Source organism: Vreelandella salicampi (assembly GCF_013415105.1).
Lineage (GTDB): Bacteria > Pseudomonadota > Gammaproteobacteria > Pseudomonadales > Halomonadaceae > Vreelandella > Vreelandella salicampi.
Map to the genome: position 1 here is coordinate 458,166 of NZ_JACCDF010000002.1, position 47,290 is coordinate 505,455.

Here is a 47,290-nt window from a genome sequence, read left to right on the forward strand (position 1 = left end):
TCGTGGGGCTGGCACGTCAGGAGCACGATACGGCTGAATTTCGTAAGTTGGTCAGCACCGCGCTGCAAAAACGGTTGAAAAAGGAAGAGCAGGATAAAGAAAGTATCACGCGCTTTCTCAATCGTATCGACTACTTAAAGCTGGATTTCAAACAAGCGGAAGGTTTTGAGCAAATACGCCAGTGGCGTGAAGGCTCTGAGCGCCCAATGGTCGTATATCTTTCCGTCGCTGCGGTGATTTATGGCGATATTTGCCGCAATTTACAAGCGAGCGGCAGCTTAGACGAGCAAACGCGCGTTGTTGTCGAAAAGCCGATTGGCTCAGACTTGGCGTCGTCCGAAGAGATTAACGATGCCATCGGTTCCGTATTCCCCGAGTCCCGCATCTACCGTATCGACCACTATCTGGGTAAAGAGACGGTACAAAACCTGATTGCTCTGCGCTTCGCCAACCCGTTGTTTGGTACCCAGTGGAATCAAAACCATATCTCCCACGTTGAGATTACCGTGGCTGAAAAAGTCGGTATCGAAGGGCGCTGGGGCTACTTCGATAAAGCGGGCCAGCTGCGCGACATGGTGCAAAACCACTTGCTTCAGCTACTGTGTCTTATCGCCATGGACCCGCCCTCGAACCTGGATGCCGACGCCATTCGCGATGAGAAGGTCAAGGTCCTTAAAGCCCTTAAGCCTTTTACGGGCGAAGCGCTCGGCCGTGACGTAGTGCGCGGTCAATATATCGCGGGTAACACCGAAGGCCAACCCGTGCCGGGCTACTTGGAAGAAGAAGGCGCGAATACCGATAGCCAGACCGAAACCTTTGTGGCCATGAAAACCGAAGTGGCTAACTGGCGCTGGGCGGGTGTGCCGTTCTACCTGCGCACGGGTAAGCGGATGCCGGAAAAACTGTCACAGATCGTGATTCATTTCCGCCAACAGCCGCACTATATTTTCGACCCCGACCAGCGCAATATTGCTTCTAATAAGCTGATCATTCGTTTGCAGCCGGAAGAGGGCATTGCCTTGCAGGTCTTGACCAAGGATAGCGGTCTGGACAAAGGCATGCGTTTGCGCCCCGGCCCGCTGCATCTGGATTTCAATAATGCCTTTCCAAAATCACGTATTCCGGATGCCTACGAGCGCTTGCTGCTGGAAGTTATGAAAGGCCAGCAGTATCTGTTTGTGCGCCGTGACGAGGTAGAGCACGCTTGGCGCTGGTGCGATCAGCTGATTGACGGCTGGAAAGCCCGTGAAACACCGCCGCGGCGTTATCCCGCAGGCTCTTGGGGGCCGGTCGCTTCTATTGCCATGATTACCCAAGATGGCCGTAGCTGGTATGAGGATTATTAACATGAGCGAAGCGAGACAAGCGCTGGCAGAACAGCTGGCCGAAGCGGTCTTTCAAGCGTTGAGCGAGGACCTAAATCGCCAAGAGCGCGCGTTGTTAGTCGTTTCAGGCGGCTCCACGCCGGTGCCTTTCTTTAAAGCCTTGGCAGCCAAGCAACTGCCCTGGGCACGGATTGATATCACCCTGGCCGATGAGCGCTGGGTCGATGAGCAAAGCAGCGACAGCAATGCGAAGTTAGTGTGGGAAAACTTGTTACAGGGCCCGGCGGCCGAGGCCAACTTTGTTGCGTTAACCTCTGATGCTGCGACACCGGAAGAAGGCGTTGAAGACGTCGCTAAACGCACGGCAGAGCTTCCATGGCCTGCCAGTGTTGTGATCTTGGGCATGGGCGGCGATGGTCACACCGCGTCACTATTTCCCGATAGCCGCGAGCTCAGCTTAGCGCTTGCCACCGACGAACCGCTGGTGGCCGTTCGCACGCCCAGCCAGCCGCAGCCGCGTATAACGTTTTCTGCTGATCGTTTGCACCAGGCCCATCGGCATATCTTACATATCACCGGCGACGATAAGCGTAATGTGCTGGCCCACGCCATGAGCGGCGATGACGTACGCAAGTTACCAATACGCGCATTTTTATCTTGCCCCCTGGCGATCTATTGGGCGCCCTAGATCGCGTTACTTCGCCAATAAAAATTGCCTGGAGACTCCTTGATGACCATTAATAAACAGCTACCCTCAACGCGCACCGCCGAGCTTGACAGCATCTGCCTAAAAGCCGAAGTGATTCCGGTGATCACCATTGACCGCCTGGAAGATGCCGTGCCGCTTGGCCGTGCCTTAGTTGAGGGTGGTTTGACCGTGCTGGAAATTACCCTGCGCACCGATTGTGCGCTGGAAGCCATCAAGCGCATGAAAGACGCGCTGCCGGGGGCGAGCATCGGGGTAGGTACCGTGCTGACCCCGGCGCAGTATCGCCAGGCAGAGCAGGTAGGCGCGGATTTTGTGGTGACGCCGGGCGCGACCGAGGCATTGTACCGTTACGGTGTGGAAAGCCCGGTGCCGATGTTACCGGGTGTGTCGACTATTTCTGAACTGATGACCGGTTGGCAGTATGGCTACCGTCGGTTTAAGTTCTTCCCGGCGGAATCCAGCGGCGGGGCGAAGGCGCTCAAAGCGTTTGGCGCACCTATTCCAGAAGCGCGTTTCTGTCCTACGGGGGGTATCACCGTCGACAACGCCGAAGACTATCTTTCACTGCCCAACGTGATGTGCGTTGGCGGCTCTTGGCTAACGCCCAAAGCAATGGTGGAAGCGGAAGATTGGGATGGTATTCGTGAGCTGGCACGCCAGGCCGCCGAGCGTTTTCATCACTAAATAGGCCCCAGTGCTAAGTTAAAAAGTAGCCCCAGGTTATGGTTCTAAAACATAGCTGGGGCTTTTTATCGCCTTGCCGCCGCCTTGAAGCGCGATAAAGTTCAATACAAGACCCAAAAGGGACTTGCCTTTTTTGTAAACACCCTCTCAGTATTCGGTAAAAAAATACCAATTTAAGTCTGTCATGATGCCGTCATTTCCCCTCGCTAACGTAGCTGGACAACTAAAGGAGAGCATCATGCAGAAAAAACTATTACTCACTTCTGTCGCGTGCATGTCAGCGTTGGTATCCACGGCTCAAGCGGAGTCTTTAGGAGGGTTGGCATTTTCTGACACCACCCCCATTGCCCAAAACATGAACGTCACTGATGAGTTCACTATTGTTGGCGATGAAGGCTTGATGTCTTTGGAGGCAATAAAGCCAGATGGGGCGGTAAGAGCCATCGTTGAAATACCCACCGGCACATCGGCGAAATGGGAAGTCAGTAAAGATGACCCTAAAGCGGTTTATTGGGAATATAAAGACGGTGAACCACGCGTTGTGAATTACTTGGGTTACCCTGGTAATTACGGCGCTATTCCGGGGACGGCACTGCCAAAAGAACTCGGCGGTGATGGCGACCCGCTGGATGTGATTGTGTTGGGCCAGGCGGTTCCTCGCGGTGAAATTGTCGACGTGAACGTTATCGGTGTTCTGAAAATGCTGGATGGCGGCGAGCAAGATGACAAGCTCATTGCCGTTCTCACCCAGGATTCACCTTTTGCCCACATTGAAAGCATGGCCCAGTTGGATAGCGAGTACCCAGGCGTCAGTCAGATCATTGATCTATGGTTTGCCAATTACAAAGGGCCAGATGGCGGTATGGAAGGGCTGGGATTTGACGATGCAGAATCGGCAAGGGAAGTGCTGGAAGCCGCTGCTGAAAACTACGCAGCAATGCAATAATAGTCAAATCGCGGTAATTGGTATGACCAGCTAGTAAGGCTATGCCACAAAACTTATCTCACAACACTCGGTGACCGCTTTGGCGGTCACCGAGTTCGTTGATCAAGCCATCCAAGCTTTCTGACACCACAAGTATTAAGGGTTCCGAATCGCCTCAATATCCTTATGGGTCGGCAGCGCTGCATAAGCACCCGGCCGAGTAACCGCATGGGCGCCGCAGCGGCAGGCGGTATCCACCGCGCGGTGTAGAAAACCTTCATCGCTCTGCCAGTGTTCATTGATGCCATGGGCCGAGAGCTCAGCCAACAGCCCACCAATAAAGGCATCGCCGCCAGCGGTGGTATCGACCGCTTCCACTTTGGGTGGCGCAATGCGCTGGTCGATGCCGACGCCTTTGAGTACGACATCATTGGGGCCGTCGGTAATCAAAATCACCTTAACCCCCGCCGCCAGCCGTTCTGAAAGCCACGATTCTGCAGGGTGATCGGCGCGTAAGTAGTCGAGTTCTTCCTGGGAGAGCTTGAGCAGTTCAGCGCCGTCCAGCAGTTGCGTGACCAGGCTGGCCTCAGCTTCGCCGCCAGGCCATAGGTTGTGGCGCAGGTTGGCATCGACGCTGATCAAACAGCCTGCGCGCTTGGCCATGGCGGCCATCGCCAGGGTAACGTCGGCAATCTCTGGGTCGGTTAGGCTATTGCTGCACAGGTGCAGAATGGCTGGGGTCTCGAACACGCCCTGGGGTAAATGCTCAAGGCGATACAGCAGGTCTGCGGCGGGTGGGCGGTAAAAATCAAAGGTACGTTCGCCCGCGCTGTCTCGGGAGACAAACGCCAGTGCCGTGCGCGCTTCTTGGGTAAGCACCACACCTTGGGTATCCACGCCGTGGTGTTGGAGCTCACGGATGATGAAATGCCCAAAGGTATCGTCACCCAGCATGCCTAAAAACTGGCTGGGCACGCCCAGCCGCGCGCAGGCAACGGCCACGTTGGCGGGTGCGCCGCCTGCATAGGGTGTAAACGTCTCGGGACCTGAATCGTCACCCAGGCGGCTTGACAGCATATCGACCAGGGCTTCACCAAATGCAATTATCGGCGTCATCATCGATTCCTTGTGATTATTGATCTGATGTCTGAAAAGCGATTATGCGACGCAGTGGCCGCGGGCGGCTTCCAGCAATTCATACCAGGCTTCCCGGGGGAGCGTGGCGGGGCCTTTGAGCATATCCGCAATGCGCTCGGGTTTCACGCTGCCGACCACGGGCACGGGCCGATGGGGCAGGCTGCGCAGCCAGGAAAGCGCCAGAGCGCCTGGGCTGCTAGCGTGTTCCTCGGCGAGCCGCCCGAGGGTGTGATTGACGTTACCCTCGAACAGCTTGCCGCCCGCGAGCGGAGACCACGCCATCGGCGCATGGTTGTCTAAGCATAGATCGTCGAAGCTGCCATCGAACAGCGGCGTGCTGTGGGCGATGGATAGTTCGATCTGGTTGGCGCGCAGCGGCTGATGCATGGCGTTTTGCAGGCGGCGCCATTGGCTGGGCAGGTGGTTGGAAACCCCCGCCGCGCCAATCTTGCCGGCCTCGACCGCGTCATCCAGGGCGCGGCCGGTGGCCTCGGCGTTCATCAGCAGGTCAGGGCGGTGAATCAGAAAGTGATCGATATGCTCAATACCCAGACGGGCCAGCGCCGCGTCGATGGCGCGGCCCAGGTACGCCGGGCTGGCGTTGTATTGCTTGACCTTGCCGCTCCCCGGCGCCGGGTTATCGTTGGCAATGCCCGCTTTGGTGACCACGTTAAGCCGTTTGGCAAGCGCTGGGCGAGCGCGTAGCGCCTGGCCGAAGAGCGTTTCGCCGGAACCGCTGCCGTAAATATCGGCATGGTCAAACCAGTGGAGTCCCTGCTCAAGGCGTGCCTCGATCCAGTCGGCTAGGTGATCGGGTTGGTGCATCGCTGGGGTTTCGTGCAGGCGCATCATGCCCAGTACAAACGGCACGTCGAACGTTAACGCGGGCATAGGAGATCCCTGTCGGTTGGCTTAGAACACTTCTTCGTTATGCAGCGCCTCGGCGGCGCCCAGCAGCCCCGTCCACGGGTGGGTCACCACCCACACAGGAATTTCGGCGTTGTAGGCGCCCATGCGACCCTTGTTGATAAAGCTGTCGCGCAGCTGGCTTTTTGGCAGCCAATCCAGCAGGCGCGGCAAAATACCGCCGCACAGATAAACCCCGCCGCGGGCGCCCATGGTTAGCGTGGCATCGCCGCACACATCGCCGAGGATTTTCAAAAACCGCAGCAGCGTGGCGCTGGCAATAGGGTCACCGTCGTTGGCGGCCTGGGTGACCTCCGCTGGCGTCGTGCAGCGCGGTGCCTGATCGTCGAGCACGCAGTGCGCCTGATACAGCTCTAAAAGCCCCTGGCCGCACAGGATGCGTTCGACGCTGACCCGCTTGTGGCGCTGTAAAAAGACGTCCAGCAGCGCACGCTCGCTGTCGTCGGTGGGCGCGAAGGTGACATGGCCGCCTTCGGTGGGTAGCGGAATCCAGGCGTGCTGGCCGGGAAATACCCCGGCCACGCCAAGCCCCGTACCGGGGCCAATGACCAGCCGCGTGGAATGGGTCTGGCCCTCGCCGGGCTGTACTTCGACCAGATCATCAGCGGTGACGTGAGGAACCCCCAGTGCCTGGGCGGTGAAGTCGTTGACGACCTTGAACAGCGAAAGCTTGAGGGTGTCGCGAACCTCGCTTTTCAAGAAATTCCAATGATTGTTGGTCATCTTGACCCGCTCGGCGTGAACCGGGCAGGCAAACGCCAGGCAGGCCTCGCGAGGCGCGTTGTCGCCCGTTGAGCCTACCCGGCTCAGGTAGTCCTGGATCGCCTCGATGACGCCCGGGTAGTCCGCGCAGGGCAGGTTGATAATATCGTGCGGGGTGATATCGCCTGGCGTCACCAGCGCCAGGCGGGCGTTCGTCCCGCCGATATCGCCGATCAGGGCCGGTCGCATCAGGCATCCTCTTGGAAGATCTGTCCTTCCTGGCGGGCCAGGTCGTCGGCCTCGAAGCCGCCGAACACCCCGGCACCTTCTTCGCCGTGCATGGCCAGATGGCGGAAGCCTGAGAACAGCTCGCGACCGAGACCGACGTGGTAGTGGTCAAGGTTGCCGATAGCCAGTTCACGCTGGCCCCAGGTGGCAGGATCGACCTTGGCGTCGAGCGTGCCGGCGTTGGCATCCAGGCGCACGATGTCGCCATCGTGCAGTTTGGCCAGCGGGCCGCCGTCCAGAGCTTCGGGGCTCATGTGGATAGAGGCGGGCACTTTGCCCGAGGCACCCGACATGCGGCCATCGGTAACCAGTGCCACTTTAAAGCCACGATCCTGTAGTACGCCCAGGAAAGGTGTCAGTTTGTGCAGCTCGGGCATGCCATTGGCTTTGGGGCCCTGGAAGCGTACCACTACGATCACATCGCGATCCAAATCGCCGGATTCGAAGGCCGCTTTCATCTCGTTCTGGTCTTCAAAGATTTTCACCGGCGCTTCAACGATGCGGTGCTCTTCGGCGACGGCGGAGACTTTAATTACCCCGCGGCCCAGGTTGCCTTTCATGACCGTAAGGCCACCGGTCGGCGCGAAGGGGTTGGCGACAGTGCTTAACACGGCTTCGTCGAGGCTTTTCTCGGGGCCATCGTGCCAGACCACTTTGCCGTCTTCCAGGAAGGGCTCCTGGGTATAAGCGGTTAGGTCGGTGCCAAACACGGTGGGAATATCGCCGTGCAGAAGGCCAGCGCCCAGCAGTTCGCGGAACAAAAAGCTCATGCCGCCTGAGGCCTGGAAGTGGTTGATATCCGCCTGGCCGTTGGGGTAGACCCGCATCAGGCTGGGCGTAACCGCCGAAAGGTCGGTGAAGTCGTCCCAGGTGAGCGTAATACCCGCCGCCGCAGCCATGGCAATCAGGTGTAGCGTGTGGTTGGTCGAGCCGCCGGAGGCCAACAAACCCACCACCGCGTTAACAATGGCGCGCTCGTCAATCTGCTTGTAGAAGGGGCGGTACTCGCCGCCGGGCTCGGTATTGCGAATCGCTTGTTCAGTCGCGTAGCGGGTGAGAGCTTCGCGCATTTCAGTGCCGGGGTTAACGAACGAGGTGCCGGGCAGGTGCAGACCCATCACTTCCATCATTAACTGGTTCGAGTTGGCGGTGCCGTAGAAGGTGCAGGTGCCGGGGCTGTGGTACGACTCGGATTCTGCTTCCAACAGCGCATCGCGGCCCACTTTGCCTTCAGCGTAAAGCTGACGAATGCGCGCTTTTTCTTTATTGGGCAAGCCGCTAGGCATCGGGCCGGCCGGTACAAACATCGCCGGCAGGTGGCCAAAGCGCGCGGCAGCAATAAATAGGCCAGGGATAATCTTGTCGCACACGCCCAGGTAAAGCGCAGCATCAAACATATTGTGCGAGAGTCCCACCGCAGCCGCCATGGCAATCACGTCGCGGGAAAACAGCGAGAGCTCCATGCCCGGCTGGCCCTGGGTGACGCCGTCGCACATGGCGGGCACGCCACCGGCAAACTGGGCGGTGGAGCCCATGGCGCGGGCCGCCCCCTTGATGGTTTCCGGAAAGGTTTCAAACGGTTGGTGGGCTGACAGCATGTCGTTGTAGGCGGAGATGATCCCCAGGTTAGCGCTGTTCATCAACTTCAGGGAATCTTTTTCCTGCGGATTGCAGGCCGCAAAGCCGTGGGCCAGGTTGCCACAGCTAAGCTCGCCGCGATGCACGCCGCGTTTGTGCTGGTCAGCCATGCGCTGCTCGTAGAGGGCGCGCCGCTCGGCAGAGCGCTCACGAATGCGCTGGGTAACCTCGGCAACGGTCATATTTAACGTAGCGGATGTTGAGCTCGGCATAGGAACCTCTGCATGGGTAGAAACGGTGTATGGATTTTGTAGTTATTTTACATTTTTTGGCGTCGATATGAGAGACTTTACGGCAATAAAACCCGTTTTTGTAGTTTTATTACTCTGATAAGTGAAGGCTATCGCCGTTTCATGATGCTTGTATGAATCGCTATGAAAAACACGCATTAGCGCGTTCATGAATGTCGAACCACAATTTATCGACAAAGCCGCAGAAGGACTAGTGCTTTTATGTTTTAACCAAAGTGGAAGGAGCGCTTGTCCTGCGCGTGCGATGATTCAGAAATCGATGTACGACGACTTACTTGTTCGAGCATCTCGTCATAGATATCGCAATCAGTGGCGTAGCATTGACAAGAAGCTTCTTCGAGGCCGGCACGATTCTGCACGGTGATTCTGCCTCGTTGATAGTTGATCAAACCGCGCCGCTGAAGCGCCGTGGCGGCCAGGGTGATGCCCGCACGACGCACGCCTAGCATGCTGGAAAGAAACTCGTGGGTAAGATGTAACTGCTCCCCGTGGGTTCTGTCGTGGGTCATTAACAACCAGCGCGCCATACGCGCTTCTAATGCATGGTAGTGGGCGCAGGCAGCGGACTGGGATATCTGGTTTAACAAGACATTGAGATAGCGCTTCATTAGCCCCTCAAGGATTGGGCTTCGCGCCAGGTGATTCTGGAAGCTGGCCGATGATATGCGCAGCGCCGGCCCCGCTCCCTGGACAAGCATCTGTAGCGCGCTTGTCTGTGCCCCGAGCACCAAGGGGATGCCCACCATGCCTTCTTTGCCAGCCATGGAAACTTCCAGTTGGTCTCCGCTAGCCAGCGTGGCAATCAAGGAAATGAAGCAGTCGAGGGGGAAGACGGCATATGAGATGTTGTCACCCGGCTCGGCCAACAGCTGGCCGAATGTCATTTCTACTGTCTCGCAGTCAGCGAGAAAAGGTTCTTTCTCTTTTTCAGGCAGGCTGTCGAGAAGTCGATTGGTGGGTGAAAAGGGGATAGTGGAACCCATGTGCTTGCTCCTGGCGTGAAGAATGATCCATCGGCAAAAGCCTTCCTGTCGACGACATCTCACACAGTAGCGCTGTTATATTTATCCGGTCGGTGCGGTATGGCACATAAGAAAAGAAATGTATGCCATTAAAATAATCTAACTGATTGATTTTAAATTTAATCGTAGAGAAGTGCGCCAGCCGGTAAGTGCAAACAGCCGGCGACACGGTTGCTCACCGGCTTTGGCGGCGCTTAGCAATACGAGTGAGACTATTACTTTTGTAATCGGGCAGGCAGGGGGAGACTTAGTCCTTTTAATGTGATGGAATTAATTGACAGATAAAACCTTGAAATATAGTAAGGAATATCTTCTCAAGGTGTGACTCCTGCGGTTTTAAGGCAGGTTCCGGATTCCTAACCACAAGGACCGATCATCCTGGTGAAGCGTCAAGACGTGTTAAAAGCTGGCGGAGCCGGCCTTCTATTGGGTAAAGCGGCTTTCCCGGCCATCGTGCAGGCAGTCAACCGTAAGCCCACACTGCGTGTAGTAGGCACGCATGTCACCCTGCAGGAGCCTATACGGCGCCGCGCAGAGCAGGATTTGGGCATTAATATCGAATTTCACCCGGGTGGTAGTGCCGAAGTCTTGCTAAAAGCGGCGACAGACCCGGGGGCCTTTGACCTCTATGAACAGTGGTCGAACAGTATTCGGGTACTTTGGCAGGCCAATGCCATCCAGCCGATTGAAACCCGACGACTGACCTATTGGGAAGAGATTAATGATTTGCCGAAGTCGGGGCGAATCTCGCCTGATGCTCAGATCGGTCAGGGAGACGCGCCTCACCGCTTGCTGCATATCCAACCTAACGGGACGCTGGGGCCCAAACCCTCCGGCATGATCAGCTTTCTACCGTATACGCATAATGTCGATTCCTTCGGTTACCGCGCAGATGCTATTAATGAAGGCATCCCCTACGAAACGGAAAGCTGGGGTTGGCTTCTTGATCCCAGGTCTCGTGGCCGGGTCGCCATCATAAACGCACCGAGTATCGGCCTATTTGACCTGGCATTGGCCGCTCAAGCGCGTGGGCTTATTCGTTTTAACGACATCGGCCGCATGAGCCGGCGAGAAGTTGATCATCTTTTCGAGATATTGATCGACTACAAACGACAAGGACATTTTCGTGGATTCTGGTCGTCCGTTCCGCATTCTGTGGACCTCATGGCAAGGGGCGATGTGGATATTGAGAGCATGTTTTCGCCCGCGGCAGCCCGTTTGCGTGGCATGGGCATTCCTTGTGTCTATGCTGCGCCTAAGGAAGGCTATCGTGCTTGGTATGGGGTCATGTGTCTGTCTTCAGCGGTTGACGACGAACGCAAGGAGGCGGCTTATGCCTTTATGAACTGGTGGTTGTCGGGCTGGCCCGGCGCTTTTATTGCGAGGCAGGGCTATTATATTTCTAACCCACAACGGGCTAAACAGCACATGAGTGCCGAAGAGTGGGACTTCTGGTACGAAGGCAAGCCTGCTGAAAACGCTATGACCGGAACCGATGGAAAAATGGTGGCGGAGCCAGGAGAGATCCGTCGCGGCGGGAGTTACCTCAAAAGATTCGAGAATGTCGCGGTCTGGAATACGGTCATGGATACCTATGAATACACACTGACCAAATGGAAGGACTTTTTGCTGGCATGATCAGATTTTCCCGGTGGCGCCTAAAGAATAGGATCTTTGCCGGATTTCTGGTAATTGGTCTGATTGGGGTGGGCGTGGCTCTCTTCATGGGCCTGGCCATCAGCAATATCTATTCGGATTTCCGCCGGTTCACCGTGTTCAGTGAGCGGGTAGAATTAGGGCGAGATTTGTCCGCCAGAATGATTGATCTCCAGCGACTGTCGGAGGCGTTTGTTCAGGAGGGTGAGAGCTTCTCGGCAGATCAGGCCAGTTTGGTCTTTGAGCAGGCAAGAGCGCTGCTTTCAAGGCTTGAGGCTGATGCCAGCGAGCCCGTTCGTGAGCGGGCCGGTATTATGGCCACGCATCTGGAAAGTTTCCAACAGGCTTTTTCAGAGGTGAAGACTCAACGTAACCAGCAGAGCCGGCTGATCAACGAAACGATCCGAAACCGGGCAGAAGAGCATGGCGCTTTGGTAGATGCGTTCGCCGCGACGATTTCGGGGGCGACCCCGGAGTCGGTTGCACTGGTGGAGCGCCTGCGTAACTCATCATTGCAAATTGAACGGCTCACACAGCAATATTTCGATTCCCTCGACAACTCGCTGATTCGGGAGATCAGACGCAATGCCCAGCAATCCCTGCAGTTAATTAATCAGCTGTCAGGGCTACTCCAGGATGATGCCTCACTACCTTTTCTTGGCCGGATGGACGCGTCGGTACTTGCTTACCAAGAGGTCATACTGGAAGCCGTGCAGCGTACACGGGGTTATCTTTTTCTGGTCAATGTGGTCATGGCGGCAGAAACCTATGAAATTCTCTATCAGTCGGATCAGCTTTCCGAGGAGTTACGCCTTGAAATGGCTCAGATCGAGAGACATGTCGCCAGCACAATACGCCAGGTATTTGTATTGGCTCTATCCGGCAGTGCGTTCATGTTGCTGCTGATCATTGGTCTTTCTTACGCCATTGGCCGAAGCATCGCAACGCCGATCGAAAATCTGGCCGCGACTTTCCGCCGTCTCGCCAGAGGTGAAACGACTTCAGTGGTGCCGTCTCCGGCAGCGGGTCGCGAGCTTCGGGAGCTGTCCATGGCGTCTGAGGTTTTTCGGGAGAAGAACGCGGAAACCGAGCGTCTTCTGGCCAAGTACCGGGAAATCAGTGAAGCGCTGGAAGAGAGAGTTAGGGAACGTACGCAAGAACTGGAAGAAGCTAACCAGCGACTACGACAGTTATCCCGTACTGACGGCCTCACTGGCCTAGCTAACCGGCGTTACTTCGAGGAAATTCTGGATCGAGAATGGTCGACAGCGTTGCGCAATGGCTTGAGTCTTACCGTCATCATGCTCGATATCGATTTTTTCAAGGCGTTCAATGATCGCTACGGGCACCAGGCAGGTGATCAGTGTTTGCAGGATGTGGCTCATTCCCTTGAGCAGCAGGTGCGTCGTGGGAACGATTTAGTGGCACGTTACGGTGGCGAGGAGTTCATTGTCGTCCTTCAGGACACCAGCCGTGACCCGGCCATGGGGATTGCTGACAGTTTGTGCCGTGCCATATCGGATCTGGATATTCTGCACGAAGACTCTCCCTGGCAACGCGTCACCACCAGTGTCGGGGTGGCGGTGCGCGAACCGGCCAGCGAGGTCAATAGTGCTCTCGAGCTGGTCAAAAAAGCGGATGACGCCCTCTATCGCGCCAAGCTGGCTGGCAAAAATCGTGTGATGAGCTTTCCCAGTTCTCCAAACGGCTTTTAGACCGCTATGTCATTGCCGAGACAAGCATCTTTTTCCTGGTAGTGTCTATGGTTGTTGGGCAGGGTCACTTTGACGGGATTGAGCGACTTGCCGAACTTCGTGGTTACCTATCTAGTCTTTATGAAAACGGGCATCAATACGTTCGTTAATTTGCCAATCATTATCGGTAAGCGGGACACCGCCTTGTCTCGTTACCTGCACTGTATCGCTGATACCAATTCCCCACTGACCAGGCAAACGCAAGCAAAGTGGTAGGTGGAAGACCATGTTTTCTTCGAAGGTGCGTTCTTGGCCGCGAGCGATGTAGCCGGTTCCCTCTACCCAGCTGGGCGGAAACTGCGCCCCGACCGCATAACCGAACACGCCGGAAAAAAATAGCCGCTCCTCGTGGGGAGCTAGCACCGCCTCCGCCGCCCGTGCGGCATCATCGAAGGTATTGCCTGGGTGCATGGCACTGGTAAGCGACTCAAACATACCGCGGCAGATATCGCGTACTGCCTGCATGTCTGCACTGGCACGGCCAGCGACGGCGGTTCGCATCATTGGCGCAGTGTAGCGCTGATATGCTGAGCCAAACTCCAGAAATACCGGGTCGTCTGCGGCAATTGGCGTACGTTTGTGGTTGACGTGGATGACGCTAATACGTCGGCCACTGGTGACGATGGGCTGTAGGCTCATGAATTCGCTGCCTTCTGCCAGCAGCACTTTGGCGCCTTCCGCGGCAATATCGTTGTCGGTCATGCCGGGGGTAATGATGGCTTCCGCCGCCGCTAGGCCTGTTGCGGTGATTCGCGCGCTTTCGCGTAGGCAGGCAAGTTCCACCTCGCGCTTGACCAACCGTTGGCCATCCAGCAGCGCACCGCCATCACTATAAAAGCGCCCACTTCCCAGGCGCGTTTGCAATGCTTGAATCACTCCGAAGCGCAAGCCCGCACTGAACGCGTCTAACCCGATGGCGCGATAAGGCGCAAGTACCTCCGCCAGCGGCACGGTCACTTCATCTAAGCTCTCCCAGCGATAACCGATAATCTCATCCACCGTGGCAGTAACCACCGCCGGCCCTGTCTCGATCGAAGGTACCTGCAGCACCACCCGCTCAGTGGTTACCACCAGCGCCGTATGCACTGATACCTCGAAAGTGTGGTAACCGGTTAGATAGAAAATATCCGCCGGGTCGGTGAGTAGCAGCGCGTCACGGCCCGCTTCCTTCATCAGGATGCGCGTGCGCGCTAAACGGGCAGCGAACTCATCGGCCTGAAAGGGCAGCTCAGCCCCCTGCAACTGCTCGGCCAGCGCCTGACGGTAAGTGTGGTAATCCATGTGGCCTCCAAAGAAAAACAGAAGGTGACGATATTCTTAAAGAGCATTTTAGACAGCAAAAACCATTGAAACCCTTTTTTTGCCATTTGAGTTGACAAAAATACGTTTTGGGGAAGTTTGGATGGTCCGTTATTACCTTGCTCTACAAGGGCCTTGCGCAGACATGTCGACGTCGGGACCGCAATGCCGTGAGTGGTCGACCCTAGACGTTGGTCGTAAATTGACAGTTTTGTTTTGACACTATGCAACGCGATGGCTAGCCTTTTCCCATCGAATGTTACCGGTAACAAGATGGCTTTCCAGGTGGCCGTAACCATTCGATAGTCAGAACCAGTGCAACGGCTGTCGGCTCAATGGGCAGTTAGTGATCACCGCAGTTAACAACAATGAGTAATTTGGAGATAACGTCATGACAGCGATTTGGCGCAGCACGCTTACTTTGGTCGGCGCGACGACACTTACGTTCGGTATGGCTCACGCACAAAGTCCCGATCTCTCTGATCCGCCCGCGATTGATGGAGAAGTGGTGGCTGACCACGGCAGCCACACTCTGCGAATGGGCATCGGCCTATCTGAGAGTTCTCCGCAGTTTCTTTCCAGCCAGTATTTCGGTGAGATTCTTGAGCAGCGTACCGACGGACGTATTACGGTTAATGTTTTCCCCAATAGCCAGTTGGGTGACGATGTGCAGATGATGGAAATGCTGCAAACCGGCACGCTGGATATGACGTATCCATCAAGCTCAGCCACTACCGGCTATGTAGAAGAACTCTCTGCGTTTGACCTTCCCTTCTTACTGCCTAACCGTGAAGCAGCCATGGCCGTTATGCAGAGCGATGTGGCCCAGGAAATGCTTGACGACTTTGAAGGCACGGGCCTAAAAGCGCTGACCTTCTCAGAAAACGGCTACCGTCAGCTTTCTAACAGTGCCCGCCCAGTAGAGACGCCGGAAGACGTGGCGGGTTTGGATGTCCGCGGTTTAAGCGTTCGCACCATGCAAAACCCGGTTCACTTAGCTATTTGGGAAGCGCTGGGTGCCAACCCCACGCCCATGGCGTTCGGCGAGCTATTTTCGGCTCTTGAGCAAGGTGTCGTCGACGGACAAGAAAACCCCTGGAGCACTATCCTGACCTCTAACTTCAACGAAGTGCAGGATTACGGCACCGAAACACGCCACGTTTACACGCCGTTCATCATGATGCTGTCCGAGCGCACCTGGGATCGCATGGCACCTGAATACCAAGAACTCGTCATGGAAGCTGCCCGCCAGTCTGCTGAGTACGAAATTCAGCTTTCCGCAGAATATGACGACTGGTCACGCAAACAGTTAGAAGAGCGCGGCATGCAAATTACGCGTTTGAATGATGAGCAGCTAGCGGCTTTCCAAGAAGCGACACAGCCTGTTTATGATGAGTGGGCGCCGCGCATTGGTGAAGATATAATCGCTGAAATTCAACAAATCGTTGAAGATAGCAGCAACTAACACGGTACGTTTAGTGCACCATCGGGCAGGCCATTGCGCCTGCCCGACTTGTCAGTGCCCTCCGGAGTTTTTATGACTACCTCCTCTATACCTCCTAACACGTCGCCTCCTGCGGATGATATGGCGTTTGAAGATCCGTCGGTGTATTTAGATGACCCCAATCGCAAGTTGCTTGAGATTGATACCGATGCCCGCCAAGGCCCTGCATTGTTTCGCTGGCTAACGCTAGGCATGGAGTACCTGATTGGGGCTATTTTGGTAGCGCTAATTGTGGCGGTTTCAAGCAACGTGGTAGGGCGCGCTGCGTTTAATGTCTCATTGCCCTGGGCTGACGAGCTGGCTCGCATGCTGTTTATTTGGCTGGTGTTTATTGGGGCAGCCGCCGCCTTTTCACGTTATGAACATATCGCGGTGGATGCGCTGGTAAGGCGTTTACCGTTACGTGTCGCGCACATGCTTTATTTGTTACAGCACATGATTATCACCGGGTTAATGGTCGTGATGATTTGGGGCGGTTATCAGGTGCTTTCTCGCTCAAGCGGCCGTTCAGCCATTATGAATATACCGCTTAGCTTAGTTAGCCTTTCGCTTGTATTGTGCGTCATTTTTATTGCGGCGGTATCGCTTTGGCGCATGTGGGTGAGCGTGAAGGTTATTCGTCACCCCCATCGCCACTCGGCCGATCCGGAAGGAGGACGGTAATCATGCTTTGGATTTTTCTAGCTATTTTATTAGCGTCCATTGTGATCGGTTTGCCGATTGCGTTTGGCCTGGGCGTTGCAGCACTTGTCATGGCGGTGCTCTCGGATATTCCGCTGTCGATAATGATCGAACAATCTATCCGTGGGGTTAACAGCTTTCCGTTGCTGGCGATCCCGTTCTTTATTTTGGTTGGCGAAGTGATGAGCAACGGTGGCATCGCCCGCCGACTAATGGAACTGGCGGGGGCTCTGGTCGGCTTTATGCGCGGCGGGTTGGGGCAGGTTGCCATCACCGGCTCGATGTTCTTTGGCGGTATCAGCGGTTCAGCCGTGGCCGATACGGCGGCTACCGGCGCGATGATGATTCCCTCGATGAAAGAGCAGGGCTATACCGCCGCCAATGCCACCGCGATTAATACGGTGTCTTCGGTGATCGGGATTATTATTCCGCCCTCGATTCCGCTGATTCTCTACGGCATCGTCACCGAGACCTCCATCAGTCGCCTGTTTATCGCCGGTATCATTCCGGGTTTGCTGATTGGCTTTGCGCTGATGGTGACGACTTATATTCTTGCCAAAAAGCATGGCGGCGGCGTGCAGCAGTTCCGCTGGGATCGCCTGTGGAAAGCCTTTAAAGATGCATGGCTGGCGCTGGTGCTGCCCGTTATCGTAATTGGCGGCATTATTGGCGGCGTTTTTACCGCCACTGAAGCGGCCGTCGCGGCGCTGCTTTACTCACTAGTGATCTCTTTAGTGGTGTACCGCGAATTCAAGCTCCGTGAACTAATCGGCATGCTGATTCGCACCGCCAGGCTCACCGGTATGGTGATGATGTTACTGGCATTTGCCACCGTCATTGCTTGGTTTCTGACCATCAATATGGTGCCGCAAACCCTGGTTAGCCAGGTTCAGGCAATCACCCAGGATCCATTTTTACTGCTGTTGATTGTGGCCTTTCTGCTGCTATTGGTCGGCTTTGTGATGGACTTAACCCCGGCAATGGTGATCATGGCGCCCATGCTGGCACCTATTGTGACCTCGGTGGGCGTCGATGCGGCTTACTTCGGCGTGCTGATGGCGTTCGTTCTGGGCATCGGGTTATTAACCCCGCCGGTGGGCACCTGCCTCTACGTCGGCTGCGGTGTCGGCAAAGTGTCCATGGAGTCGCTGGTAAAAGCCATGCTGCCTTATTACGCGGCGCTGTTAGTGGTGCTCGTGATTCTAGTGGCTTTCCCGGGCATCGTTACCTGGTTGCCTGACCTGACCGCTGTGGCTGGCAATTAATGGTTGGCAATGAATGGTTGGCAAGGAACAGGAGAGCCGCAATGAAAACTCCTTCGCATCGTATTTTGGTCATGGGTGTATCCGGCTCGGGGAAGTCGCACGTTGGCGATCAACTGGCGCTCGCCCTGGGCGCCACATTCATCGATGGCGATGACCACCACTCGCCTGCCAACGTGGCCAAAATGGCCAGCGGTAGACCGCTTAACGATGATGACCGGAGCGACTGGCTGGCAACGCTAGCAGGATTGTTCGCGGAATATAAAGCGCGAAACGAATCGCTGGTGATTGCCTGTTCAGGGCTTAAGAAGCGTTACCGAGATCGTCTTCGCGAAGGGGATCAGGCGCTACGTATTCTTTATCTGGAAGGTACTCATTCGCTACTACGTGAGCGGCTTGGAACCCGGGCTGGTCACTTCTTTAAAGGCGATAGCATGCTGGCAAGTCAACTTGCCGATTTAGAGCCGCCTAGCCGTGACGAGGCGGTCACGGTTTCCATTACGCTGACACCTCAAGCGATTGTTGAGCGTTTCACTGAGAAATTGACACCGCTGCAACAAGGTTCACTAGGCTAAAGGAGGGGATAGGCGAAGGGCCTTACCATTCGCTATGGTATGGCCCTTTTGTATCCCACATGATAATGCAGTGCTGCCATTGAAGAAAAAACGCCCTACCTTACAAGATATTGCTGATCGTGTTGGTGCCACCAAAATGACGGTGAGCCGTTGCTTACGCGACCCTGAAACGGTCTCGGAGGGCTTGCGCGAGCAGATATTTTCTGTGGCGGAACAGGTTGGCTACATTCCCAACCGCGCGCCTGACTTACTTTCCCGAGCGACGAGCCATTCGATTGGTGTGCTGGTGCCGTCGCTGACCAACCAAGTCTTTGCCGATGTGATTGTCGGCATTGAGGCGTTGACCGAGCCGGCAGGCTACCATCTGATGCTTTCGCACTACGGCTATAGTCCCGAGCTTGAAGAGCGTAGCCTTGCATCGCTGCTGTCTTACAATGTCGATGGTGTGATTCTCTCTGATCGATACCATACCGCCCGCAGCCTGCGGATGCTGGAAACCGCCGGTATCCCCATTGTTGAAATCATGGATACTCACCGCCCCCCGCTTCAGCAAGCAGTGGGGTACGATAACGTGAGTGCTGCCTTCGATATGGTGAGCGAGATGATTCGGCGTGGCCGACGGCAGGTTATTTATTTGGCGGTTCGGCTAGATGAGCGTACCCGGCAACGCGAGAAGGGCTATCGTGATGCCATGCAGGCCAACGGGCTGCCACCGGTGACGCTCTATAGCAGCCAGCGCTCTTCTTACAGCGTAGGCGCAGCACTGATGCAGGAAATTCAGTGTGACTATCCCCACGCCGATGGTATTTTTTGCACCAACGACGACGTCGCGGTAGGGGCCTATTTTGAATGCCTGCGGCAGGGTATCTCGGTACCTGGGAAAATGGCTATCGCCGGGTTTCACGGCCACGATGTGGGGCAAGCGATGACGCCACGGCTGGCCAGTGTTATTACCCCTCGGCAAGCGATTGGTGAAGAGGCCGCTAAAGTGCTTTTATCGCGTATCCATGGCGAAGCGCTGGAACAGCGGGTATTGGATTTGGGTTATCGAATCGAGGCGGGTAAAACGCTCTAGAGGCATGCTGATGGCTAGCCAATGTGCCCTTTTTCCGCTCTTTGAGCGGAAAAAGGGCACATAACATACAAATAACGGGAGTATAGCGTCTGAACTTGGCCCGTCGTCACTGGAAGTGGACGTGGATGTAAACAACCTCTTTGATCGCGGCTATCATGAACACCTGACAGACCAGCCGGTGAATGGTGAGCTGCTCGCTCCAGGTTTGGGCGTAGCGATGACTGCGCGGGCGTTTCTGAAAAATTGTCGCCCACTCTACCGGACGGCAGTTACATCTGGATGAATATGGTGACTAACAGCAAGGTAGGTCAGCATTTGTCAGCGACAATTGCCCTGACGTGTTTCACGGGGTAGCACGAATACATTATGTGTACGCTGTTATAGCCACTGCCTCGGGGCACAAGAGTGTCACAAGGTGGTGGCTTTGATTTTTTAGGTGCAAGAATAAATTTTACTTAGTACTAACTTACGGTTTGGCGATGCGACATGCCGGGGCGGCCGTACCAGTAGCCGTCGCAGATGTCGGCTTCGACCAAGGTTAGCGGGTCGGGGAGAGGGAGTTCGCCGCGTCGAGCGGCATCGAAGGCGGCAACTACATCGGACATGCCCTCGGCACGAGGGCTTAGGCGCACCACGCCGACACCTATATTGGCTATGTCACCAATCTCATGACGCAGATCCTGACAGGCGCTGGAAAGGGTCTGGATACCGTTCAGCGTGAAGATATCCTGTGACTCCTTAGAGCGCAGAGTCATGCCTTCAGGGTGTTTCTGGCACACAAACTGGCAGCGATCCTTGGGTTTCTGATATCGCCGCGCAGTAAAGCAGCGCGACGACCAGGCAAGCGGCAGGTGCCCGTAGGCGAACAGCTCGCAGGTCTGATCAAGTCCCTCGTCATGGCAGTCGTCAAGCAACCGGGCGAGATCGTCCCGCGACATCTCTACCGGCGCGTTCCAACGCTGCATCCCGTTCTGAGCTAAAACGCTTATAGCGGCAGGGTTGTAGAGATTGAGTGCACCGCCGGCGACGAATGGCAGGCCAGCGGCGATGAGAAGCTGCAGGGCACTCTGGTCGTTGGCTTCTACCATGAGTTCGCCATTGTCGCAAAGCTTACGCAAGTCGCGCAGGTCGGCTTCGGATTCAATCAGTGTCTGGCTCGACAGCACCACCTGTTTACCGCTCTCTTTCAGTTCGCGGCCGATGCCGAGCCAGTCGTCGAGCTTCATATCGCGCCTGCGAGAGCAGACTGACTCGCCCAGATAGACGATCTCGACGGGCCAGTCGGCGGCATCGCGATAAAAATCGGCGTAGCGATCGCGGGTCCAGTAGAAAAGCACTGGGCCAAGTGACAGCTTGAACGTTGGGTTAATAGACATGGACTTTCTCCTACTTCCAGCGGCGCTCGTAGGCACCGAGCGTGGTGGTGCTACCTTCGGAAAGCTCACCAAGGCCTGACAACCAAGCAGGTTCGATATGAAAATCGCCAGGTGATTGCTCCAGTTGATCTAAAGCTTGGCGCCAGATACCGGCAACTTTCGACACGTAAGCTGGACTGCGTTGGCGACCTTCGATTTTCACTGCGTTGATTCCCAATTTCTTGAGTTCAGGCAAAAGCTCCAGGGTGTTAAGGCTTGTAGGCTCCTCAATGGCATGGTACGACTCGCCCCCCACTTCAAAGCGCCCCTTGCACAGCGTTGGATAACCCGCTGGTTCTCCCTTTTCATAGCGATCGATCAGTACGCCATTTAAGCGTGATTCGAGCCCCTCGGGCGTTTCCTCCCAGCGTACATAACCTGCTGGGGAGCAGACGCCGCGGGTATTGGGTGATTCGCCAGTCAGATAGGAGGAGAGATAGCAGCGTCCCTCAGCCATGATGCATAGGCTGCCGAAGGCGAAGACCTCAAGTTCAACAGGGCTCTGCTTCGCTAGGTCACGCACTTGGGTAATCGAGAGTACCCTCGGCAGCACGGCGCGCTTGATGCCGAAATGGTCGTGGTAGAAGCGCAGCGCCTCGTGACTGGTCGCAGACCCCTGAACCGAGAGATGGCGAGCCATGTCAGGGTGGCGACGCGCGGCATAATCGAGCAGCCCCATGTCAGCTATGATCAGAGCATCGACGCCAAGATCCGCGGCCTGATCCACGGCGCGTGTCCATATATCCCAGCCATCGGGTTGCGGGTAGGTATTGATGGCGCAAAAGACCCGTTTACCGCGCGCATGGGCGTAGTCGATACCCTCGCGGGCACGCTTGTCGGTGAAGTTTAGGCCGGCAAACTGGCGGGCGTTGGTGGCGTTTTGGAAACCGAAGTAGATGGCATCAGCGCCTTCATCCACGGCGCGTTTTAGGGCGGGCAAATTGCCAGCAGGGCATACAAGTTCCATGACAGAGACCCTTAACGATTAAAAACCTGAGTATTTTAGTCGTCTATTAATTATTGGCTTTTGACTCGGGTCATGCTGGTACGGGTTTTGGCGCCTTGGTGCTCGTCGTGGGAATAACTTTTTAATCTATGAGGAGTGGCCACGCTCGTATTTGCTGGTGACGCAACATTTTAGATCAAAAACCAGCGATGCTGACGGCTATTGGGGCTTGCCGATATGCTTGGCTCGTGGCTGGCGATGCCAGACCCCATTTTCTTTCCGTCAATAAGTGAAACGCTAAAATGTTTACTTGAGATTTCCGATCCGAGATTTGCCGATTATTCTTAATAGCCAATTTCGGCAAGTTCTTAATAGCGGATAAAGCATCACGGTACGTTTTTGGCTAGCAAACAGCCGATACATCAGGCGATTGAATATGCCGCTGCGTGTGCCGAGTAGGGCCAGGTGGTGCAGCGCTTCGCCACCGTAGTACCAGCGCTCGCCGACCTGCAGGGCGAACCCCTCATCTAAGTCAATGCCTTGAGCGGTAAGTTCCTGGCGTGCTTTGCTATCTTGCCTTGCGTCTATCAGCTCGAGTTCGCCGACCTCTTTGCGAATGCGCTGCCAGCGCACGTAGCGTCGGCAGATTGGGCACTCACCGTCGTAGACCAAACGAAGTTGAGGCTGAGTCCCTTTTCTCTGGATCACGACTATCGATTCCTTTTCAAGCGCGTTGAGATGGGACAGCTATAGACGAAAACTGCCATCTCAGTCTCGGCTGTTCTTTGTGACGGTGACTCAATAAATATTCCGAAGCTTTCTTTATCCGTTATCCAGACAAGAGCAAGCGGTATCAACTAATCGTCAGAAGTCTAAGCAGTTGAGGGCGCTGTGTATCGGTCAACAAATCGGCCAAAGTATAGCCATCCAATATTTCGAAAAACGCTTCTAAGGCTTCGGCAAACATGGGCTTGAGGCGACAAGCGCCGGTAATTACACATTTGTTTTGTTTACCGAGGCACTCCACTAAAGCAAGGTCTTGCTCGGTATCACGTACCAGGGCGCCGATATTGATGTCTTCGGGGGCTCGTCCCAGCAGTAGTCCGCCTTGCTTGCCGCGTATTGCTTCCAGATAGCCCTTATGGTTCAGCTCTTGCACGACTTTCATCAAGTGATTGCGAGAAATATCATAGCTCTCGGATATCTCACGTATGGTCGAGCGTTCCTCGCCTTTTAGGGCTACGAAGAGCAGTACACGTAAGGAGTAATCGGTATAGCGGGTGATGTGCATAATCTGAGTAACCTAGCAAGCGAGAAGAGAAGAAAAGAAAGGGGGATCAAGAAAGTTGAGCCGTTGGCCGTGTTAGCACAAAAATAGCCACGACGGTAAAAAGGATACCAGTAAATGCTAGAATAGGCAGGGATGAACCCGCTATGATCAGCGTGCCCCAGCTGATCGCCAGCAAAGTACAAGCGGTATTTTTAGCGCGCTTGGGCACGGCTCGCTGATCGCGCCAGGCATGCAGGATGGGGCTTAGCCGGGGGTGCATCCAGAGCCAATTGGCCAACCGGGTGGAGCCTTTAGGAGCCGCCCAGGCTGCCACCAGCAAAAATGGCGTCGTGGGAAGCAGCGGTAAAACGATACCAATGGCCCCCAAAACGATGCATACAAGAGCAAGGCCCTGATAGAGCCGACAACACAGGGAAGGTGGTAGTAGCATAATGAAGCCTCCCTGGTTGCCATAAGATGCATATTAAATAAATATAATAGGCGAATGTTGTTTTCACAAGCTACCGGAAAATAATTCGCTTACGTTATGGCCTGCCACAAGAAGGTCCAAATGGCTATTTGCAACGATGCCAACCTGTTCCAGCAAGGCAAAAGTGGCAACAAGCTAGTGGCTGTTTAACTCTCCGCGTCCTAGATGCCCTAGCAATTCTAAGTCGATATCGTCATAGGCGATAACCTTGCCGCCATAGGTGTTACGGAACGCTTCGGCGGTGGCATGCTCAGCGAAAGACGCCAAGGTGTGTCCCATGCTGCCGCGACGTTCATGACCGACTACGTACCAGGCCTCGCTTGCCAAGATGAAAGCATCATCTTCTGGTGCTGTCCAAGACGTCGCGCCGATATCATGGACATAAGCATGAGAAAGGCGGGCCTCGTTCTCCGGTTGTTGTAGAAACACGAAAAGCTCCATGGTGGAGCAGAACTTGAGCGGTGCTTGCTGGCCTTGGACGAAGGCTTCGCCCTTGGGTCCAGGGTGCTTGCTGATCAGCATGCCGCACACATGACAGCTATCGCCCGACTCGATGGGAACAGGCGCGGCTAAGGTTTCGGGTTTCGGCTCGCTGCAGCCTGAAAGCAGCAACAAGGCGAGTAGTGAGATTAGCAACAGCGAAATGTGTCGAGTCATGGCGGTACTCCAGGTTGGGTTGGCTCAGGCCGGTCGATGACGAAAACGCAGGATGGCCAGGCCCAAAGGCACCAGTATCCAGGCTAGAAGAATCGGTATCAGTATCGCTGGGCGAAAAGCGCCTCCCTGGGCAATGGAGGTAACGCCACTGATGCTGCCAGCGGCTTCGAAACCGGCCAGATTGATCAGACGAAAGCACTCGGTGGGGTTGAGTAACAATAGCCAGGGCAGCCAGTCGCCGCCTTGTTTGACGCTAACCAGTAAGGCGAGCAGGCCAAGATCGAACACCAGAACGAAAAGGAACCAGACGACCAATGCCAAGCCAGCGGCGCGGGCTTTCTCAGTAACCCAGACGCTGATCAGATAGGCGAAGGCGATGAACACCCAGCCCAGCAGAACGCTGCTAAGAATTAGCAGGCCCATGCCACTGGCGAGTTCGGCTTTGTCTACTCCCTCGGCCCCCAGGGCCACTACCACCCCGGCGATACCGAAGCCGAGTATCGTGGCCACGCCTAAAATCAAACCATGCCCTAGAAACTTGCCCAGCAAGAATGAGGTGCGGCTCAACGGGTAGGTGAGCAACAGCAATAGGGTGCCGGCCTCCTGCTCGCCGACCACGGCATCATACGCCAGTAAAAGAGCGATTAATGGAATTAGAAAGACCGCTAAGGTCGAAAGGCTGGTCAGGGTGGTAGCAAGCGATGTGAACCCCAGACCGCCGCTGGCGGCGGCACCGAACCAGGCAATACCCACCGCGAGCGCTGCCAGCACCAGCGCGATGGCCAGCACCCAGCGATTACGCAGGCCGTCGCAAAATTCCTTGCCGGCGATGGTCATAACGGCGTTCATGAGAAAGCTCCTGGTTGGTCGGGAGAGCGCTGGGCGGAGAAATGCGTATAAAGATGCTCAAGCGTCGGCGGCAGTAGCTCGATATCCTCGACTCTGGGGTCGGCGGTGAGGTGGCGTAATGCCGCCAGTTTGGCGTCGACGGGAACCGAGAAGGTAACCCCATGCGCCTGGTGGGCGGAAACCTGGATACGTGGGTCGTCCCAGCCGTGGTGCCAGGCAACTTCTTCCAGGCGGCCTCGAGCGTGGATGGTGAGCGGCAGCTGCGCTTCGGCCCGTAGCTCCGCCATGCTTCCTATGGCCAACTGATGTCCTCCACCTAGGATCAGGGCGCGGTCGATATAGGGTTCCACGCCGGGCAACACATGCGAGGACAGCAGTACGGTGCAGCCCCGGTCGCGCAAGTCCCTCACCGTTTGGTAGAAATCACGCGTCGCCGCTGGGTCGAGGCCGGTAGTCGGCTCATCGAGCAGCAATAGTTGTGGTTCGCCGAGCAGTGCCTGAGCCAGCCCGAGGCGCTGACGCATGCCTTTGGAGTACGTCTTGACGCGTCGGTTGGCAGCGCTCGATAGTCCTACCCGCTCGAGTAGTTCGTCGACTTGGGCGCGAGCCACTCGCTTGAGTCGGGCGAAATAGGTCAGAACTTCTCGTCCACTGAGTTGCTCGTAAAAGCTGACATTTTCCGGCAAATAGCCCAGGCGCCGACGCAGTGTCTCGGCATGAGGACCCGCAGGCGCGCCGCCGAGCACCGAGACGTGCCCCTTGTCCGGGGCGATCAAGCCAAGAATGAGGTGCATGGTGGTGGTTTTACCCGCGCCATTGTGGCCGAGCAAAGCCAATACCTCGCCGGGACTAACCGAAAGATCGAGCGCATCGATACGGGTTAGGTCGCCGTGATGTTTGGTCACGCGTTGGAAGTCGATCACTGGGGTCATGTGTCGGCGTCTCCGAAGTGAGGGGCTGTCATCAAGGGAGCGCTGTCGCGCACGCCTTGGGGGCGAAACACCGGGAATTGCCGTTGCACCCAGCGCAAGGCCAGTACGGCAGGGCTGTCCATCAGCAGCCGGGCTGTGGGATAGCACCATAGCAGGCGGTCCATGGCATCGTTGGGTTCGAAAGGCGTATCGCCAATGCCGTCCTCGTCAAGGTCCCAGCCCAGGTAATTGCTCCAGTAGTTGCCGCGACCATCCTCCGACCACTCTTGTAGGCGAGTCGCCACGTACATCACTTGTTGTCGGTTGTTGATGAAGGCGTTGCCTGTTACGACGTTGTCTTCAGAACCGGCGGTCAAATGAATGCCGATATCACTGTGGGCGAAACGGTTGCCTTCGAAGCGATTGTATTGAGCGTTGTAGACGAACAACGCTTTGCCTTCGCCGCCACTGACCAGCCCTTGGTCGTTGGAGTCGCGGCGTTGTTGTATGCCTTCGACTTGGTTGGCGCGTAGCAGCGAGTGGGTAATGTTGTTCATCAGTATGCCGTAGTGGCGGTCGCCTTCCGAACGGTTACCAACCACCGTCAAGCGTTTCGACTGCATCAAGGCATAGCCGGTGCGGGTGTCGCGGGTCAGGTTGTTTTCCAGGTGGTTGTCATGGGCGTACATGTAGTGAACACCATAACGTAAATCCTGCATGTGGTTGTCGCGCAGTACGCTGTCGCGGCTGGTATCGATGTAGATACCGTCACGCACTCGACGGATATCATTGCCTTCCACCAGCGCCTCACTGACGTTGAATAGATGAATGCCATTGCCTCGGTCTTGAGAACGCAGCGACACATCGCCTCGAATGACATTATCGATTACCCGGGCATTAGCGACGGCGTCAAGGCGAATGCCGAAGCCTGGCCCGGAAAGGTGATTGCCCTGAATGAGGCTGCTGGTGGCATCTTCTTGAACCAGAATACCAGCGTCCATCTGGGTCAGGTCCCGACCCCATTTTTCAATGGTCAAGCCTTTCAGCACGCTGTTTGGGGCCGAGAGAATGACGGCGTGGCCTTCGTCAAGCCCATCGATCACCGCCTTTCCTTCTGCTGTCAGCGTCAGGGGGCGGTCAATCACTATTGAACCGAGATAACGACCTTCGGGTAAATAGATGTGGTCGCCATCAGCGGCTTGCTCAATCAGCGGCTGGAGTGGCTCGCCGGGAACGGCACGCCACTGCGCAGCCTGGGCGGGCAAACCTATTAAGAAGACCGCCACCACGAGGGTGGTGGCGGTAAGAATGACGCTGCGAAGCATGAAAACTCCTTGTAGACCCGGGCCGAATGAGCGGCCCGGATACCATTAGGCCTTCTCGACCAACATACGACCGGTCATTTCCATGTGCATGGCGTGGCAGAACCAGTTGCAGTAGTACCAGTGCACCCCAGGTTTGTCGGCGGTGAAGGTGACGCTGGAAGTCTGTTGCGGGGAGATTTCCATCTGGACGCCATGGTTGACCATGCAAAAACCGTGGGTCAAATCTTCGACCTGATCAAGATTGGTGACCACCACCGTGACTTCATCGCCCTGCTTGACCTTAAACTCGGTTAGGCCGAACTGCGGGGCAATGGAGGTCATGTATACCCGCACTTTGTTACCGTCCCGTATGACCTTGTTGTCGCCTTCCAGGTTAACGCCGTCGGCTTTGGCCATGGCGACCGTTTCGGCAAAGAAGGGGTCATCGCGTGTCCAGACTCGGCTCGGGTTTAGCTGGTCGGCGCGCAGCAGGATGCAATCGTGGGGCTCGGCGTAGGTGGGGCCGTCGTGCACCAGTTTCATCTCTTCGCCTGAGATGTCGATCAACTGATCGTTTTCCGGATGCAATGGTCCCACCGGCAGGAAGCGATCCTTGGAGAACTTGCTGAGTACCACAAGCCATTTACCGTCGGCGTCCCGAGACTCGGTGAGGCTGGCATGGTTGTGTCCCGGCTGGTAGTGCACGTCGAGCTTCTGACGCAGGTAGTTGACGTCTTCGCCGTTGTAATGGCGAATGGCATCCTCGATGTTCCATTTGGCGACTTGGCTGTCAATGAACAGCGTGGTGTAGGCGTTACCGCGACCGTCGTAGGTGGTATGCAGCGGCCCCAGGCCCAGCTCCGGTTCGCCGACAACGGTGTCGCGCGGCTCGATACTGCCGTCGAACAGTGCCGGCAGCTTGTCGATGGCGATGATCGAACAGGTGGGAGAGAGCTTGCCGTTGGCAATGAAGTACTTGCCATCCGGTGAGGTGTTCACGCCGTGAGGGTTCTTGGGTATGGGAATGTAGCGGGTCAGCTTCGAGCCCTTGCGGCCGTCGAGTACAGGTACGTCCACATCACCCAGTGTTTTGTAGTTACCGGCCGCGACGGCGGCTTCGATAGCTTCAACATCGAATACCACTACCCAGTCACGTTCGGCGCGCATGGTTTCGGTCAGGGTCATGCCCTTTTCCGAGTTGTAGCAGGAGGAGGCGACGAAACGACCGGTATAGTCGGCATCGGTATTGTCGAGGTTGCCATCAACGATCACTTGCCAAGCCACGTCCATACTTTCGGCATCGATAGCATTGAACATGGTGAAGTAGTTTTCGGGGTTCTCCAGGTCGCGACCGTCATTGATCTGGGGGATAGGTAGTTCGGCGTTGGCGAAGACGTACTTAGTATGCGGCACCTTCTGCAGGCGTAGCCCATGGATCGCCTGAACGTTGGGTATGGTGGTGATCTTGTCCGTCTTCATGATGTCGAGACGGATACGCGCCACCCGGGTGTTGGCCTTGTCGTTGATGAACAGGTACTTGCCGTCGTAGCGGCCGTCGGTCATGGAGACGTGGGGGTGGTGACAGTCGCCGTTGAGGAAGCGGCTTGATTCGCCCAGTACCCGCTTCGACTCGTTGCTGATCCCCCAGCCGGTGGCGCTATCCACGTTGAATACCGGGATGCGCATCAGTTCGCGCATCGAGGGCACACCGAGCACCCGTACCTCGCCTTGGTGGCCACCGCTCCAAAAACCGTAGTACTCATCGAGTTCGCCGGGCGCGACGTCGATACCGTTGGCGCCAGCGGCCTGGGCTTGCTGGCTGTTGAACAGCGCCCCCGCGCCGAAGCCACCGGCAAGGCCCGCGCCAGCGACGCCGGTGACGGCGGTATTACGTAAAAAGTGGCGGCGGCCAATATTCTGGATGTGGTCTTTTTTATCGCTCATGCTTGATTCCCCATGGTGTCATTCTTGCTGGTAAAGAGGGATGCGTTGCCATTCGGCCTGCTTGCCGGTGGCGGCTGTATCCCGGTGGGTCTCAACGCTCTCTGTACGAGAAGACAAGTTGGCCGCCTTTTCGAAGCGCTTGCGGCGCTTGACCATGGGCGGGCAACGTTGGTCATCGTGGTAGGTTACTTGGCAGTCGAGACAGTAGTGGCACTCGTTGGCATTGATGCGACCGTCCGGGTGGATGGCGGCCACTTCGCATTCATTGGCACAGATCTGGCATGGGGTGCCACAGCTACCGCGGTGGCGCTTGAGCCAGTCGAACAAGCGCAGACGGGAAGGGATCGCCAACCCGGCCCCCAGCGGACATAGATAGCGGCAATAGAACTTGTGGTTGAAGGCAGAGATGGCGATCAGTGCCAAAGCATAGAGTAAGAATGCCCACTCGCGCTGGAAGCGCAACGTGATCGCGGTCTTGAACGGCTCCACTTCGGCGTAACGTTCGGCGGTGCCGAGTGAATGCAGCGAGACGGCGAACAGGGCAAGCAGGATGATGTACTTGATTGCCCATAGTCGCTCGTGTAGTCCGAAGGGCACCTCGATCTGTTTTACACCAAGCTTGCGGGAGACCTGGTTTACCAAGTCCTGCAAGGCGCCGAACGGGCACAGCCAGCCACAGAATACTCCGCGTCCCCACAGCAGTAGGCTCACCGCCACGAACGACCAGAGGATAAATAGCATCGGGTCGATCAGAAATGAGGACCAGCTGAAGCCGCTGATCAACGAGTTGGTGAAGGTAAGGATATTGACCACCGACAGCTGAGCCAGCGAGTACCAGCCGATGAAGACCAAGGTGTAGATCTTGAAACCTTGGCGCAGTGGGTTCAGAACTCGGGGGTGGCGCGCCAGCAAATCCTGGAAAAGCATGATGCCTGTGAGTACCAGTAGCCCAGCGCCAAGCACCCCAATTTGGAAAGCCTTGTCTCGCCATACCTGCACCCAGATAGGCTCTTCCACCTGTGGCTCGGGCCGCTCGACATACGCCTCGGGTACGCTGTAGTCGGCACTGAAGCGGCTGAACTCGGTATCCAGAGGTCCCGAGGCACGGCGCACCAATAATTCCAGCTGCCAGGGCTGCCCAGGATCAAAGCCTGCCTCCTCGCGGACGATGAAAATATCGCGCTCAGCCAGTGACGGCGTACCGTCAAGTGCCAGCTCGCCCAGACGGATGTGATCGCTATCGTGAAAGCTGACCCGGGTGTTTCCTTGGGAAAGCTCAATGCGATCGAAGATACCGCCGCGCACATACCCTGAGCCCTTAAACGAGTAGTCACCACGTCCCATCACTGCAATGGCGTGTTCGTTACCTTCCAGCTCGGCCATCAGTTGGTCATAACCGGTATCACCCAACAGGTTGCGCCCAGAAGTAGGCGGGTTGAGGTAGGTGTAGAACAGCTCGATAAATGTTTTATCGTCGGGTTGTGGGGTGCGCAGGTAGTCTTCGGCGGGTGTGCCCACAAAGCTCTCATCGACCTCGCCATGGGTCAGATGCAAGCGGCGAATGGTGCCGTCGCCGGTCAGCTCGTTCCAGTCGGCGGGGGCAAAAACATCTTCCCGTACCTGGGCCGGAGGGGCTTGCGAGGGGTCGGCGATAAGTTGCTGCTCGGCGGCCACTTGCCGGGCACTACGCATGATGGTGTCACTGACCACGATGACTGTTACGGTCGCGCCGGAGATGGCGTCAAGGTTGTCTCCGACCCTGAGCCTGTCATTGACGTGGGACGATACGTGCTCGTCGGCGAAGCCTTCCAGCTTTGTTTCCGGAATACCCACCAGCATGATGGGTTCCGAATGGCTGAGAATGTCGGCCTGAATAATGTGACCTTCCAGGTCTATCCCCACCAGCACGTTGACCGGTTTGCCCGAGTAAGCGGGGATTGGGGCGATATCCACGCTTTCGAAGGCGTAGCCGAGCAGTTCATCACCTCCGTCGAGAACCCGGCTTACCGGCCACTGGGAGTCCGCTTTCTCAATACGCTCGGCGGTGGGAAATCCTGCGCGCACTTGATCCAGTTCGAGGGCCTGGGCGGGCAGGGCCATGAATAGGAGTAGCAGTAAGCCGGTCCAGACGCCGGTGAGATTTAGCGGGTAATCCACGCGGAACATGGCGGTTTCCTTTCGAGTTTCGGATCAGGAGCGTTATAGGACCGGTTTGAGCATGTAGTCGACGGCCTCTTTCACTTCGTCATCACTCAAACCCATCTGTCCTCCCTTGGGCGGCATGGCTTGGAAGCCGTTGATGGCGTGGTCGTACAGGGTGTCCATGCCTTTTTCTACGCGGGGCTCCCAGTGTTCAGCGTTGCCACGAATGGGAGCGCCAGCAGCGCCTGTCATGTGACAGGCCATGCAAGCTTGGTTGTAGGTGGCTTCGCTGTCCGCCTGAACGGTGGTTGAAATGAAAGTGACGGAACCCAGCACAATCAGAAAAGCGATGAGCTTCATAAAAAGTATTCCTTATGCATCTTTTTAGGGATGAAATTACCGGGACAGCAATGAGCCAGCCTAGTGTGTGTTGGTATAGGGGCTACTTGAAAAGAGTTTCAAGATATTGAGCAGCGTGTTGAGCTCCACATTAATGAAAGGCTAATAGACTGTTTTTGATCTGGATCATTCTTGTCGCCTAGTACCTCCATGAAACGGCAGCCTACTACTTAATAGGTAGCGTGTGCGGAAGCCCGTCGACGAAGACGCGATGACCACCCTTGGAATGGGGGAGCGTAGGCTCGTTTCAGCCCTATATTCATGATCACCTTCGTATTACCTCGGCTTCCCTGAAAGCCAAGGTAATACGTAGTACCCGTTCTACCTGTACCTCAGTAAGCCCAGACGATAGCCATCAGAAGGCCCCATGCCAGTACCCCGGCTGCCATGATGGTGTAAGTAGCGGACATGGTGGCCACATCATTGACACTGCGCTCACACAGTGCCTGCAGGCCGTGGTAGACCAGGCTGCAGGCGAAGCCCAGCGCCCCCAACACCACCAGAGCATTGAATAGCAGGCTGGGGACTAGCAGGGCGATCGATGAAGACCACAGTGGAAGCGGCGCCAGGGCCGCAAGCAAATAGGCGTTGTGATAGCTGATCGAGAGTTCCTGATTGCCATTGACCACGGCGTGGATCAGCCAGCCCATCACGAAGAAGGTGAGAAGCTCGGCCAGGAATAGGATGGTGGTGATGAAACGCCATTGCCTTTCAGCGAAGCCTGATACAAAGGCATCCCCATAATGGGTGCCAGCGTAATAGAGCATCAATGGCGGCAGTAATGACATGGGCAATACTACGCACCACGCCAGAGAGGCGATCGAGGGTTTGTGCTGTTGGAGTTCCTTCCAGCCCGCCAAGTGGGTGAAGGGCAGTTGAATGATGGTAAAGGGATTCATTGTCCAATCCTCGCGTTTAGTTACTGTGGAGGTTGTTTTTTAAATATCATATTGTGATATTGTCATTTAAGGAATAAGACACCGATAGGTTCCTGTCAAGCGTGAGGGCCTGATTTCATTTGTTGCGGGAGAGTCCCACGCAGTATGCCTCCAGCTAAAGGTGAAGGGCTTTCAAAACTGCCATCTTTTCGCTATTCGTTGTGCCGCTTTCTCAGTCAGAGCGAGGTGATAGTGCCCAGTAAGAGTGGACACCTAAAGGATGTAATACACTACGTTGAGGTGGGCTGGCGTACGTCTCTATTCCAAGTATCACAGTACTAAGATGCTGCTAGATTGCTGCGGGCAATTGGCTGGTTGGCGCCGCTTGAGCGGAGATGATCGCTGGCAGATTGAAGCGCACCTCCCGGTAAAAGGAGCGCAACCCCGGGATGGAGGCTTCTGGAGCCGATCATAGTGCCGGTGTTCGGGCACGCTCCCTTTGCTTGGGGTCATTTCACGGCCGGGCGCGGTGCCGGCAGTCGGCCAATCCAGTACCACAGCCGTCCGGCCACCAGTAGCCAGGCTAGGCTCCAGGCCAACGCCGCGCCCCACAGCATGCTCAGCCAGGCGCTTCCCGCTTCCAGCGCCCACAGGCGCAGGATCGCCGCTGTGGCAAACAGTGCCGCCAACGGTATCAGGGTCCATTCGCGCTCTGGCCGCGCCTTGGCACGCAGGATCGCTTGGCGCAGCATCACCGTGCTGGCCAGCGTACCTAAGGCGCCGATAGTAAAAGCATGCAGCGGTGCGCTATCGTGGGCTGGTAGCCACCAAGCCCGCGCCATGAGCAGAAGTCCAACACCCAGCCAGGCATAGCCGACCATCAAAGCTATCAGGTCGGGTCGCTTGTGGCACCGACAGGGCCCCCAGCGATAGAGCCGCAGCAGCACCAGCCCGCCATTGGTCAGCGCTAACGCGGCCGCCAACGGCTGTAGCTGCGGCCACAGCATCAGGAAGGGCGTGGTCCCCAATAACACAATCAACGCCGCCTCAATGCGTGGTTGAACGCCAGCTCCGGACTGGCCAAAGCGCTGCATCAGGTAGCTATTTACCACTGGGGCGATGATGCGACCACCCATAAAGGTCATCAACAGTACCAGCCACAGCACGCTCTGGTGCATCAGTGGTGTCGTAGTGGGCATATCGCCTAGGTAACGCCAAGTGAGGGTTACCACGCCAAGCAGGCAGATCAACCCCAGTAGCGGTGAGAGGATGCGGTTGCGCCATTTTTTGGCGGCCATGAAGCGCGGCACCAGCAGGGCGGCAGCCCACAGAGCAAAGAGGCCATCGGCCAGCGTGGCGACATGTATCAGTGGCCAGTCTAACACCCCCAGACGTCCCACCGCCCACAGGGCGACTAACCCCGCCAATCGACGACGCGGCAGAGGGCCCAACAGGTAACCGGCTATTACCGCCAGCGCGAAGCCGAACACCAGCTCACGGCCATGCGCCGCTGGCGAGGCGAGCTGCGTCAGTGCGCCCGATTGGTGATAGAGCGCCAGCAGCGAGAGTGGCACCATGAGGGCCGCATGCAACGCTGCCAGCGGGAAGAACCAGCGCCATGCCGGTAGGCGATGACCCGGTGCCGAATGGGATTTCGTATGGCTTATTAACATGCATATAAAATACTATTTTATTATCATACTGCCAATCGCCCTTGCCACCACTGTCGGGGCATACTCGAAGCGGCGATGCGCGTTCGCTGCCCAAGCCAAGAAACTATAACCCGATACGATGCGCTCGGTCGGTAAAGAAGATGCCGCTGGGCTATTCGCTTTCCAGGCGCGTTACTCCCTGCGGGGTAAGGGTGTCGTAAACCGTTACCCGATTGCTGTCCCTAGCGTAGATCCAAACGTGCTCCCCCAAGGAGTGAGCTCCATGTGCAGTGCCGCTTTGCCGGGGGATAATGTCGCCACGATAGCGCGGGTTTCGGTACTAGGCTATCTGGACGACTTCTTCTTTGATCTCGACTACCGCCATGTTCGGTGCCTCCTGAGGCGGGCAGGGCGGTATGGTGGTCGACCTGGACAGTGGCGAGAAGGTCGCAGACCTGCTCTTGGACAGAGTGCTGCACCTGGGATCCGGCATCACCTGGGAGCAAGAGAGGTGGAGAGTATGGCGACGCCGCATTTGTCCAAAGCGGCGGTATCAATCATCGATATGCAGGACTGGACGGTGGTCAAGACACTCGAGACCGACTGCCCCTGTTTTTTCATGCGCAGCCATGCCAATTCACCCTATGCCTGGGTGGATGTGTTCTTCGGCCCTAACCGTGACTGGGTGCATGTCATCGACAAAGCAAGCCTGGAAATCGTCGAGACTCGGATTCCTGAGCCTGGCAAGACCGCCGCTCATGTGGCGTTCGACCGTTGCGGCAAGAAGTTGCTGTTGAGTATTTGGGAGGATGACGGTGCCGTGATCGTCTACACCGGCGATACCCTGGAGGAGCTTTAACTTATCCCCATGCGTAAGCCATCGGGCAAGTACAGCGTCTGGAACAAGACGCGCTACGAAGAAGGCACTAGCCATTGAGCAGTAAATGACGAACTCGGTTGTACAAGATTGGCATCGGGAGTACATCTTGCGTTCATATTTTTTACCTTTTGTCAAAAACTGATCTGCGACAATGTTCCTAGTGATTTTCTTCTGGTATTATTAAGTTGTATTTTAAATACATCTTAAGAATAAATGCCTTGGGCGCATAAGCCTAAGGCCTAACAAGACTGGCAAGGGGGTATGGCTTATGGCTGATGGACTGACTAAATCGGCGGCCCGCAACATTTTCTACGGTGGCTCGCTGTTCTTCTTTCTGGTGTTCGCCGGGCTGACGGCTCATAGCCACTGGTACATGGTCAATGTATCTACCGATAGCGAAGGGCTCACCGATTCTGTGAAGCACGGCAAAGAAGTGTGGGAAAAGAACATGTGCATCAACTGCCACAGCATCATGGGAGAGGGGGCTTACTTTGCTCCGGAACTGGGCAATGTCTGGGAGCGTTATGGTGGCCATGAAAATCCTGAAGCCGCGCGAGCCGGTATCAGTGCCTGGATTCGCGCCCAGCCACTTGATGTCGAAGGGCGGCGTCAGATGCCAGCCTACGACTTTAGCGACGAGGCAATGTCGTCATTGATCGACTTCCTCGAATGGACAGATGGCATCGACGACCAGGACTGGCCCCCGCATCCCGCCGGCTAACCCACGAGCGTTGCTAAAGTCGGGTGGATGAATCAAGGAGAACTGTACAATGAAATACGAAACCCAGAAGGTGGCTTTGCCCTTCTTCATGGTGGCCATGGCGCTGTTTACGTTGCAGATCGTCTTCGGACTGCTGGCCGCCACCGTTTATGCTTGGCCTAACTTTATGGCCGAGGTTATGCCTTTTAATATCATGCGTGTCAGCCATACCAACCTGCTGATCGTCTGGCTGTTGATCGGCTTCATGGGCAGTACCTATTATTTGATGCCGGAAGAGGCCGAGCAAGAAATCCATAGTCCCAATCTGGCCTATCTTCAGCTGGCGATCTTCGCTTTCGCTGGTGCCGCCGCTCTGGTAGGTTACCAGTTCGGTATTCACGAAGGACGTGAGTTTCTCGAGCAGCCGTTCTGGGTGAAAATACTGATCACCATCTCCTTTTTGATGTTCCTGTTCAATACCAGCATGACGTTGCTCAAGGGACGTAAGACCGCTATTAATTTGGTTCTGATGCTGGGGCTTTGGCTGGCTGCGGTGTTCTGGTTGTTCGCTTTCTACAACCCGACCAACCTGGCGGTTGATAAACTTTATTGGTGGTGGGTAGTACACCTCTGGGTTGAAGGTGTTTGGGAATTGATCATGGCGTCCTTGTTGGGCTACCTACTGATCAAAATGACTGGCGTGGACCGTGAAGTGATCGAGAAGTGGCTCTATATCATCGTCGGTCTGGCGTTGTTTTCCGGTCTGCTGGGTACCGGCCACCATTACTATTGGATCGGCGCGCCAAGTTACTGGCAGCCAATTGGCAGCATATTCTCCACCCTTGAAGTAGCTCCCTTCTTTGCCATGGTGGTCTTCGCCTTCACCATGTTCTGGAAAGGCAGCCGTAACCACCCCAATAAGGCCGCTATGCTGTGGGCACTAGGTTGCCCAACCGTCGCCTTCTTCGGTGCCGGGGTATGGGGCTTTATGCACACCCTGTCGTTCGTCAATTACTATAGCCACGGTACCCAGGTCACCGCCGCTCACGGCCATCTGGCTTTCTATGGGGCGTATGTAATGTTGATTCTAGGAATAATTACCTACGCCATGCCGCAGATTCGTCGGGTACAGCCTTACAACCAGGTATTGAACATGTGGGGCTTCTGGGTCATGACCAGCGCTATGTGTTTCATGACTTTCACCCTGACCTTTGCCGGGGTGGTACAGACGCATTTGCAGCGCGTCATAGGCATGAATTATATGGAAGTACAGGATCAACTAGGACTGTTCTATTTCATGCGCCTGGGGGCCGGCGTGGCTGTTGCCGTGGGGGCGATCATGTTGCTCTACGCCTTCTTCGGGCCTGCTCGCGAGCAAGTACCGGCGGGCGGCACGCAAATGACGACTGGGACAGGCTCGGTCTAAATAAAAACGGCCCTCCGGGGCCGTTTTTGCTTCTTTTTTTATTTCCCGGCCGTGGAGACTTCTCATGCCTCTTTCTTCCGTCGCCGCTCATGTCGATGAGCGTGAATTACCTTTCTACGAGAGCGTTGGCAACGAATGCAGCATGTTCGAGCACGCTTTTCATCAACGGCTACCGTTGCTGCTCAAGGGCCCCACCGGTTGCGGCAAGACGCGCTTTGTCAGCCATATGGCGGCCAAACTAGGGCGACCGCTGTTTACTGTTTCCTGTCACGATGACCTGACCTCCGCTGATCTCACCGGTCGGTATCTTTTGCAAGGCGGTGAGACCCGTTGGGTCGACGGCCCTTTGACTCGGGCGGTGCGTGAAGGCGGTATATGCTACCTCGACGAGGTGGTAGAGGCGCGCAAGGACGTCACCGTAGTGTTGCACCCGCTTACTGATGATCGCCGTTTGCTGCCGCTGGAACGTACCGGTGAATTGCTAGAAGCTCCTGACGACTTCATGCTAGTGGTGTCTTACAATCCTGGGTATCAGCATATTCTCAAGTCGCTCAAACCTAGCACCCGCCAGCGTTTCGTGGCCATGTCGTTTGATTTTCCGCCACCCAAGGTCGAACGTGACATCGTTGCGCAAGAGAGTGGGCTACCGGGCGAGCAGTGCTCGGCTTTGGTCAACTTGGCTGCGAGCCTGCGTGCCATGAAAGGTCAGGATCTGGAGGAGGGTGTCTCCACACGCTTGCTGGTCTACTGCGCCACCTTAATCGCCGCTGGGATGCCCATTTTGGAAGCAGCACGCGCGACCCTGGTGGAGCCGCTCAGTGATGATGCGGATGTACAGGAAGGCCTAATGGAAGCGATTCACGCCACCTTTGGTTGAGGGCTCTTCATGCTTGATTTTCTTGAGGTCGAGGAGTTCGTCGGACGTCACTGGCACCGCTGGGCTTCCAGGGCGGCCAGCTACCCCGACTATCCTGATGCCGCCGTTCGCTTAGAGTCGTTGCGCCCCATGCTCGGAGTCTTCTTTCGTGCGAGTGGCGGCGAGGCGGGAGTTGATGTTGCCGCTATCGCTGGGCGCAGTTCATCTCACCGCCTGAGCTTGCGTCAACGCCTAGGGCTTGACGAGGAAGTGCTTGATCAGGCCCGGCGGGATGAAGAGAGCCTGCTGTTACCGCCACGTATCGCCTTGTTCTCCGACGCCTCACTGAATCGTGATCTCTACCTTTGGCTGGTTGCTTACTTAGCGATGGCTCAGCATGTTCCGGTAGTTGAAGATCCGCTACAACAGGACCTTCTCCAGCTGCGTGAAGTGAACCGAGCAGCGCGGGCGGCGCTTGACCACTTTCCGGGGCTCAGCCAGCGCTATGCCAGGTTATGCCAAGAAATGCTGGCGATTCGTCCCCAGCGTAAGGGCTTGCCGCCGATGGAGGCGGCATTGGAAGCCGCCCTATGTGCCCAGCTCGGCGACCCGTCGCCCGATTCAGGCTGGGCCGAAGTGATGCATGACGCCATCCTCAACGACACCCTGCCGCTAGACGCCTTTCATGCGCCACGTGGCTACCGTCCGCCGTTGCCGGTACCGTTATGGGGGCAGGCCGTGACCCTGGGTACCAATAAAGAAGCGCGATCCGAACAGGAAGATGACGAAGCGCCGGTGGCCGGCAATAAATCGCAGGAAGATGACCATGGTAAGCGCAAGGCCGACCGGCGCGAGCAGGAACAAGCTGACCGTGACGACTCCTTGATGCTCAATGCCTCCGAAAAAATGCTCTCCTGGGCCGAGATGGTCAATCTCAATCGCCACGTGGAAGATGAAGATGAGGACGAGGCCAAACAGGCAGCCGATCAGCTCGACGAGATCGTGCTCAGCCCCAATCGCAAGAAGGCCGCTTCCAAGCTCAAGCTCGATCTCGATCTAGCACCCGATGAAGTTAGCGGAGGACGGCTGCGCGGCCGCTATACCTACCCCGAATGGAACCATCGCAAGCAAGTTTATATGCCGGACCATTGTGTCGTGCTCAGCAATGTCCAGAGCGAGGAAGGGGAGAACTGGCAGCCGGATGAAATCACTCGGCGACGCATTCGCCGAGTACGCCGTGAGTTCGAGGCACTTAGACCCCGCCGCGAAATTCTGCGTGGCCAGCTTGATGGCAGCGAGTTAGACATGGATGCCGTGATCCGTTCACGCTGTGATCTGGCAGCTACCGGTGAGGCCAGCGATCGCCTCTATCAGGCTAGTCGCACCCAGGCGAGAGATTTGGCGGTATCAATCCTGGTCGATGTGTCGCTTTCAACCGAAGCCTGGCTGGAGGACCGTCGGGTACTGGATGTGGCTAAAGAAGCACTGCTGGTGCTGGGTCACGGTCTGGCAGGTTGTGGCGATGATTATGCCATACACAGTTTTACCTCGCACCGCCGTCATCGCGTTTGGGTCAATACGTTGAAAAGCTTCGATGAGCCTATGGGGGATCGGGTGTCGCGGCGTGTCGCAGCGCTCAAACCAGGCCACTACACTCGCATGGGTCCTGCTATCCGGCATCTTTCCAGTGAGCTTGCCAAGCGGCCCAACCGTCATCGGTTACTGTTGCTGCTGACCGATGGCAAGCCTAACGATACCGACTACTACGAAGGGCGTTACGGCATTGAGGATACCCGCAAAGCGGTGCTTGAAGCACGGCGAGAAGAAGTGCGCGTATTCGGGGTGACTATCGACCGCGAGGCGGGGCACTATATTCCTCATCTATTCGGGCGAGGTGGTTACGCTATTGTGCAGCGCCCCGAGCACCTTTCCTTGGCCCTGCCAGGAATCTATCGTCAGATCATTGCTACCTGAGGAGGGTTGCTATGTTTCGTTTGCGTCCCGTATTGGCCGTTGGGCTGTGGCTTCTCGTCGCTTTGGGAGTGGTGGTGCCGCTGGTGTGGCTAATCAATAACCGTGACTGGGGCGTGGGCCTGATGTTGTTGGTGCCCTTCATCGTGTATGGCTTGATGCGGCTGGGCCGGCTACTGGAGGCCTGGGCGAATGCGAGGCAGCCCCCTTCAGGTATATCCGGTTCCGATAACGCGCCGCGCTAACCCATTACATTAAAGCGACCGGCCAGGTAGCCTGCGGAAATCAGCGCCAGTGTCAGAAGCGTTAACCCGATGAAAACCCCTTTCCAGGCAGGTGTGGCGGCGCGCAGGTTGAGGTAGACCATCAATACCCGATGGGCCTTGAAACCGGTGGCTAATAACACCAGAGAGACCGACCAGAGGGGCAAGGTCTGCCAGTCGGTGGTCTGGTCAAGGCGCGCCGAGATCATGGAAACCACTGTCAGACCCATTAGTATGGCCCAGGTAATGAGCAATCGGCGGGTGCCGGGCAGATCGGTCATGGTTACCTCGAAAACATCATCTAAGAAGATAGATCAGCGGATAAAGCAGAATCCAGATCAGATCCACCATGTGCCAGAAGGCTGCCGCCGTTTCCACGTTCTCGTTGGACGTGCGCCAGCTCACCAAGCCCAGCAACATTAAGCCGAATACGACGTGGGCGAAGTGAAACGCGGTCAAGCCATAGTAAAAACCGAAAAACGCATTGGTTTCCGGCGTCAGGCCCGCAGCAAACTTATCGCTGTACTCAATGAACTTAACGGCGCAGAACAGGGCGCCCAATAGCATAGCCGCGCCTAGCCATTGGCGGGTGCGTTGCGTATGACCGACACTTATAGCCTCCACGGCGAAGGCCACACAGAGCCCGCTGGTCAATAGTAGCAGCGTGTTGAGGCCGCCTAGCAGAGGGTCGAGCTGTTGCTGAGAGGCATTGAAAAGCGCGGGGTCAAGGGCGCGCTGACCGGCGTACAGCGCAAAGAAAGCCGTGAAGACCAGCATTTCGCTGAGGATCAGCACCCACATCAAGGGGTTGCCGGGCAAAGCCGATAGCGGGCCCCACCCGGGGTTGGGCAAGTCACGGTGCATTAATCCTCCAGACTGATACGGGCACCCCCGAAAGTCAGGCTACGAGGATTGTCGATAGGGCGGTTGGAGGTCAAACGTTGGATACCTACACCGCATCGAGCCACCATCCAAATCAGACAGACCGTGAAATAAACATAACCCATTGTCCAGGGAGCCATGGGCGGCAACCTGGCGAGCCCCATCAATTGCCAAATGGCGACGAAAACCGCACCCCCGGCTACCCCCAGCCAGAAGGTGCGAATCTGGAAGGAGAGATGCGTTGCCACCCAGTCATCAGCACTTCGTCGTTTCCAGTGGGCGATCAAAACGCCTAGTGGGGCAGTGACTACCGCCAGAACACTGCCCAGAAAAAGCATGTAAACGATGATGGCCGTACCGCGTCCGCGGCTAGAAGCCAGTGATGGAGGTAGATGGAAGGGAGCTGAAGTGGAGGACATCAGTGTACCTCTTCTGTGAGAAAAGAGCCGTGTTATTCCACCGCCCCGACCATGAAGTCGACGGCCGCCTTCGTTTCTTCATCGCTGAGACTAAGGTTTCCACCCTTGGGTGGCATGGCATTGAAGCCTTCAATCGAGTGCGTATACAGAGTCTCGATTCCCTTTTCGATTCGCGGCTTCCAAGCGTCGGCATCTCCTTTGATCGGAGCGCCGGCAGCCCCCGTCATATGGCAGGCCATGCAAGCCTGGTTATAAACGGCTTCGCCATCAGGTTCCGCCTGGGCGGTTAAAGAGAAAGCCAGGGCAGCTGTAGCAGTGACAAGAGCGGCAGACAATATTTTCATCATAGATCCCCTAAAATTGATCGCGGTCATAATGCGCCGAGCAACTGCCCAGTGTCGGTTATATCAGATGCAGGTATCCGCACCTGGTCAGCCGACTACGGCTGATTTAATACAGCCGATGTACCTTGGTTGGCAGTTATTGGTTGAAGTAGTATTTTATATTCATGTTATATTTTGCGCAATGTCTTATCGGCGGTACCGTTGCGAGTCTTGCCATAAATGCGCGCGTTGTCACTGTATGGTGATGTGAACAACCGTTAGATAGCAAAGAGTCAAGTGGCAAACGCCGATCAAACCCCTGGAAAAGATCATCTGCAATACCGTGTGATATTGGGTGATTTCAGTCCAACCCCATTTATATGCTCACCCTATTCGAGAGGCTGGTGATAATCATGAAAGACGATGTGCTGTTCGATCGCCCCCTGGTGGAAAAATATGACCGGCCGGGACCGCGTTATACTTCTTACCCCACGGCGCCCCAGTTTCACACGGCCTTCGCAGAAGACGATTATCGTGCCGCTGCCGAGCGTAGCAATCGGGTGGCCTCGCCCAAGCCGTTGTCGGCTTATATTCACATCCCGTTTTGTAAGAGCCTTTGCTATTACTGTGCCTGCAACAAGATCATTACGCATAACACTGAGCGTGCCGCTGAATATCTGGATTGGTTGAAGCACGAAATTAACCTTCAGGGAAAACTGTTCGACGAATCACGTCGCATGACCCAGCTGCACCTGGGCGGCGGAACACCTACCTACCTAAACAATGCGCAATTAGCCGATTTGATGGCAGCACTGGATGCAGCCTTTCATTTTGCCCCGCCTGAGGCACGTGAGTTTTCACTGGAAGTGGACCCGCGCACCGTGACGCCCGAACAGATACATGAACTGTATGCGGTCGGTTTCAACCGCTTGAGTTTTGGCGTTCAGGACTTTGACCCCGAGGTGCAGGAGGCGGTCAACCGCGTGCAGAGCGAAGCCCAGGTGGTAGAATTGGTCAAAGCCGCCCGAGATGCCGGTTTTCAATCGATCAGTGTCGACTTGATCTATGGGCTACCGCTGCAAACGGTGGCGAGCTTCGATATCACCCTTGCCAAGATCATCGCCCTGCGCCCCGACCGTATCGCCACCTACAGTTATGCCCACTTGCCGGAGCTCTTCAAGTCGCAGCGGCTGATCCGCCCTGAAGACATGCCACCGCCGGAACGGAAGTTGGAATTGCTGGAATTGACCATCCAGCGCCTCACGGACGCCGGTTATGTATACATTGGCATGGATCACTTCGCGTTACCCGAAGACGAGCTCAGCCTGGCGCGTGAGAACGGTACCTTGCAGCGCAATTTTCAAGGCTATTCCACGCACGCTGACTGTGATCTGATCGGCTTGGGTATCACCGCCATCGGTAAGGTAGGCGATACTTATAGCCAGAACGTCAAGGAAACCGCTCAGTATCAACACCGGCTGGAAAGCGGACGTTTGCCGGTAATGCGAGGTTATCGCCTCAACGACGACGATCGCTTGCGTCGCGACGTGATTAACGCCCTGATGTGCCATGGTCGGGTTGAGTTTGACGATATCGAGGCGCGTCATGGGGTGACGTTTCGCGAAATCTTTGCTGACGCTTTGGCACATCTGGAAGAAATGCAGCGCGATGAACTTCTGGCTATCCACGCCGACGCCATCGAAGTGTTGCCCGCCGGTCGCTTGATGATGCGTAACGTGGCGATGGCCTTCGATGCCTATCTCAAACCTCAGGAAGGGCGGTTTTCACGCACGGTGTGAAACTGGGAGGTGATGTTCGCTCAAGCCCAGCGTTGTTCCCTTTCTGCTTGAGCAGGTCTGTATGGTGCATTTCGGGCTTGTATTTGCGCATGATATAGCGCAGCCGCTCCATAACATCCAGGTTGGCCGCTTCCATGTGGGTCAATGCCTGCATGGCTTTATCGATACGGCCTTCTCGATATTGGAAAACGGCTTCGATAGCTTGGCGGTGTACCTCTCGATGGGGCTCTTCCAGTGCTCTGAAATCTTCGTCGGTGTGAAACATACTGTTGCCGGTTCCTTCGTAATACCAGCGTCCAAGGGCACACTGAGTTTCATCAGGAAGGTCTGCAGCAGTTTTTTCCGATAGCCCCATGAAGATGCGATACACTTCCAGCTTGACCTCCAGCTCTTCCATATTGGCGACTTCCACCTCGCTGAGCATGGCGGAAAAAGAGAGTGTCTGACTGCTTTCACTGGTTAAGGCCAGAAGATGTTCGGTGCGCTGCATGACATGGCTAGCTTCCGTACTCAAACCTGCGGCTTTTTTTGCATTGTCTGCCATGACGCTGTCGACAGTGCCGCTTTGGCTGAGAATATTACCGGTCAAACCTCCAATTTCGTCGCTGGCGGTGGTAGTGCGCGAGGCGAGATGGCGCACCTCAGTTGCCACTACAGAGAATCCGAGCCCCGCCTCGCCAGCACGAGCGGCTTCAATGCTGGCGTTGAAGGCAAGCAGCGTGGTTTGCATCGAAATTTCGCTGATGACGTTAACGAAGTTGCCGATACCTTCCGCGTCACCACGTAATGATGTGACTTGTTCAGCAGCTTGGCTGATGTGTTGGTTAAGTGTACGAAGTTCCGTCACCATTGCGGTTAAGGCATCGTGACTGTGCAATGATTCGTTGGCGGTGAAATCGGTAACTTTCTGGTTACCTAATAGTAGGTCGGAAAGCTCGGTAAAGGATTCGCGCAGGGCCACCACCGAATCTCCAAACCCGGCCAGATTCTGGAAGAGGTGTTGATGAATACGCCGTTCGCTTTCGAGCTGCTCAATGCGTTTTTTGAGGCGGTCACGCTCGTGAATGAGAGAGGAACTATCCTGAGAGGAATCATAGGGTAGAGTGTTTGACTTGCGCTTCCATAGCCGCATGGTTTTCTCCGGTGGGCAGCAGAGACAAGGCGCTACGCCTGCTTGAAAAAGAGTAACGCCCTGTCATTTCCATTGGTCATGGGTGTGACATACGCAACGGTTTAGCCCGCACGTTCGAACAGCAAGTTATTTTCCAGGTGAATATGCTGCATCAGATCCTCACGGAACTCGCTTATCGCAGTATAGAGCGCGCGCCACGTGGTGCAGGCCCCTTTAGGGGGAGTAATGTTGTTGGTTAACACCATGACCTGCTCTAGATTTTCTCCATGATCATCATGTTCATGACGCATCACTGAAATTGGGCCTCGGGCTTGGGCGCCCATGCCTTTGCGAAGCATCGGGAAGAGAATCTGCTCTTCCTTTTGCATGTGGCTTTCCATCTCCTGATGGATCGTTGTAAAGAGGTCGGTCAAGCCATTGGGGCAGGTATCACGCTCGCCGTGGACTAGTTCCACGCGACGTGCCATCCGGATCAGTTCGGGCAGTTGCTGACGATGAACGGCGTGATAGCGCTCAAGGATGTGATCGATCAATTCATCGTTGCTGGCCTCTTGCCAGTCGCGGTCAATAGGGTTACCGGCGGGCAGGGCCTGAAGGGCTGTGATAAGGGTCTCGATATCCACGCCAGCCTGAGTGGCGGCCTGTTCGAGACTCATGCGCCCACCGCAGCAAAAATCGATATGATGTTCGTGGAAAATACGGGTAGCGCCGGGCAGAGTAAGCGCAAGGCGACCGACAGGTTGCTGGAAAAGGCTCATGGTATGACTCCGTAGAAATAAGAATGACACCATGATTATTGCAATAGATGTGCCAGTTTTTAATTGTTTAAAAATCAATGGGATGTGAATCTAATGGTTATTTTCACCCTGAGCAAAAGGGTATAAATAACCATTAAAGGGTAATTTTTACCCTTTTGGGCATTGGCGCAATGGCGTTCCATTAGCACCCATGCGCAATGGCTGTGTTTAGCGCTCGTGGTTTGATGCATGTCAGTGCGAAGCGCCGTGTTAGCACCTAGGATGAGCCCCTTGTAGTTTTCCTTTGATGTGTTTGTCCCGGAGTGTTTGTCATGTCATTTCTGCCTTTTTCTATATCTGCGACGTATTCCTCACTGCCGCTTCCTCCGACGCCTAGTCGTTTGTTTGGCATTCTCGATTCCCGGGTCCCCTTCGCTATTAAACAGCGTCTAGTCGAGCCTTTGCTCAACCGTACCTTTGCTACACCTCTTGAAGAGGGCGAATTCGATGTACTGGAGGGGCGTCGTATTACCTTGGCAATAGAAGATGTAGGAGTGTCGCTAAGCCTGACGCTCGAGGCTCAACGCTTAGTGCTGTGCCGTGAGGTCGGTGAGGCGACTATCCGGGGAGGCTGGCGAGAATTCTTATGCCTTGCCACGCGCCGTGAAGACCCAGACAGCCTATTTTTTCAGCGTCGTTTGCTGATCGAGGGAGATACCGAGCTGGGTCTGATGCTCAAGAATTTATTGGATGGCTGTGAGGAAGGGCTCGCCCAAGGGCGCTTGGGCGAGATATTGATGGGGTTGGAACGCCTGGCTCGCGGAGATTGAGTTTGATCGTAAAGAGCCGTCTGGGAATTGTATGTTTCACTGTCTCAGCTCGAAACAGCCGAAATGCGGGGTTATGTTCGGCGACAATTAGGGTGACACGACCGGTCACCCTAATTGTTGCCGAACAACAGTTGCCAAAACGCATCGACCAACCGGCACAACAGCTACACAGTATACTCAGGTCGTAAATGTGCAGGTCCCCTTCCCGGTGCGCTTCTCCCACCGCTGTCGGGTATACTTCATCGAGCCAATAGTTGGCGATCAGCTTGCCGGAAGCATTGAGAATTAACCCACCCAGGGAATAACCCTGATTGTCATTTGCCTGAACTCTCCAGTCGGCACGTTGAAGGTACTCGTTGACCGTTGAAGCGATATCGATGTGGTGATTTTCAGTTTGAATATTGCTGGAGGTATTCACCGCTACTTCCCATATATGTCATTCCACTGTCTTATAAAGCACTATATGTTGATTTGCAGGATAGAAGCCTTCACGTCAGTGCAAGAAATGATCGAAGTCAGAAAAAATGGCAAAGAGAATGGATGCGATTGATCAATTCATCATTGTTGGCCTTTTGCCAATCGTGGTCGCTAGGGTTCCCGGTCAAGGCCCGAAGCACTGTGACAAACGTCTCGATATCCATTCCGGCTTGGTATCATGGTGGGTAAAAAAATCCGAATAGATTAGGGCCTGTTGACCTTTCACATGGGTAGCCATAAAAAGCCGCAGGCCAAAGCCACCATGCTTTCGTAGTTTCGCTTGAGTTTGTCGTAACGCATCGCTATGGCGCGATACGGTTTCAA

At 55.7% G+C, this 47,290-nt stretch carries 45 protein-coding genes and 2 pseudogenes (1 of these 47 running past the window's edge); 19 read left to right on the forward strand and 28 right to left on the reverse strand.

What is annotated here, in order from left to right:
- The 4 genes from zwf to HZS81_RS04910 all read left to right on the forward strand — a co-directional run.
- Positions 1-1,346: the 3' portion of a glucose-6-phosphate dehydrogenase gene (gene zwf, locus HZS81_RS04895; RefSeq protein WP_179929408.1), read on the forward strand. It extends 160 nt beyond the left edge of the window; the window shows 1,346 of its 1,506 coding nt (coding positions 161-1,506); its start codon lies beyond the left edge, outside the window; it ends in the stop codon at positions 1,344-1,346.
- Position 1,347: 1 nt separating this feature from the next.
- Positions 1,348-2,013, forward strand: a complete 666-nt coding sequence (gene pgl, locus HZS81_RS04900; protein WP_179929409.1) for a 6-phosphogluconolactonase — start codon at positions 1,348-1,350, stop codon at positions 2,011-2,013.
- Positions 2,014-2,055: 42 nt separating this feature from the next.
- Complete coding sequence (locus HZS81_RS04905; protein WP_179929410.1) at positions 2,056-2,718, forward strand: bifunctional 4-hydroxy-2-oxoglutarate aldolase/2-dehydro-3-deoxy-phosphogluconate aldolase; 663 nt, start codon at positions 2,056-2,058, stop codon at positions 2,716-2,718.
- 238 nt (positions 2,719-2,956) lie between these two features.
- The gene (locus HZS81_RS04910) at positions 2,957-3,664 is read left to right on the forward strand and encodes an inorganic diphosphatase (RefSeq protein WP_179929411.1); all 708 of its coding nucleotides are present in this window, start codon (positions 2,957-2,959) and stop codon (positions 3,662-3,664) included.
- A gap of 135 nt (positions 3,665-3,799) precedes the next feature.
- Here the strand turns inward: HZS81_RS04910 and HZS81_RS04915 are convergent, their stop codons facing one another.
- The 5 genes from HZS81_RS04915 to HZS81_RS04935 form a co-directional block, all read right to left on the reverse strand.
- Positions 3,800-4,759, reverse strand: coding sequence for a carbohydrate kinase family protein (locus tag HZS81_RS04915; RefSeq protein ID WP_179929482.1), 960 nt, complete (start codon positions 4,757-4,759; stop codon positions 3,800-3,802).
- Positions 4,760-4,801: 42 nt separating this feature from the next.
- Positions 4,802-5,671 (reverse strand): aldo/keto reductase, encoded by an 870-nt coding sequence (locus tag HZS81_RS04920; RefSeq protein ID WP_179929412.1) that lies wholly within the window; start codon positions 5,669-5,671, stop codon positions 4,802-4,804.
- 21 nt (positions 5,672-5,692) lie between these two features.
- On the reverse strand, positions 5,693-6,658 hold the full coding sequence (gene glk / locus HZS81_RS04925) for a glucokinase (protein WP_179929413.1): 966 nt from the start codon (positions 6,656-6,658) through the stop codon (positions 5,693-5,695).
- Positions 6,658-8,547 carry a phosphogluconate dehydratase gene (edd, locus tag HZS81_RS04930; protein WP_179929414.1) on the reverse strand — a complete coding sequence of 630 codons (1,890 nt, stop codon included), beginning with the start codon at positions 8,545-8,547 and terminating at the stop codon, positions 6,658-6,660. The genes glk and edd overlap by 1 nt, the downstream gene beginning before the upstream one ends.
- 245 nt (positions 8,548-8,792) lie before the next feature.
- Positions 8,793-9,569, reverse strand: a complete 777-nt coding sequence (locus tag HZS81_RS04935) for a Crp/Fnr family transcriptional regulator (protein WP_179929415.1) — start codon at positions 9,567-9,569, stop codon at positions 8,793-8,795.
- Positions 9,570-9,989: 420 nt separating this feature from the next.
- Here HZS81_RS04935 and HZS81_RS04940 point away from each other — a divergent pair, with 420 nt between their 5' ends.
- Both HZS81_RS04940 and HZS81_RS04945 read left to right on the forward strand, forming a co-directional pair.
- Positions 9,990-11,246, forward strand: coding sequence for an ABC transporter substrate-binding protein (locus HZS81_RS04940; protein ID WP_338401811.1), 1,257 nt, complete (start codon positions 9,990-9,992; stop codon positions 11,244-11,246).
- The gene (locus tag HZS81_RS04945) at positions 11,243-12,979 is read left to right on the forward strand and encodes a GGDEF domain-containing protein (protein WP_179929416.1); all 1,737 of its coding nucleotides are present in this window, start codon (positions 11,243-11,245) and stop codon (positions 12,977-12,979) included. Before HZS81_RS04940 ends, HZS81_RS04945 begins: the two co-directional genes overlap by 4 nt.
- A 111-nt stretch (positions 12,980-13,090) precedes the next feature.
- Here HZS81_RS04945 and HZS81_RS04950 read toward each other — a convergent pair whose 3' ends face one another.
- Entirely contained in the window at positions 13,091-14,299 is a 1,209-nt protein-coding gene (locus HZS81_RS04950; protein WP_179929417.1) for a M24 family metallopeptidase, read from the reverse strand.
- 409 nt (positions 14,300-14,708) lie between these two features.
- On the opposite strand from HZS81_RS04950, the gene HZS81_RS04955 reads away from it, so the two are divergent.
- The 5 genes from HZS81_RS04955 to gntR all read left to right on the forward strand — a co-directional run bounded on the left by HZS81_RS04955 (position 14,709) and on the right by gntR (position 19,414).
- Positions 14,709-15,782, forward strand: coding sequence for a TRAP transporter substrate-binding protein (locus HZS81_RS04955; RefSeq protein ID WP_179929418.1), 1,074 nt, complete (start codon positions 14,709-14,711; stop codon positions 15,780-15,782).
- 72 nt (positions 15,783-15,854) lie between these two features.
- The gene (locus HZS81_RS04960; RefSeq protein ID WP_241697369.1) at positions 15,855-16,484 is read left to right on the forward strand and encodes a TRAP transporter small permease; all 630 of its coding nucleotides are present in this window, start codon (positions 15,855-15,857) and stop codon (positions 16,482-16,484) included.
- Positions 16,485-16,486: 2 nt separating this feature from the next.
- Complete coding sequence (locus HZS81_RS04965; RefSeq protein ID WP_179929419.1) at positions 16,487-17,767, forward strand: TRAP transporter large permease; 1,281 nt, start codon at positions 16,487-16,489, stop codon at positions 17,765-17,767.
- A 41-nt stretch (positions 17,768-17,808) separates the two neighbouring features.
- Complete coding sequence (locus HZS81_RS04970) at positions 17,809-18,339, forward strand: gluconokinase (protein WP_179929420.1); 531 nt, start codon at positions 17,809-17,811, stop codon at positions 18,337-18,339.
- A gap of 79 nt (positions 18,340-18,418) precedes the next feature.
- Positions 18,419-19,414 (forward strand): gluconate operon transcriptional repressor GntR, encoded by a 996-nt coding sequence (gene gntR / locus HZS81_RS04975; RefSeq protein ID WP_179929487.1) that lies wholly within the window; start codon positions 18,419-18,421, stop codon positions 19,412-19,414.
- 461 nt (positions 19,415-19,875) lie between these two features.
- On the opposite strand, the gene HZS81_RS04980 is transcribed toward gntR, so the two are convergent.
- The 14 genes from HZS81_RS04980 to HZS81_RS05045 all read right to left on the reverse strand — a co-directional run bounded on the left by HZS81_RS04980 (position 19,876) and on the right by HZS81_RS05045 (position 34,292).
- Positions 19,876-20,790: a U32 family peptidase gene (locus tag HZS81_RS04980; protein ID WP_179929421.1), complete on the reverse strand. Its 915-nt coding sequence runs from the start codon at positions 20,788-20,790 to the stop codon at positions 19,876-19,878.
- Between the two features lie 10 nt (positions 20,791-20,800).
- The gene (gene ubiU / locus HZS81_RS04985; protein WP_179929422.1) at positions 20,801-21,796 is read right to left on the reverse strand and encodes a ubiquinone anaerobic biosynthesis protein UbiU; all 996 of its coding nucleotides are present in this window, start codon (positions 21,794-21,796) and stop codon (positions 20,801-20,803) included.
- 285 nt (positions 21,797-22,081) lie between these two features.
- Complete coding sequence (locus HZS81_RS04990) at positions 22,082-22,483, reverse strand: DCC1-like thiol-disulfide oxidoreductase family protein (protein WP_338401812.1); 402 nt, start codon at positions 22,481-22,483, stop codon at positions 22,082-22,084.
- A gap of 145 nt (positions 22,484-22,628) precedes the next feature.
- Positions 22,629-23,066, reverse strand: coding sequence for an RrF2 family transcriptional regulator (locus HZS81_RS04995; protein WP_179929423.1), 438 nt, complete (start codon positions 23,064-23,066; stop codon positions 22,629-22,631).
- A gap of 46 nt (positions 23,067-23,112) precedes the next feature.
- Positions 23,113-23,496, reverse strand: a complete 384-nt coding sequence (locus HZS81_RS05000; protein ID WP_179929424.1) for a YbaN family protein — start codon at positions 23,494-23,496, stop codon at positions 23,113-23,115.
- A 174-nt stretch (positions 23,497-23,670) separates the two neighbouring features.
- Positions 23,671-24,192 (reverse strand): nitrous oxide reductase accessory protein NosL, encoded by a 522-nt coding sequence (locus HZS81_RS05005; RefSeq protein ID WP_179929425.1) that lies wholly within the window; start codon positions 24,190-24,192, stop codon positions 23,671-23,673.
- A gap of 24 nt (positions 24,193-24,216) precedes the next feature.
- Positions 24,217-25,041 (reverse strand): ABC transporter permease, encoded by an 825-nt coding sequence (locus HZS81_RS05010; RefSeq protein ID WP_179929426.1) that lies wholly within the window; start codon positions 25,039-25,041, stop codon positions 24,217-24,219.
- Complete coding sequence (locus tag HZS81_RS05015; protein ID WP_179929427.1) at positions 25,038-25,973, reverse strand: ABC transporter ATP-binding protein; 936 nt, start codon at positions 25,971-25,973, stop codon at positions 25,038-25,040. The genes HZS81_RS05010 and HZS81_RS05015 overlap by 4 nt, the downstream gene beginning before the upstream one ends.
- Complete coding sequence (locus HZS81_RS05020) at positions 25,970-27,277, reverse strand: nitrous oxide reductase family maturation protein NosD (RefSeq protein WP_179929428.1); 1,308 nt, start codon at positions 27,275-27,277, stop codon at positions 25,970-25,972. The genes HZS81_RS05015 and HZS81_RS05020 overlap by 4 nt, the downstream gene beginning before the upstream one ends.
- A 45-nt stretch (positions 27,278-27,322) precedes the next feature.
- Positions 27,323-29,200 (reverse strand): TAT-dependent nitrous-oxide reductase, encoded by a 1,878-nt coding sequence (gene nosZ / locus HZS81_RS05025; protein ID WP_179929429.1) that lies wholly within the window; start codon positions 29,198-29,200, stop codon positions 27,323-27,325.
- A gap of 18 nt (positions 29,201-29,218) precedes the next feature.
- A complete protein-coding gene (nosR, locus tag HZS81_RS05030; protein ID WP_179929430.1) occupies positions 29,219-31,366 on the reverse strand; it encodes a transcriptional regulator NosR in 2,148 nt (715 codons plus the stop codon).
- A 33-nt stretch (positions 31,367-31,399) separates the two neighbouring features.
- Complete coding sequence (locus HZS81_RS05035) at positions 31,400-31,702, reverse strand: c-type cytochrome (RefSeq protein WP_179929431.1); 303 nt, start codon at positions 31,700-31,702, stop codon at positions 31,400-31,402.
- 371 nt (positions 31,703-32,073) lie between these two features.
- A complete protein-coding gene (locus HZS81_RS05040) occupies positions 32,074-32,640 on the reverse strand; it encodes a YIP1 family protein (RefSeq protein WP_179929432.1) in 567 nt (188 codons plus the stop codon).
- A 488-nt stretch (positions 32,641-33,128) separates the two neighbouring features.
- A complete protein-coding gene (locus tag HZS81_RS05045) occupies positions 33,129-34,292 on the reverse strand; it encodes an NnrS family protein (RefSeq protein WP_179929433.1) in 1,164 nt (387 codons plus the stop codon).
- 499 nt (positions 34,293-34,791) lie between these two features.
- Between HZS81_RS05045 and HZS81_RS17955 the strand changes: the two genes are divergently transcribed.
- The 6 genes from HZS81_RS17955 (at position 34,792) to HZS81_RS05075 (ending at position 40,349) form a co-directional block, all read left to right on the forward strand.
- Positions 34,792-35,130, forward strand: a complete 339-nt coding sequence (locus HZS81_RS17955) for a cytochrome D1 domain-containing protein (protein WP_206679530.1) — start codon at positions 34,792-34,794, stop codon at positions 35,128-35,130.
- A 289-nt stretch (positions 35,131-35,419) separates the two neighbouring features.
- The gene (locus tag HZS81_RS05055; protein ID WP_179929434.1) at positions 35,420-35,872 is read left to right on the forward strand and encodes a c-type cytochrome; all 453 of its coding nucleotides are present in this window, start codon (positions 35,420-35,422) and stop codon (positions 35,870-35,872) included.
- A gap of 49 nt (positions 35,873-35,921) precedes the next feature.
- Entirely contained in the window at positions 35,922-37,277 is a 1,356-nt protein-coding gene (locus HZS81_RS05060; RefSeq protein WP_179929435.1) for a cbb3-type cytochrome c oxidase subunit I, read from the forward strand.
- Between the two features lie 64 nt (positions 37,278-37,341).
- The gene (locus HZS81_RS05065) at positions 37,342-38,154 is read left to right on the forward strand and encodes a CbbQ/NirQ/NorQ/GpvN family protein (RefSeq protein WP_179929436.1); all 813 of its coding nucleotides are present in this window, start codon (positions 37,342-37,344) and stop codon (positions 38,152-38,154) included.
- Between the two features lie 9 nt (positions 38,155-38,163).
- The gene (locus tag HZS81_RS05070) at positions 38,164-40,107 is read left to right on the forward strand and encodes a nitric oxide reductase activation protein NorD (protein ID WP_179929437.1); all 1,944 of its coding nucleotides are present in this window, start codon (positions 38,164-38,166) and stop codon (positions 40,105-40,107) included.
- 11 nt (positions 40,108-40,118) lie between these two features.
- Positions 40,119-40,349 carry a hypothetical protein gene (locus HZS81_RS05075; RefSeq protein ID WP_179929438.1) on the forward strand — a complete coding sequence of 77 codons (231 nt, stop codon included), beginning with the start codon at positions 40,119-40,121 and terminating at the stop codon, positions 40,347-40,349.
- On the opposite strand, the gene HZS81_RS05080 is transcribed toward HZS81_RS05075, so the two are convergent.
- The 4 genes from HZS81_RS05080 to HZS81_RS05095 are packed head-to-tail and all read right to left on the reverse strand — an operon-like array spanning position 40,346 to position 42,042.
- Positions 40,346-40,648 carry a cytochrome C oxidase subunit IV family protein gene (locus HZS81_RS05080; RefSeq protein WP_179929439.1) on the reverse strand — a complete coding sequence of 101 codons (303 nt, stop codon included), beginning with the start codon at positions 40,646-40,648 and terminating at the stop codon, positions 40,346-40,348. The genes HZS81_RS05075 and HZS81_RS05080 overlap by 4 nt on opposite strands.
- A 16-nt stretch (positions 40,649-40,664) precedes the next feature.
- Entirely contained in the window at positions 40,665-41,231 is a 567-nt protein-coding gene (locus HZS81_RS05085) for a cytochrome c oxidase subunit 3 (protein WP_179929440.1), read from the reverse strand.
- A complete protein-coding gene (locus HZS81_RS05090) occupies positions 41,231-41,668 on the reverse strand; it encodes a DUF4870 family protein (RefSeq protein WP_179929441.1) in 438 nt (145 codons plus the stop codon). The genes HZS81_RS05085 and HZS81_RS05090 overlap by 1 nt, the downstream gene beginning before the upstream one ends.
- Positions 41,669-41,700: 32 nt before the next feature.
- Positions 41,701-42,042 (reverse strand): c-type cytochrome, encoded by a 342-nt coding sequence (locus tag HZS81_RS05095; RefSeq protein WP_179929442.1) that lies wholly within the window; start codon positions 42,040-42,042, stop codon positions 41,701-41,703.
- 362 nt (positions 42,043-42,404) lie between these two features.
- Here HZS81_RS05095 and hemN point away from each other — a divergent pair, with 362 nt between their 5' ends.
- On the forward strand, positions 42,405-43,790 hold the full coding sequence (hemN, locus tag HZS81_RS05100; protein ID WP_179929443.1) for an oxygen-independent coproporphyrinogen III oxidase: 1,386 nt from the start codon (positions 42,405-42,407) through the stop codon (positions 43,788-43,790).
- On the opposite strand, the gene HZS81_RS05105 is transcribed toward hemN, so the two are convergent.
- Positions 43,753-44,922, reverse strand: a complete 1,170-nt coding sequence (locus HZS81_RS05105; protein WP_179929444.1) for a methyl-accepting chemotaxis protein — start codon at positions 44,920-44,922, stop codon at positions 43,753-43,755. The genes hemN and HZS81_RS05105 overlap by 38 nt on opposite strands.
- Before the next feature lie 101 nt (positions 44,923-45,023).
- The gene (gene ytfE, locus HZS81_RS05110; RefSeq protein ID WP_179929445.1) at positions 45,024-45,680 is read right to left on the reverse strand and encodes an iron-sulfur cluster repair protein YtfE; all 657 of its coding nucleotides are present in this window, start codon (positions 45,678-45,680) and stop codon (positions 45,024-45,026) included.
- Between the two features lie 311 nt (positions 45,681-45,991).
- Here ytfE and ubiT point away from each other — a divergent pair, with 311 nt between their 5' ends.
- Positions 45,992-46,489, forward strand: coding sequence for a ubiquinone anaerobic biosynthesis accessory factor UbiT (ubiT, locus tag HZS81_RS05115; RefSeq protein WP_179929446.1), 498 nt, complete (start codon positions 45,992-45,994; stop codon positions 46,487-46,489).
- A 139-nt stretch (positions 46,490-46,628) separates the two neighbouring features.
- Here ubiT and nrdD read toward each other — a convergent pair.
- Together nrdD and HZS81_RS05125 are read right to left on the reverse strand one after the other, a co-directional pair.
- Positions 46,629-46,907, reverse strand: a pseudogene (gene nrdD, locus HZS81_RS05120) (anaerobic ribonucleoside-triphosphate reductase); the annotation flags it as partial.
- A 281-nt stretch (positions 46,908-47,188) separates the two neighbouring features.
- Positions 47,189-47,290: pseudogene (locus HZS81_RS05125) on the reverse strand (IS5/IS1182 family transposase); the annotation flags it as partial.

What these genes read in the sequence shown, in the direction of transcription:
- edd (WP_179929414.1), bottom strand. Translation starts at nt 8,547, where the DNA reads ATGCCGAGCTCAACATCCGCTACGTTAAATATGACCGTTGCCGAGGTT.
- HZS81_RS05045 (WP_179929433.1), bottom strand. Translation starts at nt 34,292, where the DNA reads ATGTTAATAAGCCATACGAAATCCCATTCGGCACCGGGTCATCGCCTA.
- HZS81_RS04970 (WP_179929420.1), top strand. Translation starts at nt 17,809, where the DNA reads ATGAAAACTCCTTCGCATCGTATTTTGGTCATGGGTGTATCCGGCTCG.
- glk (WP_179929413.1), bottom strand. Translation starts at nt 6,658, where the DNA reads ATGCGACCGGCCCTGATCGGCGATATCGGCGGGACGAACGCCCGCCTG.
- HZS81_RS04980 (WP_179929421.1), bottom strand. Translation starts at nt 20,790, where the DNA reads ATGTCTATTAACCCAACGTTCAAGCTGTCACTTGGCCCAGTGCTTTTC.
- HZS81_RS04905 (WP_179929410.1), top strand. Translation starts at nt 2,056, where the DNA reads ATGACCATTAATAAACAGCTACCCTCAACGCGCACCGCCGAGCTTGAC.
- nosZ (WP_179929429.1), bottom strand. Translation starts at nt 29,200, where the DNA reads ATGAGCGATAAAAAAGACCACATCCAGAATATTGGCCGCCGCCACTTT.
- ubiU (WP_179929422.1), bottom strand. Translation starts at nt 21,796, where the DNA reads ATGGAACTTGTATGCCCTGCTGGCAATTTGCCCGCCCTAAAACGCGCC.
- HZS81_RS04995 (WP_179929423.1), bottom strand. Translation starts at nt 23,066, where the DNA reads ATGCACATCACCCGCTATACCGATTACTCCTTACGTGTACTGCTCTTC.
- ytfE (WP_179929445.1), bottom strand. Translation starts at nt 45,680, where the DNA reads ATGAGCCTTTTCCAGCAACCTGTCGGTCGCCTTGCGCTTACTCTGCCC.
- HZS81_RS05015 (WP_179929427.1), bottom strand. Translation starts at nt 25,973, where the DNA reads ATGACCCCAGTGATCGACTTCCAACGCGTGACCAAACATCACGGCGAC.
- HZS81_RS05065 (WP_179929436.1), top strand. Translation starts at nt 37,342, where the DNA reads ATGCCTCTTTCTTCCGTCGCCGCTCATGTCGATGAGCGTGAATTACCT.
- HZS81_RS05080 (WP_179929439.1), bottom strand. Translation starts at nt 40,648, where the DNA reads ATGACCGATCTGCCCGGCACCCGCCGATTGCTCATTACCTGGGCCATA.
- HZS81_RS17955 (WP_206679530.1), top strand. Translation starts at nt 34,792, where the DNA reads ATGGCGACGCCGCATTTGTCCAAAGCGGCGGTATCAATCATCGATATG.
- ubiT (WP_179929446.1), top strand. Translation starts at nt 45,992, where the DNA reads ATGTCATTTCTGCCTTTTTCTATATCTGCGACGTATTCCTCACTGCCG.
- nosR (WP_179929430.1), bottom strand. Translation starts at nt 31,366, where the DNA reads ATGTTCCGCGTGGATTACCCGCTAAATCTCACCGGCGTCTGGACCGGC.
- HZS81_RS05010 (WP_179929426.1), bottom strand. Translation starts at nt 25,041, where the DNA reads ATGAACGCCGTTATGACCATCGCCGGCAAGGAATTTTGCGACGGCCTG.
- HZS81_RS05060 (WP_179929435.1), top strand. Translation starts at nt 35,922, where the DNA reads ATGAAATACGAAACCCAGAAGGTGGCTTTGCCCTTCTTCATGGTGGCC.
- HZS81_RS05020 (WP_179929428.1), bottom strand. Translation starts at nt 27,277, where the DNA reads ATGCTTCGCAGCGTCATTCTTACCGCCACCACCCTCGTGGTGGCGGTC.
- HZS81_RS04965 (WP_179929419.1), top strand. Translation starts at nt 16,487, where the DNA reads ATGCTTTGGATTTTTCTAGCTATTTTATTAGCGTCCATTGTGATCGGT.
- hemN (WP_179929443.1), top strand. Translation starts at nt 42,405, where the DNA reads ATGAAAGACGATGTGCTGTTCGATCGCCCCCTGGTGGAAAAATATGAC.
- HZS81_RS04920 (WP_179929412.1), bottom strand. Translation starts at nt 5,671, where the DNA reads ATGCCCGCGTTAACGTTCGACGTGCCGTTTGTACTGGGCATGATGCGC.
- HZS81_RS05035 (WP_179929431.1), bottom strand. Translation starts at nt 31,702, where the DNA reads ATGAAGCTCATCGCTTTTCTGATTGTGCTGGGTTCCGTCACTTTCATT.
- HZS81_RS05075 (WP_179929438.1), top strand. Translation starts at nt 40,119, where the DNA reads ATGTTTCGTTTGCGTCCCGTATTGGCCGTTGGGCTGTGGCTTCTCGTC.
- HZS81_RS05090 (WP_179929441.1), bottom strand. Translation starts at nt 41,668, where the DNA reads ATGTCCTCCACTTCAGCTCCCTTCCATCTACCTCCATCACTGGCTTCT.
- HZS81_RS05070 (WP_179929437.1), top strand. Translation starts at nt 38,164, where the DNA reads ATGCTTGATTTTCTTGAGGTCGAGGAGTTCGTCGGACGTCACTGGCAC.
- HZS81_RS04910 (WP_179929411.1), top strand. Translation starts at nt 2,957, where the DNA reads ATGCAGAAAAAACTATTACTCACTTCTGTCGCGTGCATGTCAGCGTTG.
- HZS81_RS04935 (WP_179929415.1), bottom strand. Translation starts at nt 9,569, where the DNA reads ATGGGTTCCACTATCCCCTTTTCACCCACCAATCGACTTCTCGACAGC.
- pgl (WP_179929409.1), top strand. Translation starts at nt 1,348, where the DNA reads ATGAGCGAAGCGAGACAAGCGCTGGCAGAACAGCTGGCCGAAGCGGTC.
- HZS81_RS05005 (WP_179929425.1), bottom strand. Translation starts at nt 24,192, where the DNA reads ATGACTCGACACATTTCGCTGTTGCTAATCTCACTACTCGCCTTGTTG.
- HZS81_RS04915 (WP_179929482.1), bottom strand. Translation starts at nt 4,759, where the DNA reads ATGACGCCGATAATTGCATTTGGTGAAGCCCTGGTCGATATGCTGTCA.
- HZS81_RS05040 (WP_179929432.1), bottom strand. Translation starts at nt 32,640, where the DNA reads ATGAATCCCTTTACCATCATTCAACTGCCCTTCACCCACTTGGCGGGC.
- HZS81_RS05000 (WP_179929424.1), bottom strand. Translation starts at nt 23,496, where the DNA reads ATGCTACTACCACCTTCCCTGTGTTGTCGGCTCTATCAGGGCCTTGCT.
- HZS81_RS05095 (WP_179929442.1), bottom strand. Translation starts at nt 42,042, where the DNA reads ATGACCGCGATCAATTTTAGGGGATCTATGATGAAAATATTGTCTGCC.
- HZS81_RS04960 (WP_241697369.1), top strand. Translation starts at nt 15,855, where the DNA reads ATGACTACCTCCTCTATACCTCCTAACACGTCGCCTCCTGCGGATGAT.
- HZS81_RS04950 (WP_179929417.1), bottom strand. Translation starts at nt 14,299, where the DNA reads ATGGATTACCACACTTACCGTCAGGCGCTGGCCGAGCAGTTGCAGGGG.
- HZS81_RS04955 (WP_179929418.1), top strand. Translation starts at nt 14,709, where the DNA reads ATGACAGCGATTTGGCGCAGCACGCTTACTTTGGTCGGCGCGACGACA.
- HZS81_RS05055 (WP_179929434.1), top strand. Translation starts at nt 35,420, where the DNA reads ATGGCTGATGGACTGACTAAATCGGCGGCCCGCAACATTTTCTACGGT.
- HZS81_RS05085 (WP_179929440.1), bottom strand. Translation starts at nt 41,231, where the DNA reads ATGCACCGTGACTTGCCCAACCCCGGGTGGGGCCCGCTATCGGCTTTG.
- HZS81_RS04945 (WP_179929416.1), top strand. Translation starts at nt 11,243, where the DNA reads ATGATCAGATTTTCCCGGTGGCGCCTAAAGAATAGGATCTTTGCCGGA.
- HZS81_RS05105 (WP_179929444.1), bottom strand. Translation starts at nt 44,922, where the DNA reads ATGCGGCTATGGAAGCGCAAGTCAAACACTCTACCCTATGATTCCTCT.